This is a genomic window from Chitinophaga sp. 9-1-y (genome assembly GCF_059511905.2).
This window is the reverse complement of the sequence record NZ_CM197955.1, coordinates 6858186-6915856: the sequence shown is the minus strand read 5'-3', so window position 1 is coordinate 6915856 and position 57671 is coordinate 6858186. Positions and strand designations below refer to the sequence as shown.

At 45.4% G+C, this 57671-nt stretch carries 50 protein-coding genes (1 of these 50 only partly in view); 29 read left to right on the top strand and 21 right to left on the bottom strand.

All coding sequences use genetic code 11. The annotated features are described in order from the left end of the window. Nucleotides 1–46: 46 nt before the first annotated feature. The gene (locus tag AC5ZC7_RS27305; protein ID WP_496162208.1) at nucleotides 47–208 is read right to left on the bottom strand and encodes a hypothetical protein; all 162 of its coding nucleotides are present in this window, start codon (nucleotides 206–208) and stop codon (nucleotides 47–49) included. Between the two features lie 26 nt (nucleotides 209–234). Here AC5ZC7_RS27305 and AC5ZC7_RS27300 point away from each other — a divergent pair, with 26 nt between their 5' ends. The 6 genes from AC5ZC7_RS27300 (at nucleotide 235) to AC5ZC7_RS27275 (ending at nucleotide 10062) form a co-directional block, all read left to right on the top strand. Further along, the gene (locus AC5ZC7_RS27300; RefSeq protein WP_496162207.1) at nucleotides 235–846 is read left to right on the top strand and encodes a TetR family transcriptional regulator; all 612 of its coding nucleotides are present in this window, start codon (nucleotides 235–237) and stop codon (nucleotides 844–846) included. A gap of 5 nt (nucleotides 847–851) precedes the next feature. Next, the gene (locus AC5ZC7_RS27295) at nucleotides 852–2213 is read left to right on the top strand and encodes a TolC family protein (protein ID WP_496162206.1); all 1362 of its coding nucleotides are present in this window, start codon (nucleotides 852–854) and stop codon (nucleotides 2211–2213) included. Between the two features lie 37 nt (nucleotides 2214–2250). Next, nucleotides 2251–3375, top strand: a complete 1125-nt coding sequence (locus AC5ZC7_RS27290; RefSeq protein ID WP_496162205.1) for an efflux RND transporter periplasmic adaptor subunit — start codon at nucleotides 2251–2253, stop codon at nucleotides 3373–3375. 29 nt (nucleotides 3376–3404) lie between these two features. Next, a complete protein-coding gene (locus AC5ZC7_RS27285) occupies nucleotides 3405–6959 on the top strand; it encodes an efflux RND transporter permease subunit (RefSeq protein ID WP_496162204.1) in 3555 nt (1184 codons plus the stop codon). A gap of 397 nt (nucleotides 6960–7356) precedes the next feature. Beyond that, the gene (gene kynU / locus AC5ZC7_RS27280; protein ID WP_496162203.1) at nucleotides 7357–8625 is read left to right on the top strand and encodes a kynureninase; all 1269 of its coding nucleotides are present in this window, start codon (nucleotides 7357–7359) and stop codon (nucleotides 8623–8625) included. Nucleotides 8626–8634: 9 nt separating this feature from the next. Then, on the top strand, nucleotides 8635–10062 hold the full coding sequence (locus AC5ZC7_RS27275) for a 2'-5' RNA ligase family protein (protein ID WP_496162202.1): 1428 nt from the start codon (nucleotides 8635–8637) through the stop codon (nucleotides 10060–10062). Nucleotides 10063–10168: 106 nt separating this feature from the next. On the opposite strand, the gene AC5ZC7_RS27270 is transcribed toward AC5ZC7_RS27275, so the two are convergent. The 3 genes from AC5ZC7_RS27270 to AC5ZC7_RS27260 form a co-directional block, all read right to left on the bottom strand. Further along, nucleotides 10169–10915 (bottom strand): GIN domain-containing protein, encoded by a 747-nt coding sequence (locus tag AC5ZC7_RS27270; protein WP_496162201.1) that lies wholly within the window; start codon nucleotides 10913–10915, stop codon nucleotides 10169–10171. 218 nt (nucleotides 10916–11133) lie between these two features. Continuing rightward, nucleotides 11134–11451 carry a carboxypeptidase-like regulatory domain-containing protein gene (locus AC5ZC7_RS27265; RefSeq protein ID WP_496162200.1) on the bottom strand — a complete coding sequence of 106 codons (318 nt, stop codon included), beginning with the start codon at nucleotides 11449–11451 and terminating at the stop codon, nucleotides 11134–11136. Between the two features lie 254 nt (nucleotides 11452–11705). After that, nucleotides 11706–12452, bottom strand: a complete 747-nt coding sequence (locus tag AC5ZC7_RS27260; protein ID WP_496162199.1) for a Bax inhibitor-1/YccA family membrane protein — start codon at nucleotides 12450–12452, stop codon at nucleotides 11706–11708. A gap of 280 nt (nucleotides 12453–12732) precedes the next feature. Between AC5ZC7_RS27260 and AC5ZC7_RS27255 the strand changes: the two genes are divergently transcribed. Both AC5ZC7_RS27255 and AC5ZC7_RS27250 read left to right on the top strand, forming a co-directional pair. Next, a complete protein-coding gene (locus tag AC5ZC7_RS27255; protein WP_496162198.1) occupies nucleotides 12733–14583 on the top strand; it encodes a 2-oxoacid:acceptor oxidoreductase subunit alpha in 1851 nt (616 codons plus the stop codon). A 128-nt stretch (nucleotides 14584–14711) separates the two neighbouring features. Further along, nucleotides 14712–15299 (top strand): DUF6134 family protein, encoded by a 588-nt coding sequence (locus AC5ZC7_RS27250; RefSeq protein ID WP_496162197.1) that lies wholly within the window; start codon nucleotides 14712–14714, stop codon nucleotides 15297–15299. Between the two features lie 11 nt (nucleotides 15300–15310). Here the strand turns inward: AC5ZC7_RS27250 and AC5ZC7_RS27245 are convergent, their stop codons facing one another. The 6 genes from AC5ZC7_RS27245 to gldA form a co-directional block, all read right to left on the bottom strand. Continuing rightward, entirely contained in the window at nucleotides 15311–16039 is a 729-nt protein-coding gene (locus tag AC5ZC7_RS27245) for a DUF2071 domain-containing protein (RefSeq protein WP_496162196.1), read from the bottom strand. Between the two features lie 2 nt (nucleotides 16040–16041). After that, on the bottom strand, nucleotides 16042–16689 hold the full coding sequence (gene nth, locus AC5ZC7_RS27240) for an endonuclease III (protein ID WP_496162195.1): 648 nt from the start codon (nucleotides 16687–16689) through the stop codon (nucleotides 16042–16044). 40 nt (nucleotides 16690–16729) lie between these two features. Next, nucleotides 16730–16948, bottom strand: coding sequence for a hypothetical protein (locus tag AC5ZC7_RS27235; protein WP_496162194.1), 219 nt, complete (start codon nucleotides 16946–16948; stop codon nucleotides 16730–16732). Nucleotides 16949–17057: 109 nt separating this feature from the next. Next, nucleotides 17058–17345, bottom strand: a complete 288-nt coding sequence (locus tag AC5ZC7_RS27230; protein ID WP_496162193.1) for a septum formation initiator family protein — start codon at nucleotides 17343–17345, stop codon at nucleotides 17058–17060. A 142-nt stretch (nucleotides 17346–17487) separates the two neighbouring features. Next, complete coding sequence (eno, locus tag AC5ZC7_RS27225) at nucleotides 17488–18777, bottom strand: phosphopyruvate hydratase (RefSeq protein ID WP_496162192.1); 1290 nt, start codon at nucleotides 18775–18777, stop codon at nucleotides 17488–17490. A gap of 122 nt (nucleotides 18778–18899) precedes the next feature. Continuing rightward, nucleotides 18900–19814 carry a gliding motility-associated ABC transporter ATP-binding subunit GldA gene (gene gldA, locus AC5ZC7_RS27220; RefSeq protein ID WP_496162191.1) on the bottom strand — a complete coding sequence of 305 codons (915 nt, stop codon included), beginning with the start codon at nucleotides 19812–19814 and terminating at the stop codon, nucleotides 18900–18902. Between the two features lie 358 nt (nucleotides 19815–20172). Here gldA and AC5ZC7_RS27215 point away from each other — a divergent pair, with 358 nt between their 5' ends. The 7 genes from AC5ZC7_RS27215 (at nucleotide 20173) to bcp (ending at nucleotide 27644) form a co-directional block, all read left to right on the top strand. Further along, nucleotides 20173–20853, top strand: a complete 681-nt coding sequence (locus AC5ZC7_RS27215) for a hypothetical protein (RefSeq protein ID WP_496162190.1) — start codon at nucleotides 20173–20175, stop codon at nucleotides 20851–20853. A gap of 4 nt (nucleotides 20854–20857) precedes the next feature. Continuing rightward, nucleotides 20858–21847 carry a hypothetical protein gene (locus AC5ZC7_RS27210; RefSeq protein WP_496162189.1) on the top strand — a complete coding sequence of 330 codons (990 nt, stop codon included), beginning with the start codon at nucleotides 20858–20860 and terminating at the stop codon, nucleotides 21845–21847. 37 nt (nucleotides 21848–21884) lie between these two features. Next, nucleotides 21885–23651: an OmpA family protein gene (locus AC5ZC7_RS27205; RefSeq protein WP_496162188.1), complete on the top strand. Its 1767-nt coding sequence runs from the start codon at nucleotides 21885–21887 to the stop codon at nucleotides 23649–23651. Nucleotides 23652–23721: 70 nt separating this feature from the next. Beyond that, nucleotides 23722–24498 (top strand): ABC transporter permease subunit, encoded by a 777-nt coding sequence (locus tag AC5ZC7_RS27200; RefSeq protein WP_496162187.1) that lies wholly within the window; start codon nucleotides 23722–23724, stop codon nucleotides 24496–24498. Then, the gene (locus AC5ZC7_RS27195; RefSeq protein ID WP_496162186.1) at nucleotides 24498–25307 is read left to right on the top strand and encodes an ATP-binding cassette domain-containing protein; all 810 of its coding nucleotides are present in this window, start codon (nucleotides 24498–24500) and stop codon (nucleotides 25305–25307) included. Before AC5ZC7_RS27200 ends, AC5ZC7_RS27195 begins: the two co-directional genes overlap by 1 nt. Before the next feature lie 149 nt (nucleotides 25308–25456). Next, nucleotides 25457–27145, top strand: coding sequence for a peptidoglycan DD-metalloendopeptidase family protein (locus AC5ZC7_RS27190; RefSeq protein WP_496162185.1), 1689 nt, complete (start codon nucleotides 25457–25459; stop codon nucleotides 27143–27145). Nucleotides 27146–27173: 28 nt separating this feature from the next. After that, complete coding sequence (gene bcp / locus AC5ZC7_RS27185; RefSeq protein WP_496162184.1) at nucleotides 27174–27644, top strand: thioredoxin-dependent thiol peroxidase; 471 nt, start codon at nucleotides 27174–27176, stop codon at nucleotides 27642–27644. A 114-nt stretch (nucleotides 27645–27758) separates the two neighbouring features. Here bcp and AC5ZC7_RS27180 read toward each other — a convergent pair whose 3' ends face one another. Beyond that, nucleotides 27759–29309 carry an SUMF1/EgtB/PvdO family nonheme iron enzyme gene (locus AC5ZC7_RS27180; RefSeq protein ID WP_496162183.1) on the bottom strand — a complete coding sequence of 517 codons (1551 nt, stop codon included), beginning with the start codon at nucleotides 29307–29309 and terminating at the stop codon, nucleotides 27759–27761. A gap of 153 nt (nucleotides 29310–29462) precedes the next feature. Between AC5ZC7_RS27180 and porU the strand changes: the two genes are divergently transcribed. The 8 genes from porU (at nucleotide 29463) to AC5ZC7_RS27140 (ending at nucleotide 40976) form a co-directional block, all read left to right on the top strand. Beyond that, nucleotides 29463–32870: a type IX secretion system sortase PorU gene (gene porU / locus AC5ZC7_RS27175; protein ID WP_496162182.1), complete on the top strand. Its 3408-nt coding sequence runs from the start codon at nucleotides 29463–29465 to the stop codon at nucleotides 32868–32870. Between the two features lie 103 nt (nucleotides 32871–32973). Beyond that, the gene (gene porV / locus AC5ZC7_RS27170) at nucleotides 32974–34149 is read left to right on the top strand and encodes a type IX secretion system outer membrane channel protein PorV (RefSeq protein ID WP_496162181.1); all 1176 of its coding nucleotides are present in this window, start codon (nucleotides 32974–32976) and stop codon (nucleotides 34147–34149) included. Between the two features lie 195 nt (nucleotides 34150–34344). Further along, nucleotides 34345–34833 (top strand): 2-C-methyl-D-erythritol 2,4-cyclodiphosphate synthase, encoded by a 489-nt coding sequence (ispF, locus tag AC5ZC7_RS27165; RefSeq protein ID WP_496162180.1) that lies wholly within the window; start codon nucleotides 34345–34347, stop codon nucleotides 34831–34833. Between the two features lie 37 nt (nucleotides 34834–34870). After that, nucleotides 34871–35314 carry a dUTP diphosphatase gene (gene dut, locus AC5ZC7_RS27160; protein WP_496162179.1) on the top strand — a complete coding sequence of 148 codons (444 nt, stop codon included), beginning with the start codon at nucleotides 34871–34873 and terminating at the stop codon, nucleotides 35312–35314. A gap of 3 nt (nucleotides 35315–35317) precedes the next feature. Further along, nucleotides 35318–37054, top strand: coding sequence for a tetratricopeptide repeat protein (locus AC5ZC7_RS27155; protein WP_496162178.1), 1737 nt, complete (start codon nucleotides 35318–35320; stop codon nucleotides 37052–37054). Between the two features lie 26 nt (nucleotides 37055–37080). Further along, entirely contained in the window at nucleotides 37081–37917 is an 837-nt protein-coding gene (lolB1, locus tag AC5ZC7_RS27150) for a lipoprotein insertase outer membrane protein LolB1 (RefSeq protein ID WP_496162177.1), read from the top strand. Nucleotides 37918–38007: 90 nt separating this feature from the next. Then, nucleotides 38008–39450, top strand: coding sequence for a peptidoglycan DD-metalloendopeptidase family protein (locus tag AC5ZC7_RS27145; RefSeq protein WP_496162176.1), 1443 nt, complete (start codon nucleotides 38008–38010; stop codon nucleotides 39448–39450). 149 nt (nucleotides 39451–39599) lie between these two features. After that, nucleotides 39600–40976: a peptidoglycan DD-metalloendopeptidase family protein gene (locus AC5ZC7_RS27140; RefSeq protein ID WP_496162175.1), complete on the top strand. Its 1377-nt coding sequence runs from the start codon at nucleotides 39600–39602 to the stop codon at nucleotides 40974–40976. On the opposite strand, the gene bshA is transcribed toward AC5ZC7_RS27140, so the two are convergent. After that, entirely contained in the window at nucleotides 40973–42112 is a 1140-nt protein-coding gene (bshA, locus tag AC5ZC7_RS27135; protein ID WP_496162174.1) for an N-acetyl-alpha-D-glucosaminyl L-malate synthase BshA, read from the bottom strand. The two genes, AC5ZC7_RS27140 and bshA, sit on opposite strands and share 4 nt — an antisense overlap. 189 nt (nucleotides 42113–42301) lie before the next feature. Here bshA and AC5ZC7_RS27130 point away from each other — a divergent pair, with 189 nt between their 5' ends. Together AC5ZC7_RS27130 and AC5ZC7_RS27125 are read left to right on the top strand one after the other, a co-directional pair. After that, entirely contained in the window at nucleotides 42302–43675 is a 1374-nt protein-coding gene (locus tag AC5ZC7_RS27130) for a M20/M25/M40 family metallo-hydrolase (RefSeq protein ID WP_496162173.1), read from the top strand. Between the two features lie 23 nt (nucleotides 43676–43698). After that, nucleotides 43699–44088, top strand: a complete 390-nt coding sequence (locus tag AC5ZC7_RS27125) for a hypothetical protein (protein ID WP_496162172.1) — start codon at nucleotides 43699–43701, stop codon at nucleotides 44086–44088. 45 nt (nucleotides 44089–44133) lie between these two features. On the opposite strand, the gene AC5ZC7_RS27120 is transcribed toward AC5ZC7_RS27125, so the two are convergent. From AC5ZC7_RS27120 to AC5ZC7_RS27100, 5 genes are all read right to left on the bottom strand, one after another. Beyond that, on the bottom strand, nucleotides 44134–44847 hold the full coding sequence (locus tag AC5ZC7_RS27120; RefSeq protein ID WP_496162171.1) for an SAM-dependent methyltransferase: 714 nt from the start codon (nucleotides 44845–44847) through the stop codon (nucleotides 44134–44136). Further along, complete coding sequence (locus AC5ZC7_RS27115) at nucleotides 44847–45593, bottom strand: EI24 domain-containing protein (RefSeq protein ID WP_496162170.1); 747 nt, start codon at nucleotides 45591–45593, stop codon at nucleotides 44847–44849. The genes AC5ZC7_RS27120 and AC5ZC7_RS27115 overlap by 1 nt, the downstream gene beginning before the upstream one ends. 258 nt (nucleotides 45594–45851) lie before the next feature. Further along, on the bottom strand, nucleotides 45852–46865 hold the full coding sequence (locus AC5ZC7_RS27110; RefSeq protein WP_496162169.1) for a PorP/SprF family type IX secretion system membrane protein: 1014 nt from the start codon (nucleotides 46863–46865) through the stop codon (nucleotides 45852–45854). A 172-nt stretch (nucleotides 46866–47037) separates the two neighbouring features. Beyond that, on the bottom strand, nucleotides 47038–47691 hold the full coding sequence (gene upp, locus AC5ZC7_RS27105; protein ID WP_291924968.1) for a uracil phosphoribosyltransferase: 654 nt from the start codon (nucleotides 47689–47691) through the stop codon (nucleotides 47038–47040). Nucleotides 47692–47734: 43 nt separating this feature from the next. After that, nucleotides 47735–49651: a YfbK domain-containing protein gene (locus tag AC5ZC7_RS27100; protein WP_496162168.1), complete on the bottom strand. Its 1917-nt coding sequence runs from the start codon at nucleotides 49649–49651 to the stop codon at nucleotides 47735–47737. An 81-nt stretch (nucleotides 49652–49732) separates the two neighbouring features. Here AC5ZC7_RS27100 and AC5ZC7_RS27095 point away from each other — a divergent pair, with 81 nt between their 5' ends. After that, nucleotides 49733–50842, top strand: coding sequence for an anhydro-N-acetylmuramic acid kinase (locus tag AC5ZC7_RS27095; RefSeq protein WP_496162167.1), 1110 nt, complete (start codon nucleotides 49733–49735; stop codon nucleotides 50840–50842). A gap of 78 nt (nucleotides 50843–50920) precedes the next feature. Here AC5ZC7_RS27095 and ade read toward each other — a convergent pair whose 3' ends face one another. After that, nucleotides 50921–52564 carry an adenine deaminase gene (gene ade, locus AC5ZC7_RS27090; RefSeq protein WP_496162166.1) on the bottom strand — a complete coding sequence of 548 codons (1644 nt, stop codon included), beginning with the start codon at nucleotides 52562–52564 and terminating at the stop codon, nucleotides 50921–50923. A 120-nt stretch (nucleotides 52565–52684) separates the two neighbouring features. On the opposite strand from ade, the gene AC5ZC7_RS27085 reads away from it, so the two are divergent. Beyond that, a complete protein-coding gene (locus AC5ZC7_RS27085; RefSeq protein ID WP_496162165.1) occupies nucleotides 52685–53401 on the top strand; it encodes a hypothetical protein in 717 nt (238 codons plus the stop codon). Nucleotides 53402–53464: 63 nt separating this feature from the next. Here the strand turns inward: AC5ZC7_RS27085 and AC5ZC7_RS27080 are convergent, their stop codons facing one another. Continuing rightward, nucleotides 53465–54469 (bottom strand): WCX domain-containing protein, encoded by a 1005-nt coding sequence (locus AC5ZC7_RS27080; RefSeq protein WP_496162164.1) that lies wholly within the window; start codon nucleotides 54467–54469, stop codon nucleotides 53465–53467. A 139-nt stretch (nucleotides 54470–54608) separates the two neighbouring features. On the opposite strand from AC5ZC7_RS27080, the gene AC5ZC7_RS27075 reads away from it, so the two are divergent. Together AC5ZC7_RS27075 and AC5ZC7_RS27070 are read left to right on the top strand one after the other, a co-directional pair. Then, entirely contained in the window at nucleotides 54609–55229 is a 621-nt protein-coding gene (locus AC5ZC7_RS27075; protein WP_496162163.1) for a hypothetical protein, read from the top strand. A 236-nt stretch (nucleotides 55230–55465) separates the two neighbouring features. Next, complete coding sequence (locus AC5ZC7_RS27070) at nucleotides 55466–56101, top strand: redoxin domain-containing protein (RefSeq protein WP_496162162.1); 636 nt, start codon at nucleotides 55466–55468, stop codon at nucleotides 56099–56101. 293 nt (nucleotides 56102–56394) lie between these two features. On the opposite strand, the gene AC5ZC7_RS27065 is transcribed toward AC5ZC7_RS27070, so the two are convergent. Beyond that, complete coding sequence (locus AC5ZC7_RS27065) at nucleotides 56395–57072, bottom strand: RluA family pseudouridine synthase (RefSeq protein ID WP_511911281.1); 678 nt, start codon at nucleotides 57070–57072, stop codon at nucleotides 56395–56397. 81 nt (nucleotides 57073–57153) lie between these two features. After that, on the bottom strand, nucleotides 57154–57671 hold the 3' portion of the coding sequence (locus AC5ZC7_RS27060) for a pseudouridine synthase (RefSeq protein WP_496162160.1). It continues 1177 nt past the right edge of the window; only the last 518 of its 1695 coding nucleotides appear in the window; its start codon lies beyond the right edge, outside the window; it ends in the stop codon at nucleotides 57154–57156.

Genomic DNA, 57671 nt, shown 5'->3' with positions numbered 1-57671 from the left:
TCCCTCATCTCCTAAAATCAAAAAATAAAAAATCAGTATAATCAGTCTAATCCTGCACAAAGACAAAATCCAGCCACATTATCCACGCTCCGATGGCTTTTTGCTGTCGGCCTTCCGCTTTTTGCGTATCAATCAATGTTGCCACATGTAAAAAATAAATACTGGAAACTTTGGAAGTTTGGAAAGTTTCCATAGTTTTGTAGTGCATAACAAGAGGGTTATTGCTGTAAAATTATGGAAGTACAGGAACGTATTATGGACACGGCTTTCAGCCTGTTTCGTCAGTTTGGTACCCGCTCAATTACCATGGACGACATCGCTGTAAAAATGGGCATATCCAAGAAAACACTATATGCTCACTTCACCGATAAGGATGATATGGTTACCCAAACCATCAGCCGGTTCATAGAAGTGGTCAATGAAGAATGCCTGGCAGACCGCCAAAAGTCCAAAGACGCTATTGACGAACTATTCCTGGTAATGGAGATGATCGATCGCCGCCTGCGGAACATGAACCCGGTAATTATGCTGGATCTTCACAAATTTCACTCAAAAGCCTACCAGGTTTTCGAAGAATATCAGAACAACACCCTCGCTACCATGATCCGTGAGAACATGGAAAGAGGTATCAGTGAAGGAGTTTACCGGCCGGATCTTGATATCCGGATACTAACACAATACCGTATCCATTCCTGCATGATCTGCTTTAAACCCGAAATATTCCCCGGTAGCCATGATATGAATAAGGTGCAGCGGGTGTTACTGGAAAATTTTTTGTACGGAGTAGCTTCCCTGAAAGGATACCAGCTTATTGAAGAATATAAACAACTATCGCAAAATAAATAAACACTATGCTATCAATCAAAAGGCTCACCAGTATGGCTTTTGTGGTATGGCTACTGTCTGTGGCCAGCAACGTCAGCGCCCAGCAACAGCCGCTCCTCACCGAGCCCATCAGCCTGTCTGCTAAAGAAGCGGTAGACTACGCACTGGCTAATCAGAGCTCCGTGAAAACTGCCAAACTGGACGAGCTGATACAACTGGCTAAAAATAAAGAAATCAGCGGTATGGCACTGCCAAACATCGCTGGCGCAGGTTCTTACCAGTATAATCCTATTACCCAGAAGCAAATGTTCAATATGAGGAACTTTGGGTTACCTAAAGATTCCTTTACCGTAGTGTCATTCCAGTTGCCACACAATTTGCTGGGAGAAGTAAAACTTACGCAAACACTCTTCGATCCAAGCGTACTCGTAGCCTTACAGGCACGTAAAACATTGGAAGTACTGGTGTCACAAAATGTGACCAAAAGCCAGATCGATGTAAAGTCCAATGTATACAAGGCATACTACAATGTACTGTCCGCCAATAAAGCACTCGCTATTCTTTCAGAAAACCTCAGCTCCCTGGAAAAAATTCTCGGTGAAACCAAAGAGATTTATAAGAATGGATTAGTGGAAAAACTGGATGTAGACCGCCTCATCGTACAGTATACCAACCTGCAAACAGAGCAAACCAAACTCCGCAACCTGGTGGAATTAGGTACCGCTTCACTGAAATATCAAATGGGGATGCCGCTTAAACAGGCGATCACGTTAACGGATACACTGTCTACCGAAAAAATAGTGGCAGATGTACTGGACATGGATAAATTCGACTACTCCCAACGTATAGAATACCAGTTACTGCAATCACAGAAAAAGGCCAATGAATATGATCTGAAAAGATACAAAATGAAAGGCCTGCCATCGTTACAAGTATTTGCTTCTACCGGCGCCATCCGCGGAAGTGATAAGTTTGACTACTTTCAAAACCAGATGTGGTACGGCTACCTCAACACAGGATTAAACCTGTCTGTACCCATCTTCACCGGTTTGCAACGCAAACGCCAGGTAGATCAGGCATGGCTCAACGTAAAGAAAAGTGAAGTGGCTATTGAAAATGCGAAGCTCGGTATAGATCTCGAAAGAGAACAATCTGCCTCTACTTTCCGTAACAACGTGCTTACATTGGAAGCACAGGAAAAAAATATGGGACTTGCACAGGATGTATATCATACTACACAAGTCAAATATAGAGAGGGCGTAGGTTCCAGCCTGGAAATGACCACTGCGGAAAATGACCTGCTCACAGCGCAAAATAATTATTTCACTGCTTTGTTCAATGCTATCGTTGCTAAAATAGACCTGCTGAAATCATACGGCAAACTATAAGCTTAACTATTACAATCACCATTTCACTACTATAAACATGACCAAAAGATATTCTTTCCTGATTCCCATTATCACACTTGTACTGGCTGCCTGTGGCGGTGGTGGAGGAAATAAAGCGGAGCAACTGCAGCAGTTGAAACAACAGAAAGTAAAGTTCAATGAAGACATCGACAAGAAAATTGCTGCACTGGAAAAGGAAGTAGGTACAAAAGATACGGTACTGAAAATGAAAGATGTAGCCGTAACAGCAGTAACCGATACATTATTTGAACACTATATCGATGTACAGGGTAGCGTAGATGCCCGTGAAAACGTAAACGTTTCTGCCCGTGTGCCCGGCGTAATCACCGGTATCTTCGTAAGAGAAGGCCAGTCGGTAAGCCAGGGACAAACACTCGCACAGGTAGATGACCAGGTGTTAAAGGCAAACATGGCAGAACTGCGTACACAAATGGATCTTGCCAACACACTGTACGAAAAACAAAAGAATTTATGGGCGCAGAAAATAGGTTCTGAAGTACAATACCTGAATGCTAAAAATCAAAAGGAAAGCCTGGAAAGGAAAATGGCTACCCTGCAGGATCAACAGTCGCAAACCCGCATCATAGCACCGATCAGCGGAACGGTAGATGCGGTGATTGCTAAAGTGGGCGACAACGCAGCACCCGGCGCACCAGCCTTCCGCGTAGTAAATGCCAACAACCTGAAAATAACAGCTAATGTGGCAGAAGCATACGCCGGTTTGTTGAAAACAGGCGATCCGGTAGTTATTGCGTTTCCGGATATCAACCGCGAAATCCGCAGCACTATTGGCTTCGCTTCCAAAACAATTGATCCGCTGAGCCGTACTATCAAAATTGAAGTGCCGCTGAAAGCCGATAACAGCCTGCGTCCCAACATGATTGCACATATCAGGATTGTGGATTACACCGCAAAAAATGCCGTGGTAATTCCCGTAAGCGTTATTCAATATACTTCCGGTAAACCTTTTGTAATGGTAGCGCAAAGTACCAATGGTAAAATGGTGGCACAGCGCAAAACAATAGAACTGGGCCGCACTTACAATGATAAGGCGGAAATCAAAACAGGGTTGGATAAAGGTGATAAAATTATCACTACAGGTTTTCAGGGACTGAACGATAACGACCTGATTAAATTATAAAGGGGCTGCCACCAGCTAAAACCAAGTGTATGCAAGATAATCTCCATAAAGAATTTAAGCCTACCAGTTGGGCCATTGATAATAAGGTGAGCGTTTACGTAGCCACTATTATCATTGCGCTCGCAGGTATTCTTTCCTATAATACACTGCCAAAGGAACAGTTCCCGGAAGTAGTGTTTCCGCAATTCTATATCAATACGGTTAACGCAGGTACGTCTCCGGAAGATATGGAAACCACGATCACCAAACCGATCGAAAAACAACTGAACGGTATTTCAGGGGTGAAAAAGATCAAGAGTACATCCATGCAGGATTTCTCTGCGATCACGATCGAATTCAATGCGAATGAAGATATTGAAGCGGCCCGCCAACGGGTACGGGAGAAAGTGGATGATGCCAAAAAGGATCTGCCACAAAACCTGACCCAGGAGCCACAAATCGTGAAGATGGATGTATCGCAGATTCCCATCATGAACGTAAACCTCTCCGGCGATTTCGACCTGCAAACTCTTAAAAAGTATGCAGATGATATGAAAGACCGCATTGAAGCGTTGAATGAAATTACCCGGGTTGACCTGGTAGGTGAACTGGAACGTGAGATCCAGATCAACGTGGACAAATACAAAATGGATGCGGCCAAAATCAGCTTCGAGGATATCATTGGTGCCATACAGGGAGAAAACATTACGATCTCCGGGGGGCTGGTAGCCATGGACGGTCAGAAACGGACCCTCAGTGTAAAAGGAGAATATAAAGACCCCGCAAGAATTGGTAATATTATTGTACGCGGACAGTCAGGTGCAACCGTATACCTGAGAGATATCGCCAATGTGGTAGATGGTTTCCTGGAACAGGAAAGCTACGCCCGCCTGGAAGGGAAAAATGTAATCACCCTCAACGTTGTTAAGCAGAGTGGTAAAAACCTGATTGATGCATCAGACAAAATACAGGCGATTACAAAAGATATGAAGGAAAACTATTTTCCTAAAAATCTGAATGTAACCATCACCGCTGATCAGTCTAAGTCTACCCGCGTAACACTGCACGACCTGATCAATACTATCATTATCGGCTTCCTGCTGGTAACCATTATCCTCATGTTCTTCATGGGAGCAGTGAACGCGATCTTCGTGGCGCTGTCGGTACCTATTTCCATGTTCATCGCCTTCCTGCTGATGCCGGTGTATGGCTTTACGCTGAACATGATGGTACTTTTCTCTTTCTTGCTGGCATTAGGTATTGTGGTGGATGATGCCATTGTGGTCATTGAAAACGTACACCGTATTTTCAATGAGCGAAAGGACCTGGGGATTGTGAAGGCCGCGAAGATCGCGGCCGGAGAGGTGTTCCTGCCAGTATTTTCAGGTACGCTTACGGTATTGGCGCCTTTCGTTCCATTACTTTTCTGGCCTGGAGTAATCGGTAAATTCATGTTCTACTTACCGGTAACCCTCATCACTACACTCGGTGCTTCACTGGTGGTAGCCTATATCATCAACCCGGTTTTTGCGGTTGATTTCATGGATCGCCATGAAGGAGAAAATCATCCGAAGCCAAGATTCGATAAGAAATTTGCGATTCTCTCCGGTGTATTTGCGCTGGTGGCATTGATTGGATACGCTAATGGCAGTGTGGGAGTAGGTAACTTTGTGATCTTCCTGTACCTGATGATTGTACTGGAGCGTTTCTGGTTAGGCGGTGTTGCCCGTCATTTCCAGCATGTTTTCTGGCCTAAAGTACAGGAGCGCTACAAACTTATTCTGAAATGGTGTTTGTTGGGCTGGCGTCCGGTATGGATTGTAATTGCCACTTTCGGCCTGCTGATCTTCAGCATCATGCTCACGGCTATACGAAATCCTAAAGTAGTGTTCTTCCCACAGGCAGATCCGAACTTTATTTACACTTATATAGAATTACCTAATGGTACAGATCAGGTATACACGGACTCTATTACCAAGATTGTAGAGAACCGTATCAATAAAGTATTGGGCCCTCACAATCCAATTGTGGAATCAGTGATTTCCAACGTAGCGAAAGGTGCGGGCGATCCTTCCCAGATGGATATGAGCACACAGCCACAGAAGGGTAAAGTAACCGTTGCTTTCGTGGAATTTGGCGCCAGGAATAACCAGTCTACCGTACAATACCTCGATAAAATTCGGGATGCCGTGAAGGGTATTCCCGGTACCAATATCACGGTAGAGCAGGAGCAGGGCGGTCCGCCAACCGGTAAGCCGATCAATATTGAAATCAGTGGTGATAACTTCGATGAGCTGACAGGTACTTCGTTCAGACTTAAACGTTACCTCGACTCCCTGCAGATTGGTGGTGTGGAAGAACTGAAAAGCGATTTTGAGGATAATAAGCCGGAAATCGTAGTGAACATTGACCGGGAAAGGGCAAATGCGGAAGGTATTTCTACCAGGCAGATTGGAAGTACGCTCCGTGCAGCATTGTTCGGTGCAGAAGCGTCCAAGATCCGTGATGCCAAAGATGAGTATAAGATTATGGTGAGATTGAAAGAGGATCAGCGGAATAATATCAACAACCTGATGAACCTCAACCTGGTATACCGGGATATGAATATGGGGGGCGCTATCCGCCAGGTACCATTGTCCGCTGTAGCAGATATTCATTATTCCAATACCTATGCAGGGATCAAACGTATCGACCAGAAACGCGTTATTACGCTGTATTCCAACATATTAACCGGCTTCAATGCCAATGAAGTGGTGCAGCATATTGAAACTTCGCTGCATGACTTTACCCATCCGTCGTCAGTATTAATTAAAATGACCGGGGAGCAGGAAGATCAGCAGGAAACGATGAACTTCCTGATGATGGCAATGCTCGGCGCATTTGGTCTCATTTTGATGATCATGGTGACGCAGTTTAACTCGATTGGCCGTCCGATGATCATTTTTATGGAAATTTTGTTCAGTATCATAGGGGTATTCCTGGGCTTCTCCATCTTTAAGATGAGTATTTCCATAGTAATGACCGGTGTGGGTATTATGGCGCTGGCAGGTATCGTGGTAAGGAATGGTATCGTACTGGTAGAATTCACGGATTTACTGATTCAGCAGAAAACGCCGGTGTACGAGGCAGTGGTGGAAGCAGGTAAAACCCGTATGACGCCGGTAATCTTAACCGCTATTGCGGCTATATTGGGACTTATTCCGCTGGCAGTGGGCTTCAATATTGACTTTGCGTCGTTGTTCAGTGAGTTTAAGCCGCATATTTTCTTCGGAGGTGATAACGTAGCGTTCTGGGGACCGCTGGCCTGGACAATGGTGTTTGGATTGGTGTTTGCCACCTTCCTGACCCTGATCATGGTGCCGGTAATGTATGCCATGAACAAGCGTTCCATCGATGTTTTGGACAGGTATAACCTGCCGAGGGGACTTAAATACGCACCATTCGTGGTATTGGTGATCAAGATATTCATGAAACGGTCAGATGTGAGGATGTTACACGATCCTAAGTACACGTCTACCAAGCCATATAACTTCTTTCCGGAACCAGAAGTAGCTGAAGAAGAGCCGGTGATAGGGAAGAAAGTGGGCGGAATTTCCGTTAATTAAAGATTTTTCAATACAGTGTAACAGTTGTAGGTTAACAGTCTCCGTCCCGATTCTTCGGGACGGATTTTTTTTTGTATATTGTAGCCGAAATGGCTTTTTTGCTTTCATTAACAAATTTTAACATTTGGAATGAGCGGCATTTGATTAGCCTTTATTACTTTTGACCCTTCAGACAGTGTTACACGTTACTAGCCATATACAGCCTTAGCCTTATATGCCATGATAAATAAGAAGTGAGATATTAAAAGACAGTCTGTTTTGAACCGTTAGGCCATTTAGCCTGTAAGAATTTAGAAAGATATAGATAGATAAGAAATAAGAAGTACAGCTTTGCTTGACAACTAGCAGAAATCGCCATTAAAAGAGCAACACTAAGGCGCATCAAGATTGGAAGACCATGGAGTACGTAGCATCGTTAGCGTTTGCTAAAGAGAAGGACCAGCAGGATCCATTACATAAATTCAGAGACCAGTTTCATTTTCCACAACGTAACGGAAAGGATGCTATTTATTTATGTGGCAACTCACTCGGTTTACAGTCAAAGAATGTTAAAGCAGCTATAGAACAGGAGTTGACGGATTGGCAACAATGTGCAGTAGAAGGTTATTGGTCGGCGCAGCATCCGTGGTTATATTATCAGCAATATTGCAGTAAGCCGTTGACAGGTATGATGGGCGCAAGCCGCCAGGAGTTGACGGTGATGAATACGCTGACGGTAAATCTGCATTTGATGATGCTTAGTTTTTACCGACCAAACAAACAGCGGTTTAAAGTGTTAATGGAGGCGGGAGCTTTTCCCAGCGACCAATACGCAGTTGAGACACAGGTTAAGTTTCATGGTTACGATCCTGAAAGTGCAATTATAGAAGTTTCTCCGCGACCCGGAGAACATTTGATAAGATTAGAAGATATTTTAGAGATTATTAACAGAGAAAGTGATAGCTTAGCACTGGTTTTATTTGGAGGTATAAATTACTATACCGGACAGTTTTTTGATATACCCGCTATAACAGCAGCTGCTCATAAGGCAGGCGCTTACGCAGGTTTCGACCTGGCACATGTAGCTGGAAATATACCGGTAGCATTGCACGATTGGGAAGTAGATTTTGCCGTTTGGTGCTCTTATAAGTACCTGAATGGCGGTCCCGGCGCAGTAGGAGGCGCTTTTGTGCATGAGAAACATGCCAGTAACCGCGATTTTATTCGTTTAGGTGGCTGGTGGGGCAATGAAGAGAGTGCTCGTTTTAAAATGGAAAAAGGGTTTGTGCCTAAAAAAGAAGCTGAAGGATGGCAACAAAGCACCGCTCAGGTGTTTAATATGGTTAGCCTGAAAGCCTCCCTGGAATTATTTGAAGCAGCCGGTATCGGCGCTTTACGTACCAAGAGTATAGGAATGACCAATTATCTTGAATTCCTGTTACGACAGTTAAAAGGCATAAATTTCCAGATTATAACACCGGAAAATTGTAATGAACGTGGCGCTCAGTTATCTTTGTTGTTCCAGGATAAAGGTAAAGAAATACATCAACGGATGACCGATGCCGGTATAATCGTTGATTGGAGAGAGCCCGGAGTTGTCAGGGTATCACCGGCACCCTTATATAACTCCTATCAGGACGTATTTCATTTTTATGAAATCATAGCTAATATTGCTTCAAACGCTTAATTAAGTAAGATGACTTTTGAGAGAAACGAACGCCCCCGCAGGCCTTATTCTTCTGATACCAACAAAGAGAATGATCCCAATAAGGAGAAAGGCGATGACAAACCCAATTTAAATAACGAGCGGGAAGGCGGCAAGCCCGACTACAACAGTGGAAGCTCTGAGGGGCGCACTGGTTACAATCGAGAAGGCGGATATCGTCCGCGTACTGATTACAATCGTGATGGCGGCGGTGGCGGCTACAACCGTGAAGGCGGTGGTGGTGGTTACAATCGTGATGGTGGCGGCGGCTACAACCGTGAAGGTGGTGGCGGTGGTTACAATCGTGAAGGCGGCGGTGGCTACGGCGGCGGCGGCGGATATGACCGTGGCGGTGGCGGCGGTTACAATCGCGGTGGCGGTGGTTACGGCGGCGGTGGCGGCTACAACCGTGAAGGTGGTGGCGGTGGCTACAACCGTGAAGGCGGTGGTGGTGGCTACAACCGTGAAGGCGGTGGTGGTGGCTACAATCGCGAAGGCGGTGGTGGTGGCTACAACCGTGAAGGCGGTGGTGGTGGCTACAATCGCGAAGGCGGTGGTGGTTACAATCGCGGCGGTGGCGGCGGTGGTTACGACCGCGGCGGTGGCGGCGGTGGTTACAATCGCGGCGGTGGCGGCGGTGGTTACGATCGTGGCGGCGGCGGTGGTGGTTACAATCGCGGCGGTGGCGGCGGTGGTTACGATCGCGGCGGTGGCGGCGGTGGTTACAATCGCGGCGGCGGCGGTGGTGGTTACGATCGCGGCGGTGGCGGCGGTGGTTACAACCGTGGCGGCGGCGGCGGTGGATACCGTGGTGGCGGAAACCCAAGACAGGGCGGAAGACCTCAACGCTTTGAACCAAAACCTGATAACAAAATTTACTTTATCGCCCTCCTGCCAACTGCAGAAGTAGGTAAAGAAATCATAAAAATCAAACAGGAATTTGCAGAACAATATGGTCCTATGTACGCACTGAAAGTGTTGCCACATATCACCCTGCAGGTACCTTTCACGGCTGATCCGGCATTGGAAAAAGCTTTCTGTGATGAACTGACAGAGTTTGCCAAAACACAGGCACCTTTCGAAGTATCCCTGAAAGGCTTCGGTACTTTCCCGAACAAACAAAACCGTGTACTCTTCATCAACGTGGAAAAAAGTGAAACCATGTCTGCTATGCACCGTCAACTGATCAACTTCCTGCGTAAGGAATTTGGTTTCAGTACAATGCTGGCACGTACAGGATTTACTCCTCACGTAACCGTGGCCTTTAAAGACCTGGAAGATGACCAGTTTAATAAAGCATGGCCTGAATATGAAAACAAGGAATATGAGGCTACCTTCAAGGTAAATAACCTCTACTTCCTCCGTCACAACGGTAAATCATGGGAAGTGCTGCAGAAATGCAAATTAGGTGGCGCCTGATAAATGCCCCATCTGTAAAATATCAAAAGGCCTCCGCAAATGCGGGGGCCTTTTTCGTTTATAAACACAGACAGTATAACGGTGTAGGTTATACGAACTTAATAACTTATTGCTGGATGACTTTGCCAGATCCCATTATCTTGCTGGCCACACTGGCTCCTCCCTTATAACGAACATTACCACTGCCATATATCTGCACATCCAGGTGCTGCTGCACAAAAGTGCTATGTTCGCCGGACCCAGTGATCGTAATATTGGCTTTTTGTACCTCCATGCCTATACCATCTACATTTCCACTGCCGTTAATTTCACTGTTATGAATGTCGGCATTGCCTTTCAGCACCATATTACCGGAACCATTAATAGTAGTACTGAGTGCGTTGGTCGCTAATGTCAGCCAGCCGGCACCACTCCCGTTCACTTCATATTTGAAAAGCGATGTTCGTATGGTATCCTGATTATCTACCGTGCCGGAGCCATCAAATTGCAGCCGTTGAAAAATAGGACTTTGTATATAAATCTTTATTGGTAAATGGCGCCGAAGTATCTTGCGGTCACGGATGCGTATATACAAAGTATTACTGCGTACACCTGTTTCCACTATGCCAATGATATTATCTTCCGCAGTAATGCCTAATGTAGTCGTTACACCTTGTTTCAGATGTACCTCAAAATCTCCGGATACTTCCACATCTGTAAGCGGACTAATAGTACGGGTTTCAGTCACCACATGGCCCGAACCATCGATATTGTCTTTGGTACAACTGGAAAGTATAAAACTGAAGATGGCTATCATCAATAGTAACCACCCAACACTTAAACTGGTATATGTAATGATAAACTGCTTTTTCATGTCGTCATTTTTTAGGGGGCTTTAAGAAATGACGTCCGGAAAAACACATACCCCTACGCAGGTATCTGATTTCCGGGAAAAAGAGAAGGAGGAAGGAGGTAAAAGTAGCCACACACGCGGCAATGACCACAAAAAAAATAAGCCGGCCGTACAGACGTACGGAACCGGCTTTCTGATTAACCCCTATGAAAACAAACTATTGCTCTTATTTAATTTTTTTAATGTGCTAATTTAATTTCTCCCAAATCGGTAGACTTTCCTTCATCTACTCTAACATCTGTAACAGTTGCAGGTTTAAATGGCGCTTTCGCTCCTATAATAACGGTATATGCACCCGCTTTCGCATGTTCAAAACTAAATGCGCCGTCAGTAACGGCAGATGTCAATGTATCTGTTCCCTGAATGGCCCAGGCTTCCGTGGCTCCTTCTGCCGGTGTTACTTTACCAGCTATGGTACCACCATCAACGCCCTTAAATGCGAATGCTCCAAACGCTACAGCTGCAAGTGCTAACATGATTACTTTAATCTTCTTCATAGCTTACAATTTTAAATGGTTCAACAATAAAGGTTATATGGCAAGTAAAAATGTTAGCATTGTTTTGTTAACTGTTTTTATGATGTGAAAGAACTTGTTGTTGAATACCGATTTTGCAATTACGGTGCCATAATATTTTGATCGGCTGCCATTTAACATATCTTTTGGAAGATGTTAACAAAAACAAGATCAGTTAAAATAAAAAAAAAGCCCCGTCCGTTCGGACAGGGCTGAGAATTACATGTGTTATGTTGTTATTTTCTACTATTCAAATTCATTAACAAACGCAGTATTTCGAGATAGAGCCAGATCAATGCCAACAGCAGAGAGAAGGAAGCATACCACTCAAAATATTTAGGTGCGCCCATAGCAGCGCCGGTTTCAATATCATCAAAGTTCAGAATAAGTCTTAATGCTGCAATCGCTACAATGAAAAGGGAAATACCGATACTCAATGGGCTACCTGGTGCCAATGCGGGCATAGCAACATGGAACAAACCTAATACAAAGGTGGCCAGATAGAAAATCACGATGCCAAGCATCGCAGTGAAGATAATGGCCCGGAGTTTTGCCGTAGCACGTATTACGCCTGTACGATATAATACCAGCATCGCTACAAAGGTGCCCAATGTCAGGCCTATTGCCTGAAAGGCAATCCCCTGGTACTTAGCATTGAATAACGCAGTAACGCATCCCAGGAATAAACCTTCTGCCAATGCGTAAGCAGGGGCAATATATGGTGACCATTCTTTTTTAAAGATCATGATAAAAGCCAGGATAGTGCCCACAATAGCACCGCCTATGGCCAGTAAGCCTGCCTGCCCCATCTCACCTTTGGTGATTAAGCCCCAGCTATATAAAGCAGCAACCAGCAATAATGCAAAAAGGAAAGACATTTTGTTAACAGTGCCACGTATCGTCATGGATTCACCCTGAACAGGTGCCGCCTTACTATACACATCTTGGTTCAGTACAGGGTTGTTCGATTGAAATAGTGCCATAAAGTATAGTTTAAATTTATGGGTTAAAAATACGATTTGATTTGATACCCGGGTATTAGAATCCGGTAAATCCCGCTAAAATTAGCATTTTTATAACCAATAACCCCCGGTTATCACTCATAACTAAAAGTAATGGGAATCGCTGATTTCTGCTGCAATGGTCTACTAAAGTTGTGTACTTTTGTGATCGGATCGGGAATAATATTGCCAGTTAGCGCGTTACTACCGCCCGATTACCTAAATTTACATCTTTAAAAAGAATACCTTAAAAGATAAATAGATGCCTAATACTTCGATTCAACAGCTGGAGGATGTAGTGATAAAATTTGCAGGCGACAGTGGAGACGGGATGCAGTTAACAGGTACCCAGTTTTCAAACAATACCGCGTTATTCGGTAATGACCTGAGCACATTCCCGGACTTCCCGGCCGAAATACGTGCCCCAATAGGTACATTGCCCGGCGTGAGTGGATTCCAGCTACACTTCTCTTCTAACAGAATATTTACCCCTGGTGATGCCTGTGATGTATTGGTGGCCATGAACGCTGCTGCATTGAAAGCTAACCTGAAGGGACTCAAGAAAGGCGGGATCATCCTCGCCAATACCGATGGTTTCGACTCCAAGAATCTTCGCCTCGCCAATTACCCGGAAGGCGTTAATCCCCTGGAAGACGGATCCCTGGCTGCTTATCAGCTGCATACCATGGATGTCACCAAAATGACGCGCGAAGCGCTCAAAGACACGACCCTCGGTATGAAAGAGAAAGACCGTGCAAAAAACATGTTTGTACTGGGCTTCCTCTACTGGTTATATGACCGTAATATGGAGAATACAGAAGTATTCCTCAAAGAGAAATTTGGTAAGAAACCGGAAATCCTGGAGAGTAACCTCAAAGTATTGCATGCCGGTTACAACTTCGCCGATACCGTAGAAGCCTTTACTACCCGCTACCGGGTGGAAAAAGCCCGTATGGAGCCAGGCACCTATCGCAGCATCACCGGCAACACAGCCTTGTCGTACGGCCTGGTAGCAGCTTCCCAGAAAGCTAATCTGCCGCTGTTCCTGGGTACTTACCCTATCACACCGGCTTCGGATATCCTCCATGAACTGAGCCGTTTCAAGAATTTTGGCATCCGTACCTTCCAGGCAGAAGACGAAATTGCAGGGATTACCTCTGCTATCGGCGCTTCTTACGGCGGACATATGGGGGTTACCACTACTTCCGGTCCGGGTATGGCATTGAAAGGCGAGGCCATGGGCCTGGCAGTAATGCTGGAAATTCCGCTGATCATTATAGATATTCAACGCGGCGGACCTTCCACCGGATTGCCTACCAAAACCGAACAATCTGATCTGTTACAGGCTTACTATGGCCGTAACGGCGAATGCCCGATGCCGGTTATTTCTGCCTCCACGCCGGCCGACTGCTTCGACGCTGTATTTGAAGCATTCCGCATCGCAGCGCAGCATATGACGCCGGTTATCTTCCTCAGCGATGGATATATTGCCAATGGTGCTGAACCATGGCGTTTCCCGAAAGCAGCTGACCTGCCAACAATTGAAGTGAAATTCAAGAAAGGGCTGGAAGAAGGAGAGGAGCAGTTCCTGCCTTATCACCGCGACGAAAACCTGGTACGTCCCTGGGCGGTGCCTGGTACGCCGGGACTGGAACACCGCATTGGTGGCCTCGAAAAACAGAATATTACCGGTAACGTTAGCTACGATCCTGAAAACCACCAGCTCATGGTGAAAATTCGCCAGGAGAAAGTAGATAAGATTGCAGATCATATTCCGTTACAGAAAATTGAACTGGGGCCGGAAAAAGGAAAAATACTGGTGCTCGGCTGGGGATCTACTTATGGTGCTATTAAAAGCGCCGTGTTAGACCTGCTCGCAGAAGGACACGAAGTGGCGCATGCACACATCCGTCATATCCGTCCATTCCCTAAAAACCTCGGTGAAATACTCCATAGCTACGATAAAGTATTGATCCCGGAAATCAACAATGGTCAGCTGATCAAAATTATCCGTGATCAGTTCCTCATTGATGCACAAGGCTATAATAAGATTATGGGTGTTCCTATTACGAAAGGAGAACTGGTGACAAAGATCAAAGAAATGCTCGCATAGGTATTCCCACAACATATTGTTTTACTGCACAATAAAAAATCCTGTCCGCCGTGACAGGATTTTTTGTATTTTTCTGTATCGGCAGACTATTCGCAGCTACATTTTTTTGTTAGTTTAAGTTGATTATTATGTATAACCTTTTTCGTGTATTGCTAACCGTTATTACTGTAGCTGTAGTGTATGTACAGGCAAGTGCCCAGGTAAATACTTTTGAAGTGAGAATTGGGAACCATGCGGTAGGCACCATTGAAGCTAACCGTAAAACCAGCGGAGCTGCCAAAAGTATTATTATCAAAACACGTATACAGGTGATGCTATCGAAAATAAACAGCGATATCATTAACGAATACAGTAATAACGTACTCACTAATGCAAAGTCTTCCCGCATTAAAAACGGAGAAGATAAAAAAAGTACCACCACCATCCGTAACGGTAAAGAATATACGATTACGGTAGACGGGGAAAAGTCAGTATTAAATAATGCAGAGATCGAAGAATGTGTGGCAGATCTTTACTTTGCTGAACCCAGGCAGCTCACACGCGTATTCTCTGAAACGCTGGGCCGGTTCCTGCCCTTAAAATCGCTGGGTGGAGGCATGTATGAACTCTCTTTACCGGAAGGGAAAAAGAACATATTTAAATATGAAAATGGTACACTGGTACTGGTAGAAGTTAACCACTCTTTCGGGAAAGCCATCTTTGTAAAAGTCAGCTAAACTTTCTTCGCTTATAAGGTGCCGGTCCGGACTTTTCTACCGGGCATCACGGAGATCTCAGAGCCTGCTGCCAGCAGCGCATTGCGCGGTGGTTGCTGTAGCATGTTTTCGAAAGCTGCACCATAGAGGGCCCGTGTACTGCAATGATAACTGAAATCGCTCACCGGATGGGTATGCCACTGTGGATGAGTAACCTGGTATTCGCCGGTTGTATGATCATCTACCCGCGTATAACCCCAGTAATGCTCCGTAATAAATTCTTCTTCGCTGCCGGTAATAATAGGTTGTGTTGCCCGTGATGCGGTGGCCGTTAAATGATTCCACTCGTTATTTACTTTCCATTTATAGGCTACTTTCAACGTATCAGCGTCCGGGTAGTCCCAGCGATGCTCCATAGGATGTGTGGCATACTTTTCTTTGTAGAGGGTATTTGCCACAAAGGTGATCAATGGCTTGGGAACCAGCTCTTTTACAAATACGACCCCTCTTTTCCAGGTCCCATCCTGTTTGAAACGTACATAGAACCGGAGATTAACTTCTTCAAATGTACGGTGGCCGGGCAAACTAATACCTTTTACCCTTGTATTTTGGAAAAGAAAGCCTACGAGGCTAACATAGTGGGTATTGTTCCAGGTATCCAGCTCTGTATGGGCAGGTAAATAGGCTTTGAGCACCGCCGGATCGGCCTCGAAATTGATCATCAGGAGGTTTCTCCAGGCAGCAGTCAGAAAAGGGCGCATCGTTAGTTGGCTTTTATCAGCTTTGCATAATACTTACAGGCTGGTCTGAGGCCGCATTCCCCACATTTGGGGCTTCTGGCTATGCAGGTATAACGGCCGTGTAAAATGAGCCAATGGTGGGCAATATGTACTTTCTCTTTTGGAATATGTTTCAGTAGTTGCAGTTCCGTTTGCAGCGGTGTTTTGGCGTTGGTGGTCAGTCCAATACGGGCAGATACCCGGAATACGTGTGTATCTACTGCCATATTCGGTTGATGATGTACTACCGAAGTAATTACATTGGCCGTTTTACGGCCTACGCCGGGCAGTTTCACAAGTTCTGGTACGGTGGCAGGTATTTCCCCGTGGAAGTCTTCCACTACCATTTCCGCCATTCCTATGAGGTGTTTGGTTTTATTGTTAGGGTAGCTGATACTCCGTATCAGGGGGAAGAGGTCATCAAAAGTAGCCTTGCTGAGGGCATATACATCCGGGTAAGCGTCAAAGATGGCGGGGGTAGTCATATTAACCCGCTTATCAGTGCATTGGGCAGACAGGATAACAGCTACCAGCAATTGGTATGGATTGTCGTAGATCAGTTCCGTTTCGGCATTGGGCGCATGGTCCTCAAAGTACTTGAGAACAAATGCATAACGCTCTTTTTGAGTCATGCCCTAAAGATAGGAAAAATGAAAAAAGTAAAGACCGTTCTTACTTTTCTTCCGAGGTTTGTTTGTTGGCGGCATAGTCAAAAATAACCTGCAGCGTAGCCGGCCGTGGTGAATAACGAACGGTGTTAAGTGCTGCCTGGGCACTTTCAAAGCAAGCCTGCTCTTCCTGGGTTAAAGAAAGTTCCTCCTGGTGATGTTTAATGTCGCTTTTAGTAACAAGACACAGGGTAGACAGTACAGAAAGTGTAAAATTACTCATGCATTATTATTTTAATACTAAGAATAGGTTCTTTTTTATAACGGTGTAAGCGCTCTATCTATTGTTAATTTAAGATAAATTTTTAAGATACGCAAGAGCAGGGTATGGGTTAGGGCTTAGGGGCGGGGGTGATAATGAACAGGTCTTCATTATCTTTCTTCATATAATACTTTTCGCGGGCAAACTTTTCCAGTTTTTCAGGGCTGGAAAGCAGCTCCTGCTGTTCTTCTTTGGTTTGTTTGATTTCCTGTATAAAGAAAGCTTTCTGGTTTTCCAGTTTATTGACCTCAGACTGGAACTGGTACTGGGACATCAGGTTGGTTTTGTCCAGGAAGGAGATCCATATCACAAAGGCAGCAAAAGCTATGAAGAATTTATTCTTCAAAAACTTTGGCATTTTTTGGATGGATTTGGACCAGAACATATGGCAATTTACTAAAGAATTACGAATTACAAATTACGAAGTTGTGGGGAGATGGTAGCGAATAATATCCGCGTTTACAATCTCCCTACAGGTCGTAATTCGTAATTCGTAATTTTTATTTCTTAACGCTGATAGAGTTAGTAGGATAGATCGCTACTTCACCCAGTGCTTCTTCGATACGCAGTAACTGGTTGTATTTCGCCATACGGTCAGTACGGGAAGCAGAACCTGTTTTGATCTGGCCGCAGTTCAGGGCAACGGCGAGGTCAGCGATGGTAGTATCTTCAGTTTCGCCGGAACGGTGGCTCATGATGGAAGTATAACCAGCTTTGTGGGCCATGTTTACTGCATCGATGGTTTCAGTTACGGTACCGATCTGGTTTACTTTAACCAGGATGCTGTTAGCGATACCTTTATCGATACCTTCTTTCAGGCGCAGTACGTTGGTTACGAATAAATCGTCACCTACCAGCTGTACACGTTTACCGATAGACTCAGTCAGTTTTTTCCAACCATCCCAGTCGTCTTCAGCCATACCGTCTTCGATAGAAACGATCGGATATTTGTTAGCCCATTCTGTCCAGAAAGCCACCATTTCATCGCTGCTGATTACTTTTTGGGAGCTCTTGTAGAATTTGTAGCTCTTGGTAGCTTCATCGTACATTTCGCTGCTGGCAGCATCCAGTGCTATAGCTACCTGGGTACCTGGTTCGTAACCAGCTGCTTTGATAGCTTCCAGTACGGTTTCGATGGCTTCTTCGTTGCTCTGGATTTCAGGAGCAAAACCACCTTCATCACCTACGTTGGTGCTGTAACCTTTCTTCTTCAGTACAGATTTCAGGTGATGGAAGATTTCCACGCCCCAGCGCAGACCTTCAGAGAAAGAAGGTGCACCAACCGGTACAATCATGAATTCCTGGAAGTCAATTTTATTATCTGCGTGTGCACCACCATTGATGATGTTCATTAAAGGAATAGGCAGGGTGAAAGCGTTTACACCGCCGAGGTAGCGATACAGTGGCTGGTTGCTTTCTTCAGCAGCAGCTTTGGCAACGGCCATGCTCACTGCCAGGGTAGCGTTAGCTCCCAGTTTGGCTTTATTTGGAGTACCATCTAATTGAATCAGCATTTTATCGATGCCGGCCTGGTCTGTAACTTCCCAGCCAATCAGTTCTTCCGCAATGATGTCATTTACGTTAGCAACAGCTTGCAGAACGCCTTTACCCATGTAAACACTTTTATCATTATCACGCAGTTCTACGGCTTCGTGCTTACCTGTAGAGGCGCCGGATGGAACTGCTGCACGACCAAAATGGCCGTCTTCGGTGGTTACATCCACTTCAATTGTAGGGTTACCACGGCTGTCGAGAATTTGTCTGGCATGGATTTCTGAAATAGTACTCATAATTCAAAAAATTGTTATTGTTAGCGATATTTAGCGGTTAGCTACCAGCAGTTAGCTGTTAGCTAGACGGATATGTTATATGGTATGCTTCGCTGCACTAGCTTACAGCTGGCAGCTGATGCCTAAGCGCTTTTCGTCATTTCCCGGAAAATAGTTTCCAGGCTTTGTGAATTGCTCTGCAAAGAAAGTATGTTCCGGTTATTAATCAAAGCAAATTGTAGCAGGTTTTTTCTTACCTCATCTACCTGGCTCGTAAATAATTGCCAGCTATGCTCTTCTACGGCCACTACACGGGTGATTCCGCCGATAGACAGCAGCTCGGTTTCCGTAACAGGTTCCGCAAAGGTAACCTGTAAATAACCATTCCCGGTATTGTTTTGCTGCAATACCGACAATTTGTCGTCTGCCACGATTTTTCCCTTGTTAATGATGATGGCGCGGTCGCAAAGCGCGGCTACTTCCTGCATAATATGTGTGGAAAGTATTACCGTTTTATTAGCGCCCAGTTCTTTGATCAGTTGCCGTATATCGGCCAGCTGATTGGGATCCAGGCCGGTAGTAGGTTCATCCAGGATCAGTACTTCAGGGTCGTGCAGCAGGGCCTGGGCCAGGCCTACACGCTGTTTATAGCCATTGGATAGTGCTCCGATCTTTTTATGACGCTCCGGCTGAAGGCCAGTGAGTTGTATTACCGTGTCAATCCTTTGTGTACCAGCCTTTCCCAACTGGTGGATGCCCGCTATAAATTCCAGGAACTCCCTGATATACATATCATAGTACAAAGGATTCGATTCCGGTAGGTAGCCCACTCTTTTGCGTACTTCCAGGGATTGGGTAACGATATCAAAATCACATACGCTGGCCTTCCCACTGGTAGGGGGCAGAAAACCGGTAATCATTTTCATGGTAGTGGATTTTCCGGCGCCATTTGGCCCCAGAAACCCCGTGATTTCGCCCTTTTTTAGCTCGAAGGAGATTGCATCCACTGCCCGTTGTTCCCCGTATACTTTAGTAAGTTCTGATACCTTGATAGACATGTATGCTTGCACGTTTTGCGGGTTCTAATGTACTATAAAAAGAGGATAAACTGTAATGGAGGATATGGCAGAGGCTGGAATACTCTTTTTGTACCAAAATTTCCGGGCTATTCCGGCTTCCCCGGAAGGTTTAATACGGTTTCAACCCTTGCTGCCACGCTTTTCCCCCGTTTTGACACTACTTCAGCGAAATATATATATATTTATAGCGAAATCAACTAACACCTATATGTGAACAAATACACCTGTACTGACATTGGCATATAACTTGCATTTAATGTAACACCTATACGTTATATAACCTATACAGACAAAGCACTACATATAAAACCACTTTCATGCTTCAACCCAAATTTTAATGTCAAACTTTCTAAAAAAAGCAATGGGTCTTTTTGTGGAATTTGAACCCGAAGAAAACAGCGAAGTCAGAAGGCCTGAACAGCCCTCTCTGTCGCAAAAATTCCCGCTTAGTAATCCGTCAGCACCCTCTCCGGATCGGCCACCAGGGCCAGTTGCCCTATCTGCTGCAGATATGGACAAGTTTGAGCAGCACTTCAGTACGCTGTTTGAAAAAAGCAACTTCCCCGGGCCTGATTATTACGAATTCTGGAAAATGATGGACACGCTGGAAGCGCATGTAAAGGACGAAAACGCCCGTATGGCTGCCGTGTATGCTACCCTTAGCATCCAGGGCCTCACCAAAACCAGGCTCATTGAAAGCGCTGCCCAGTACAAACAAATCATTGAGCAGGATAGAGCCGAATTTGAAAAAGCAGTTGCCGATAAAGCCAGTACCGAAGTAGATGGCAGACATCAGCAATTACAGGATCTGGAAAAGAAGATGGCAGATAATGCCGCCCTGATCCAACAGCTTACCAAAGAAATTACAGAAGCACAGGCTACAACAGAACAACTGAAGAAGCAAATGGCTGAACAGGAGGAGAAAATTGTCGCTAACCGCCAGGGATACCAGGTGGCTTGCGAGGCTATGGTCAGAAAAATAAACACAGACATTCAAAAAATAGAAACATCGCTTTAACGCTATGGAGACGCAATACTTTCCTGCTACCGATCAGGGGCAGAAACTTAAATCTTATTGGAACCGGCCAGGAGGTAAATTCGGCATCCTGATCGGATTGGGGCTACTGGTAGCCATTGGGTACTATGTAATTCCCATCCTCACTGCTGTGGTTTGGAACACCCTCAACTTTGGTATCGCACTGGTATGTTTGGGCGTATTTCTTTACTGTGTAACACACCGTAAACTCCGCCTTAGCCTGTTCTACCTGTACGAGTGGCTCATGAAAAAACTCGTAGGCCTGGTCATTGAACTGGATCCCTTCCTCATCGCAGAAGATTATATCGGCGATATGGAAGAACAGCGCGAAAAACTGTACGCACAATCTGTTGAAGTAGACGCGCAAAAAGAAAAAATTGATCTCAAGATCAGCGACAAAGAAAAGGAAATGACGCAGCTCCTGAGCCGCGCCAAAGCCGCCCAAAACAACAACATGCTGCCGGAATTAGGTAACGCTACCAGGCAAATTGCCCGTGTGAAGGAATACATCGCACAGCTGACCCCTATACGCGATAACCTCGCCCGCATTGGTGACTACCTCACCAAAGTGCATAAAAATAGCGGTTACATGATTGAAGATGCCCGCAATGAACTGGAACTGAAAAAAGACCTCTACAAGTCTGTAACCTCCGGTAACAAAGCCCTGTCATCTGCACTCAAAATTTTCAACGGCGATCCGGAGAAAAAACTGATGGTAGAACAATCTATGGAATTCCTGAAAGAAGATATTGCTACCAAACTGGCCAGCATGAAGAAAGCTATCAACTATTCTACAGACTTTATGCGCTCTATAGACCTGGATAATGCCACCTATGAGCTGCAGGGCCTGAAAATGCTGGAGTCTTACGACCCCGATAAAACATACAAACTGGACATACAGAAATGGGAACCTTCCCGCGTACCTCAACAACCTGGTACGGTTCGTACTGATAACTACAACGATCTGTTAAGCTAACTAAAACAACAACCTCTAATCAACAAATATTACAACTATGGCCGTGAAAGTAAAACCCGGTGGAAAGGTTTTTGGCATCGTACTGCTGTTAGGTGCCATCTATGCAGGAAAAGTGTTATGGTGGGATAAACGCCCCAAAGAAGCAAAAGCTGCCACCGAAATTGGAAAAGTAACCTTACCGGATGCCGCAGAAGCATCACTGAGTGGGAATGCTGTGAAGTTGCCCTTACCTGAAAGTTCCGAAGCACTGAACGGTGGTACCAAAATATCCTGGCGCGTAATGGCGTGGAACTCCCAGTTTGCACTGATGTACGCCAACGGTGGTGTCAATACTACCAAAGGTTCCCTGATCGATAAAGCCAAATTACAGTTACAACTGGTACGCCAGGACGACTGTAACAAATCCCTCGCAGACATCGTAAAGTTTGCACAGGATTATAAAAAGAATCCTAATACCACTGGTATCTTCGCTTCCTTCATGGGAGATGGTATGCCTGCTTTCTTTGCTGCATTGAGCAAAGAACTGGAACCACTGGGACCAGACTATCAACCCATCGCTTTCTATACCATGGGTAAAAGCTATGGTGAAGATAAACTGATGGGACCTATTGAATGGAAAAGAGACCCTAAAAGCGCTATTGGTAAAACTGTTGCTGGTGTACTCCGCGACGGTGACCTGAATATCATGCTGAAATGGGCGGGTGATAACAATATCCCCGTGAATCCGGATGAAACATCGTACGATCGCAATGCCATCAATATCATTGCTGCGAACGACTTCCTGGATGCCGGCGCCAAATACATTGCAGGTTATAAAGAAAACCGCAAACTGGTAATTGATGGTAAGAAAACCAGCAAAGACACCACAGTAGGTGTAGACGCTGTAGCTACCTGGACTCCGGGCGACGTGAACGTAGCACAGAAAAAAGGTGGCCTGGTAAATATCGCTTCTACCCGTGAATACACGTCACAGATGCCGAATATCACCATCACCATCAAAAAGTTTGCTTACGATCACCGCACAGATATCGAAAACCTGATCATCGCACTGGCACAAGCCGGCGACCAGGTACGTTCTTTCAATGATGCGAAAGCCTTTGCCGGTGACGTTTCTGCAAAAGTGTACAACGAGCAGAACGGCGCTTACTGGCTGAAATATTACAACGGCGTGGAAGAAAAAGACATTCAGGGTCTGACTATCCCGCTGGGTGGATCTATGGCGTTCAACCTCACCGATGCCGCTAATACTTTTGGTATGGGTAAAGATGGAATTGACCGTTACAAAATCGTGTATGCTACTTTCGGTGAAATCCTGGCCAAAATGTATCCTGAAGTGATGCCTACTTATCCTGGATATGCCCAGGTAGTAGACAAGTCGTTCCTGGCTTCTGTGGTGGCTAATCACCCTGAACTGCTGGAAGGTGCTGCGATCAAGGAAAAGTATGCTGATAACATTACTTCAGAAGTATCTTCCAAATCTTACCAGATCCAGTTTGAAACCGGTAGTGCGGTAATCAAAGCTGCTTCACACATAGTATTGGATGAAATCCTGAAAAGTGCCGTAGTAGCAGAAGGTTTGAAAGTAGGGGTATACGGTCATACTGATAACGTAGGTAATGAAACCGCCAACGAAAAATTATCTAACGAACGTGCAGATGCAGTGAGAAATTACCTCGTAGGTAAAGGCCTGCCGGAAGCCCGTATCGAATCAAAAGGTTATGGTGCATCCAAACCACTTGCCGATAATAATACGAATGATGGTCGCGCTAAAAACCGCCGCGTACAAATCGTATTAGGTCAGTAATGTGATCATTGTGTTGTCCGGGAATTCCCGGACAACACAATGCCCTTTTCATCCATACAATAGCTTGAACGTGATTAAATCTTTTTTTGAACCACTGCGTACACTCAACCGCCGTGCGATGATATCGCTGATAGTTGTAGAAGTAATAATAGCATTGGTAGCATGGCAGCTTAGCGGGGGTGGTTTAATTCCAACACCGTTGAAGGTATTGCAAACACTGGGTAAAATAGTTCAAAATCCATCCTTTATCGATGATTTATTCGCCAGCCTGGTACTCACTATCAAAGGGATGTTTATCTCGATTGTGATTGCACTGGTGATCAGTTACCTGTCAATTGTTCCTTTCTTTAATCCAATTGCACGCTTCGTTATTAAGTGTCGTTATCTTACCCTGACGGGTTTAACGTTTCTCTTTACCCTGTGGACACAGAACGGACACGAACTAAAGCTCAGCCTGCTGATTTTTGGTATTGTTCCCTTCTTTGTTACTTCGTTGCTCTCTGTAATCGATGGCATCAATAAACAGGAATTTGAGTTATGTACCACCCTGCGTATGAATAGCTGGAAAACCTTATGGGAAGTGATTATCGTAGGACGACTGGACCAGGTATTTGAAGTAATGCGTCAAAACTTCGCAATTGCCTGGCTCATGATTACCTCTGTAGAAGGATTGAGCATGAGTGAAGGCGGTCTTGGCGTAATGCTGATCCGCGCTAACAAATATGTACAACTGGACGTAGTATTCAGTACTTTGGTGATCATCTTTTTGCTGGGTATCTTTTTTGACTATATTCTTGGTAAATTCCGGGAGTGGTTATTTCCTTACACTAAACTTTCTACCCGCTAATGAACGCCAACGTATATACGAAACACGCGCCGTTGCTGACTGCGGAAAATATTACGCTGCAGTATGGCGATAAAACCATTCTCCGCAATATTAACTTCTGTATTCATGATATTCATCGCCCGGATATGCAACAGGGACAGGTGGTTTCATTGATCGGCCGAAGTGGTATTGGTAAAACCCAGTTGTTTAAAATTCTGTCCGGGCTGATTCAGCCAACACAGGGTGTGGTGAAAATAGACAGCGACCAACATCCGGTGAAAGCAGGAGAAGTAGGAATTGTACCACAAAACTATATCCTCTTTAACCACCGTACTATTTATCATAACCTGAAAATAGGACTGGATAATGCGACTGTTAAGCTGACAGAAGAGGAGAAAAAGCGCATTATTGAAGACTATGCAGGTACCTTTCAGTTAACAGAACACCTGAAGAAATACCCGGCACAGCTCAGTGGTGGCCAACGCCAGCGTGTGAGCATTATTCAGCAGGTACTTACCGGCAACAAGTTTATTTTATTGGATGAGCCCTTTTCCGGACTGGATGTGCTCATGATCGATAAGGTGATTCAGCTGCTGATCAAAGTATCTACCCTGCATGAAGAAAATACGCTGATTATTGTTAGTCATGATATTGAAAATGCCGCTGCCATTTCTGATACCGTTTGGGTATTAGGGAAAGAAGAGGGCAAAGAAGGGGCTACCATTATCCAGGAATATGACCTGTGTAAAATGGGATTTGCCTGGCAGCCGGAAATCCGCAAAGAACCGGGATTCCAGGAGCTTGTCAGCACTATTAAGAAGCAACTGTAAGCAATAATATTATAACAATTTGTTTTAGGGAGATGGAAACGCCACGGCGGTATCCATCTCCCTAAATTTTTCCCCTGCCTGCACCTTAAAAAAATGGAAGGCCACCAGGAGATACCATAAACTACGCTTTTCCCTACATTTGCAATATTATGAAGAGAGTCATCGGTTTATTTTGCTTACTACCGCAATTATTACAGGCGCAATCCATTCCGGTAAAGGACTATCCGCAAGGCTATTTCAGAAATCCGTTGAATGTTCCGATAGAGCTGGCCGGAAACTTTGGTGAGTTGCGCCCCAATCACTTCCATTCAGGAATGGATATTAAAACCCAGCAAAAGGAGAATCTGCCTGTACATGCAGCCGCAGATGGATATGTGAGTCGTATTGGGGTATCCCATACGGGTTTTGGGAATGTGTTATACATTACTCACCCCAATGGCTACACGACAGTATACGCCCACCTGAACGCTTTTTTCCCTGCCCTGCAGCAATATGTGAAGAAGCAACAATACCAGGCAGAAAGCTGGGCAAGTGATTTGGTTATCCCAGCTGGCATGTTCCCGGTAAAGAAAGGAGATTTTGTTGCCTGGAGCGGTAATACCGGTGGTTCTGCCGGCCCACACCTGCACTTCGAAATCCGCAATACCCAATCAGAAAAACCATTGAATCCATTGCTCTTTGGATTTGATATCGCAGATACCCATGCGCCAGACGTATACCGCATTGCCGTATATGACCGCGATAAAAGTATCTACGAACAGCAACCTATTATGCTGCCGGTGAAAAAGGTAAACGGTGAATATGTAACCACTCAGCCGGTCATTAAAATCAATGCTGCAAAAGCGAGCCTGGGAATAAGTGCCGTTGACCGCATGAATACCGGTAACATCTACGGCATCTACGAAGTAACGCTGCTGCAAAACGGGGAACCTGACATCGATTTCCAACTGGATAATATCGGTTACGACGAAACCCGTTATCTCAACGCACATATCGATTACAAAGTGAAGAAGGGCGGTGGTCCTTACTATCAGCTGCTTTTCTCGCTGCCTGGCAACAAGCTGGATATTTACCACGACCTGAAAGGCGATGGTACCATTCACCTGGAAGATGGAGCCGTACACGAAGTGAAGCTGTTGGTAAAAGATGCCTATGGCAACACCTCCACCGTAAAGTTGCACCTGCAACAGGGCGGCCCGGAAGCGGCAGATAAAACCTGCGCTAACGAAATGTACCCGGATTCACGCAATATCTTCGAAAATAACCAGGTAGAGTTTTACCTGGATGAAGAGGCACTATATGATAAAATTTGTTTCAACTACGCTGAAACCCCGTCAGTAAGCAATAAAGCCTATTCTAATGTATATCATTTGCATACGCCACTGGTGCCGGTACACGACTACTTTAATGTGTTGTTGAAGCCTTCCCGTAATGTGCCGGAGAATCTGCAATCTAAAGTGGTAATGGTACGTGAAGGGATGGGTAGTAACGCTTCATCCACCACGCTGGAAAACGGCTGGTACAGAGGTTCGTTCCGCGACTTCGGTAATTTCCACCTGGAGGTAGATACGGTAGCACCTAAGGTAACGCCGTTAGGTGTGAAACCTGGGGCCAATCTTGCCCGGGCCGGCAAAATCGCTTTTGCTATGAGTGATGCCAGCGGTATTAAAAGCTATCGCGCAGAATTGGATGGCAAATGGCTGCTGTTTTCCCGTAGAGGAAACGTACTGACTTATACATTTGATGAACACTGTCAGCCAGGTACACATATCCTGGTGATGAAAGTAACGGATATTGCCGGCAATGAAGGCACTTACCGCCTCTCTTTCAAACGCTAGTATTCTAATAACAGCTAAAAAACGCTATATGACAAACTTAAAGGAAGGTAGCAAAGCCCCGGTTTTTAAAGGACATGATCAGCACGGTAAAACCGTGTCCCTGACTGACTTTAAAGGGAAACGCGTGGTGCTGTATTTTTACCCGAAAGACAATACCCCTGGTTGTACCGCTCAGGCCTGCAACCTGCGTGATAATTATGACGCGCTGTTGAAAAAAGGGTACGTGGTAGTAGGTGTGAGCACAGACAGCGAACAAAGTCACCAGAAGTTTATCGAAAAATTTGAACTGCCTTTTACCTTACTGGCAGACGAAGACCACAAGATCGTGAATCAGTACGGTGTTTGGGGAGAAAAGCAAATGATGGGAAAAGTGTATGATGGTATCCACCGCACTACTTTTCTCATTGATGAAAAAGGGGTGATTGCACATATCATCAGGAAGCCGGATACCAAAAATCATACAGAAGAAATACTGGAGCTCTGGGAGCCGAAAGCATAAAGCTGAAAGCAAAAAGCCATAAAAGCGAATGACCTAAGCGGATATTAATCTTTGCTTAGGTCATTCGCTTTTATGGCTTTTTGCTTTCAGCTTTATGCTTTCGGCTTTATTGAATTATCTCTTCTGGCGTTGTTTCTTAAACAGGTTACCTGTTTTGAACTTATTACCTTCAGGGCTACCTACACGGTCCATTGCACAACGGAAACCAACAGTGTTAGTGGCCATATCGTCCTGCATGTAACGGCGGTTACCAGGTGAAAGCCAATAAGCGCGGTCATTCCAGCTACCACCCTTGATCACGTGAGATTTATCATTGATCAGGGAGGTAACGCCATAACCATATTCCACCTGTGAAAGGGAGTCACCATCCAGGTAGTTGATTACATCACCTTTCTGGTAGTTCAAACGGTTAGCACTCTCTTCGTCAGTTACATCACGCATTTTCAGGTGACCGAGACTGTCTTTTTCCAGTTCTTTATTTTCGTTCTGATAAACAGTTTGGAATTTGTTACCACGGAAGTAGTTGAAGTCTTCTCCATCGATGGGGTTCAGCGGTCTGTAAACGTCCAGTACCCATTCTGATACGTTACCGGACATATTGTAGATCCCAAACGTATTAGGATAGAAAGAGCGGATAGGACCAGGAATAGAAGCACGGTCGTTCAAACCACCGGCCACACCCATGTTATCACCGGAACCACGCTTGAAGTTGGCCAGGAACTGACCTTGCATAGTACCACGGCGGATATCACGTAAACCGCTGGTGTTGGTACCCCAGGAATAAACCTGTTTGTTCATGATCAGCTCTTCCCCGTGTTTGCCTTCTTTTTTTGAAGGGCCAGGGTTTTGACCAATATAACCCAGTGCAGCGTATTCCCATTCCGCTTCTGTTGGGAGACGGTAGTTAGGTAACATTACACCATCTTCAAAAACAGCATTACGGGGAGTTCCGTCTGCGTTTTTAAATTGTTGTTTAGCTCCTTTAGACAATTTACCGGGAGTTCCTTCGTACAAACCAGCCATATAAGACTTGGTATCAAAGGTGTTGTCGTCTGATTGGTTGCCTACATCTGCTTTAGACAGCAGGCCTTTGTCCATCAGTAATTTTTCGTTTACACGGTTAGAGCGCCATTTACAATAGTCGCTGGCCTGTTTCCAGGTTACACCTACTACCGGATAGTCGTTATAAGCCGGGTGACGGAAATAGTATTCAACCAATGGCTCGTTGTAGGCCAGTTCACTACGCCATACCAGGGTATCGGGCAGTGCATTACGGTAAACATCCGGGAATGATTCGCCATAAACGCGATTCAACCAGTATAAATATTCACGATAATGTACGTTGGCTACTTCAGATTCATCGATGTAGAATGAGGAAACAGTGATACGACGTGGAATGTTATTCCAGTCGCCCATTACATCCTGCTCCGTTGCTCCCATTGCAAACGTACCGCCCTGTACGAAAACAAGTCCTGGTCCGGTTTGCTGGTCAACGTTTTTAGCTACGCTGAAACCGCCCATTTTCTGGTCGTTGTAGTTCCAGCCAGTAGCGGAAGAAGCTTGCTTCTTCTTACCGAAAAGTCCCCCGCCGTCTTTATGACAGGCACTCATGGATAGCATTACGCTGGTACCTACGAGCAATGATAAAGAGGTTAATCTACGCATGCGATACAGCTTTAGTCTAGTATATTTACAGTAAACGCAAATGTACTCTTTTTTATTTTATGGCGAAAAAAATTAATTTGTAATTTGCTGCCATTCGTCCCTGCTGATAAAGGATTATCTATATCAACCGATCGAAAAACTGCGATTAAGATAATGAAACTCAATTATATTTTTATCGGGATATTCCTTATTACCCTGCTGGGGAAACAGGAAATACTTGCCCAAAGCAGTATTCGTCAATATAAAAAAAATTCTGTCCTGGCAGCCGGCAGCTGGTACAAGCTTGCCATCACCGATCCGGGAATCTATAAAATAGATATAGCCTTCCTGAAAAGCATGGGCATTAATTCCGGCCAATTAGCTACCGGAAGTATCCGGCTGTTCGGCAACGGCGGGCAAATGTTAGGAGAACCCAATGCCACACCCCGCTACGATGACCTGGCAGAAGTAGCCCTCTATGCGGAAGACGGAGGCGATGGTATGCTGGATGGAAATGACTACCTGCTGTTTTATGCCCCGGGGCCCCATAGCTGGCAATATAACCAGGGGACCGGCGCATTTATTCACAAAAAGAACCTCTATGCGGACGCCGCCTGGTATTATATAACAGTTGGGGGAGATGGATTACGCATAAAGACCGATGATCATCAGCCGGTTACCGGTACTCCCGAATATGCCTTTGACTATCGGGCCTTTTTTGAACGCGACAGCTTTAACTTCCTGGGCAGTGGCAAGCAGTGGTGGGGGGCCGAGTGGAGCAAGGTATTGGGACTGACCCGTAATTACCGGTTCACGCTGCCGGCAGCACCCGTCAGCCCGGTAACCATTCGTATGCGTGCAGCTGCCCGCAGTAGCGGGGGCTGTAATTTTAATGCCACCGTTAACCAGGTCACTGCCATCAGTAATCTATATTTCCTCCCGGTAACAGACAATATTTTTGAAGGGGTAGCCACCACCGCTACGGGTGCAGGTACCGCTACCGCTACCCAGGCGCAACTGGACGTAGGCGTTATATTTGATCCTAATAACATCAATGACCGTGGATGGCTCGACTACCTGGAAGTGCAGGCCCGTTGCCCCCTGGTAATGCCGGCAACCGGCCAGCTTGATTTTCGCAGTACATTGTATACCAATAGTAAACAAAACAGCCTTTTTGCGCTGCATAACGCCGATGCGCAAACGAAAATATGGGATGTTACCGATCCGGTAAAGCCGGTGTTGGTTAAATATCAACAACAGGGTGATTCACTGGTGTTTGCCGGAAGCAATGATACGCTTCATGAATACATGGCTTTTGCTGACAAGGCAACATTACAACCCTCCCTGGCCGGCCCGGTAGTGAACCAGGATTTGCATGGCAATGGCCCCGCAGATATGATTATTATTACTACCCAGCCACTGAGGGGGGCGGCAGAAAGGTTAGCCGCCCTGCACCGCGCACAAAATCAGTTACAGGTGCAGGTAACCACTGTAGACCAGGTATATAATGAGTTTGCGGCTGGCAGCCCGGATCCAACAGCCATCCGCGATTATGTAAAAATGTTTTACGACCGGGGACCAGCACCCCGCTACCTGTTATTGTTTGGTGCCGCTTCTTACGATTACCGGCAGCGCATTAAAAACAATACCAACGATGTTCCCTCCTGGCAGAGCGAAGCTTCCCTGGATGCTATCCGTTCCTATGTATCAGACGATTATTTCGGAATATTAAAAGATAAGGGAGATATTACCCAAACCAGTGTCCCGGATTTGCTGGATATCGGTATCGGCCGGATCCCGGCGCGCAATGTTGGTGAAGCAACATTGGCCGTGGATAAAATTATCAGCTACCGGCAACCAGCTGCTTTCGGTCCCTGGCGCAACCAGGTAGCCTTGCTGGCTGATGATGAAGACAATAACCTTCATTTTGATGACGCCGAAAAAATGGCGACAGTAATAGATGGAAGCGCCCCCTTACTGAATACAGAAAAAATTTACCTGGATGCTTATCCACAGGAACAAGGTCCGGGTGGCGCCATCTATCCGCAGGTAAATACCGCCATTGCCAGCCGGATCAACAAAGGTGCTTTGGTACTGAACTATTCCGGCCATGGCAGCAACTCCCGCCTGGCGGCTGAAAATATCATGGACGCCAATAGTATCAATGCCTGGCATAACGATCATAAACTACCGCTTTTTATTACCGCTACCTGTGACTTTGCGCCTTATGATGATCCGGGAATAACTTCCCTGGGGCATAAAATATTACTGCAACAATCCGGTGGTGCTATTGCTTTAATGACAACTACCCGCGCTGTTTTTGCGGCGTCTAACCAGTTGATGAATGCCAACTACCTGAAAGTTGCGTTTACCCTGGATGCCAATGGCCGGATGCCGGCGCTGGGAACCGCAGCCATGCTGGCCAAGAATGCCACCTACGGTAGCTCAGCAGATGCCGTCAATAACCGGAAGTTTCAGCTATTGGGAGATCCGGCATTAACACTGGCATTTCCCACCTGCAAAGTAGTTACGGACAGCATCAACGGGCAGCCACTAACCGGTACAGATACATTAAAAGGACTGGGTACCTATACCATTAAAGGACATATTACCGATGCGGGGGGGAATCCCATACTGGATTATAATGGTACACTCTATACTACTATATATGATCAGCCTTCCCTGCAAAAAACGCGTGGAAATGATGCTGGTAGCCAGGTAGCTGCTTATAAGGTACAGCAAAATGTTTTATTCCAGGGAACACAAACGGTTACAGCAGGCAAGTTTTCCCTTACATTTGTGGCGCCCCGCGATATTCGTGAAGGCACCGGAAAAGGGAAGATCAGCTATTATACCAGCAACGATCAACGGGATGGCAATGGGTATTTTAATAACTTTGTCACGGGTGGAATTATTGCCAGGCCCGGTACCGATATTACTGGTCCCACTATCAATGCCTGGCTTAATAACCGGCAATTCAGAAATGGGGATATTACCAGCCCTGATCCGATGTTAATGATAGATCTGGCAGACAGCAGCGGCATTAATATAGCCGGGAATAATAGTGCACATAGCCTGGTGGCGATTTTGGATAGTGGGGAATATATTGTATTAAATGATTATTTTGAGTCATCTTTGAATAACTATAAAAGAGGAAGTGTACTGTTTCCCTTGAGTGGTTTATCAGCAGGAGAGCATAGGATAACAATTAAAGCATGGGATACCTACAATAACGTGGCAACCACCACCCTTTATTTTAAAGTAACGGAAGAAGGGATGCTGGCTGTAGAGGAAGTAAGGAATTATCCAAACCCTTTCCGTGATGTAACACGTTTCACTTTCCTGCATAATCAACAGGGACAGGAACTACAACTAACATTACGGATATTTACGGTAGGGGGGACACTGGTTAAAACAATGCATAGTACAATAATTTCAACAGCTGGTCGTTATGATGGCATGCTCTGGGATGGACGTAGTGATGCCGGCGTTAAATTACCCCCGGGCATATATGTGTACAGCATAACCATCAGAACCACGAAGAGAGCGACGAGCAAGGGTGGTAAGCTGGTGTTGTTATAACCTATGCAGGAAAATATTTTTACCATTATCCCAATTAAACCCCTTTCTGTGTTATATTAATAAATAAGATTATTTTTACATCCTTATCAAATACAAAATCTGCATGATCCGAAAGGTAACAATGGGCCTTGTGTTCATTTACGGTACTTTCATAAGTTTTAAATCTTCAGCGCAAGTTCCTTCGGGGCAGTTAGATGGTCGTTCAGTACCTATTAATACCGCCGTGCCGTTTTTGCGAATTACACCAGATGCACGTAGTGGAGCCATGGGCGATGTGGGATTAGGGCTTTCAGGAGATGCTTATTCTATATATAACAATCTTTCCAAGCTGCCATTCGCGGAAAAGAGTGCGGGAATTGCGGTTACCTATACACCCTGGCTCAAAGAGCTGGTAAACGACGTCTTCCTGGCTAGCCTGAACGGTTATACAAAATTGGATGAGCACCAGGCCGTAGCTGGTTCATTACGTTATTTTTCGCTGGGTACCATCGCATTTACCGATAGAGACGGTGCACCCATCCAGGATTTCCATGCACGGGAATTTGCGCTGGACGCAGGCTATGCCCGCAAATTATCAGACCATTTCGGTATTGGGCTAACGGGACATTTCATTTACTCTAACCTGGCCAACGGACAATCCGTAGATGGAATGCAGGTAAAGGCTGCCAAAGCGTTTGCGGTGGATTTATCCGGCTTTTATACCAAAGATTTCGAAAGAGCAGATGGGCTGGTAAATAAATTAAACATCGGCGCTGCAATTTCCAATATGGGTACAAAAATTTCCTACCTGAGCTCCGCACAGGAAAAAGATTTTATTCCTACTAACCTCGGTATCGGTTCTGCCTATACCGTAGCATTGGATGAAAACAATGAGCTGACATTTGCGCTGGATATCAATAAATTACTGGTACCAACACCAGATTCAGCCGGCAGGTACAAAAGTAAAAGCTCCCTGGAAGGGATGTTCAGCTCTTTTGGAGACGCCCCCGGAGGGTTTAAGGAAGAAATGCAGGAACTGATGTATTCATTAGGGATGGAATACTGGTACAACAAGCAGTTTGCTGTAAGAGCGGGATATTTTAATGAAAACAAAAATAAAGGTAACCGTAAGTATTTCACCGCCGGTATCGGTGTGAAGTACGACATATTTGGCCTTAACTTTTCCTATCTGGTGCCATCAGGATCAGGTACACAACGTAATCCGCTGTCAAATACCCTGCGGTTTACCCTGACCTTTGACCTGGGGCCAAGAGATGAAGAGAGCCGCACAGGCTGGTAAATTTCCTGAAGAGCATAAAGCAGAAGGCATAAAGCAAAAAGCTATTGTAGCGGAGAATAACGGGAATAATATTATTCTCCGCTACTGTCTCCACTACAATAGCTTTTTGCTTTATGCCTTCTGCTTTATGCTCTTTGCTCCTTTGCGTGAAAGGCTTACCTTGCGGATTGGCAAAATGATTAAATTATTACAACTATGAGTAGGATACGTATTGGACTGGGGGTAGATTTTCATCAGCTGGTAGAAGGACGTGAATTCTGGCTGGGAGGGGTGTTAGTACCTCATCATAAGGGAGCACTGGGACACAGCGACGCGGATGTGTTATTGCATGCCATCTGCGATGCTATGCTGGGAGCACTGTCACTGGGTGACATTGGCGTTCATTTCCCGGATACAGATAATGCTTACAAAAACATCGATAGTAAAATATTATTAGCCCGTTGCCTGCAACTGATTGGTGAAAAAGGTTACCAGGTAGTGAATGTAGACAGTACCCTTTGCCTGGAGGCGCCTAAAATTAAGCCTTACGTGCCCGCTATGCAGGCAGTGATTGCAGATACACTGCATATCAGTGTGGAAGATGTTTCTGTGAAGGCTACTACTACAGAAAAAATGGGATTTGTAGGCCGTGAGGAAGGCGTTACAGCCCATGCAGTTGTATTACTGGAGCATATCACCCAGTAATTCGCAATTCGTAATTTTTTTAAAATATCTTTGTTCAATGGCGGATATTATAGTGAAAATCATCAATAAGTCAGGTAACGAATTACCAGCTTATGCAACGGCAGATGCGGCAGGAATGGACCTCCGCGCACATTTGGAAACAGCGGTTACTTTACAGTCGCTGGAAAGGATGCTAATACCTACCGGACTGTTCATGGAATTGCCGGCAGGATATGAAGCGCAGGTCCGCCCACGTAGCGGTCTGGCTATCAAGCAAGGATTAACATTGCTCAATACACCCGGTACCATAGATGCAGATTATCGTGGGGAAATTAAAATTATCATGATTAACCTGTCCAACGAACCGCAAACCATACAACCCGGTGATCGCATTGCCCAAATGGTCATCGCTCCTTTTGTACAGGCAGTGATAGAACCGGTAACTGTACTCTCTGAAACAGAAAGAGGAGTAGGAGGTTTTGGACATACCGGTAAATCCTGATAAATGCGGATATACTTCACCGTTATAGGGCTGGTAGGTATTTTATTAATGGGAGCTTGCAGTGGTGCTAAACAATCGGCCTCACGTGGCAATACTTCCGTTAAAAATGCTGCTGTGCTGTCACAGCGCGCAGATAGTCTCTTTTTTGCCGCGCAGCGTTCTAAAATGCTGGGCGACTATCGTACGGCTATCACCCAATATGCTGACTATTTACGGCTGAATAAAAATAATGCGACAGTTAACTATGAACTGGCACGCCTGTTCATAGAAGTACAAAACGCCGGTAATGCCCTCATCTTTGCACGCAGGGCAGTAGCCATTGACCCGGAAAATCATTGGTTCCAGGTAACCCTGGCGGATGCATATGCTGTCAATGAAAAATTCGATAGCGCCGCCTTCGTTTTTGATGGACTTACCAAGAGATACCCCGACAACGAAGACTACCTCTACAACAAAGGAGTATTGCTGGCTAAAGCCAATAAACCCGCGTCAGCCCTGGCAGCCTTTAATCAACTCGAAGATAAAGTAGGGGTGGTAGAGGAACTCATCTACCAAAAACAAAAACTCCTGCTCAAAATGAGTATGGTAGATGAGGCGGCAGCAGAGATTAAAAAACTCATTAACCAGGATCCACAGGAAACCAGGTATTATTATTTGCTGGCGGAAATATATGATGCCAATGACCGCATTGAAAACGCTGCGGAAATATATCACACCATCCTGACTAAAGATCCTGATAATCCAAGGGCGCTGATTGCATTGGCTTCTTATGCCAGAAAGAATAACGATACAGCTACCTATTGGACTAATCTTACCAAGGCCTTTGTCAATCCAGGTTATAGTATCGATGAAAAAGTAGCTTATGTGTATCCATATCTTCAGATGATGAATACGGATACTTCCAAACTGAGTGAAGGCCTGCAGCTGACCTCCCTTATTATTAAAGCACATCCCAAAGACGCGAAAGCATACGCCCTTCGTGGCGATATGTTTTCACAGGCCGATATGCTTGATAGTGCGGAAACCAGCTATAAAAAAGCCCTGAGCCTGGATGATACCCGTTTTTCTGTTTGGTATCAACTGATGTGGATTTACTCCCGTAAGGAAGATCCTACGGCGCTGCTGACCCTCAGCAATAATGTAACCAACAAGTTCCCGAAAGAATTTATGGGCTATTACTTTAAAGGGGTAGCCAGTTTTCTTTTGCAACAATACCCCAATGCTATTAATTCGCTGAACGCCGCACTGGAAATAGGGAATGGCGAGAAAAGGTTCCTGGGAGATATTTATTCACTGCTGGGAGATTCTTACCATGCTACCGGGCAACACCGGCAATCAGACAGCAGCTACGAACTGGCCCTGGTACTACGGCCTAAAGATGCGCTGATCATGAACAATTACAGCTACTACCTGTCACTGCGCGGAGAAAACCTCGACAGGGCAGCAGAGTTGTCCAGGCAATCCCTGGAAATAGAACCAGAAAGTCCAACCTACATGGATACTTACGCCTGGATTCTCTTCCGTCAGGAAAAGTTTGGAGAGGCCAAACAGTGGATTGAAAAAGCACTACAATACCCAGATGCGCAGAAGAACCCTAATGTATTGGAGCATTACGGGGATATCCTGTTTAATCTGAAAGAAGTAACAAAAGCAGTGGAATACTGGCAGATGGCGAAAGACAAGGGTGCTTCGTCTGTTGACCTGGCCAGGAAGATCGCTGAAAAAAGATATATTCAATAAGCTTTTAGCTATAAGTTTATCGCTCAATGAAGAGAAAAACCATCGTCACACTTTTAATTGTAACCATTGGCCTGGGTATGGTGGCCTGTCGTCATCCCAAAAAACTGGCCCGTACTACATTCCTGGCTGCTGATACTAATAAAGTAACAGTGGTGAAAGATAGTTCGGCTAACGAGGAGATGGCCAGGTTTACCAGTGAAATGCTGAAGGGCATACATGACAATCACATTGATTTTAATACATTTTCCGGCAAAATGAAGCTGGCATTTGAAACCGATAAAAAGAGCCATAATAACCTGAATGCTACCTTCCGTATTAAGAAGGATAGTATTATCTGGATATCTATTTCGGCGCCAATAGTAGATGAAGTAATAAGAGCCGTGATTACGCCGGATAGCCTTAGAATGTATAACCGTTTGGATAAACAGTTATTCCTCCGGAAGATGGCAGATGCAGAGGAACTGCTGGGAATACCATTCGATTTCCAGACCCTGCAGGATATGTTGATTGGTAATCCAATATATCTGACGGACTCGGTATACCAGGTGGTAAAAACACCTTCCATTGTTTCCTTTAGTTGCAATCATCCAAAGTTTGTAAGCCTGTTTAATGTGTTTGCAGACGATTACGGGTTACAACAGAGCAAAGTTATGGATAAAGACAGCAGCAACCCGGTAAAACGCTCCTGTGAGCTTACCTACGGAGATTATACGAAAGTAGCAGGCCGTAAATTCCCTGTTACCCGCCGTATTTACGTGGAGGAAAAAAATGTCACCAAAGTAGCGCTCGATTTCACCCGCTATGATTTTGACATCCCGCTCAGCTTTCCGTTTAACATGCCATCTAGCTATAAACGTATGTAAGTTGAACACTCCATAAAAGTCATCTTCATTAAACTAATAAACGTTGTATATTTATTTAATTTGCAGTTACTAAAATAAGTCATGTTGTATTTGAAGAAGATTATCCCGTTCATGTTGATGCTATGGTTAATGCCAGCCATGTTGGTTGCCCAGAATAATGGGCAGCAGCAACAGTCGCGGGAGGAACTGGAGCGAAGAAAAAGAGAACTGCAGAAAGAAATAGATGATGCCAATGAACAATTGAAGGAAACCAAGAAGTCTACCAAAGAAAGTCTTGGTCAGCTGCGGGCGCTTCGGGATAAAATCTCCGCCCGTTCCCGCCTCATCAATAATATCAACGAAGAAATCAATTTCATTAACGGCGATATCAATTCCGCTTACCGGGATGTAAAAACCCTGCAGAAAGACCTGGATACCCTGAAAGCGCAATATGCACTCCTGGTGGTATATGCTTACAAAAACCGTTCTTCCTATGATATGTTGAACTTTGTGTTTTCTGCACAGAGTTTCAACGATGCTGTTAAACGGTTCCAATACCTGAAACAATACCGCGAGTATCGCCGCAGACAGGCAGATAATATTGTGAGTACACAGGAACAATTGAATAAGAAAATACAAAGCCTGGAATCTCAGCGGGTAAAACGTTCCGATGCGCTTAAAACAGAACAGGAGCAAAGAAGCACGCTGGAGGTAGATAAGAAAGAGAAAGATGAGGTATTGAATAAACTGAAAGGTCGTGAGAAGGAACTGGTGGCAGATATCAACCAGCGTAATAAAGATGCACAGAAAGTACAATTAGCCATCAGGGCAGTAATCCGTAAGGAAATTGAAGATGCCCGTCGCAAAGCGATAGAGGAAGAAACTGCCCGCCGCAAAGCTGCGGAAGAAAAACGCCGTAAGGAAGAGGAAGCCCGTAAAGCCGCCGCACTGGCCGCTGCGGAAAAAGCGAAAGCCGCTGCTGCTGCTGCCGCCAACAATAACAATAATACGGCTAACAATACACCAGCACCGGTACCAGAAAAACCAGCGCCGGTTAAAACACCGGAGCCGGAACCGGAAAAACCGGTTGCCCGTACTGAAAACGTACTGGAAGCAACACCAGAAGCCCTTGCCCTGTCAGAAAGCTTTGAAGCTAACCGTGGTAAGCTGCCATGGCCGGTAGATGCAGGTAATATCATCGAGCATTTTGGTATTCACCAACACGCTGTGATGGAACATATCCAGGTACCTTCCGATGGTGTCGTGATCGCCACCAACAAAGGCGGCGCCGTGAAAACTATCTTCGACGGAGAAGTGAAATCCGTTGTAGTAATGCCTGGTTCAGGGTATGTAATTATTATCCGTCATGGACAATACTTCACCACTTATGTACGTTTGCAAACTACCCGGGTGAAGAAAGGAGATTTTGTTAAAACCGGGCAGGTAATAGGTACTGCCAGCACCAATGATATTGAAAACACCGGCGAGGTGGAACTGCAAATATGGAAAGGCGTTACCAAGCAAAATCCTGAGCAGTGGATCCGGAGACGATAATATGATATTGAATGAAGCATAAAGCATAAAGCGAAAAGCCGAAAGCTATTGTAGCGCATAATGACTGGTAAAACATAATCATTCGCTGGAATAGCTTTTTGCTTTCTGCCTTTAGCTTTCCGCTAGCTTACTAACCAAATGCATTTTTTTTGAGAAAGTTGATCCCTCTTTTGATGGCGTTATGGCTATTGCCTGCCTTGTTGTATGCACAACGAAGCAGCAGGCAGTCGCGCGCGGCACTGGAAAACCGCAAACAGGAGCTGTTAAAAGAAATAGAAGAAGCCAATAAATCATTACAGCAAACGAAGAAGTCGACCCGCCAAAACCTTCATCTACAGCAGGAGTTGCAGGCGAAAATCGCTACCCGCAATGCACAGATTGAAAGCATCAATAAAGAAATCAACGCTATAGAAGGAGATATCAGCAGTACTAACGATAATGTACAAACGCTGGAAAAGGAGGTAGACTCTCTCCGCGCCCGTTATGCGCAGCTGGTAGTATACGCCTATAAAACAAGGGATTCCTACGATGTACTCAGCTTTTTCTTCTCTGCCACCAGTTTTAACGATGCCTTACGCCGTTATCAATACCTGCAGCAATACCGCGAAAACAGGCGCAGACAGGCCGAGAATCTACTTTCTACAAAAGCATTACTGGGACAGAAGTTAGTAGTATTACAGGAGCAACGTGCGCAGAAAGCCGGCGCACTACACACGGAACAACAACAACGGGTAACGCTCATTGCTGATAAAAAAGAAACTGATCAAACCATCGCCCAGCTGAAAGACCAGGAACAGGAGCTGCAACAACGTATTAACAAGAATAAAGCAGAAGCCCGGCAGGTAGATCAGGCTATCCAGGAGGCCATTCGCCGGGAAATAGCGGCTGCACAGAAACGGGCCGCCGCACAGGCACTCGCTCGTAAAAAAGCAGCAGAAGCCAAACGCCGGGAGTTGGCAGCTGCCCGTAGAAAAGCTGCATTGGCCGCCGCTAAAAAGGCACACAAAAAGCCACCAGCCAAACCGGTGGAAGAAGAGAAAGATGACGAGGACGATGCGCCCGTAGCCAAAACATCCAGCGAAGACGTGTTGGTGGCTACACCAGAGGCATTGTCGTTATCGCGCGACTTTGAAGCCAACCGTGGCCGCTTACCGTGGCCGGTAGAAGCTGGCCGCATTACCGGGCATTTCGGCACCGGACATGTAGGCAAAATTGAAGTAGATCATAATGGCGTTATCATTGCTACCGCAAAAGGCGCTGCCGTGAAAGCCATCTTTGAAGGAGAAGTAATTATGGTATTTATGGTACCAGGCGCAGGGTATATGGTTACCCTACGCCATGGAAAATATTTTACCAATTATGTGAGATTACTGGATGTGCGGGTGAGCAAAGGTACAGTGGTGAAACGTGGTCAAACACTGGGAGTTGCCGCAGCCGGACCAGGTAGCAATACCGGCGAAATAGAATTACAGATATATCGCAACATGCTAAAACAGAATCCTGAAAAATGGATTCGCTCCCGTTAAAGGAGCTGTGCCTGTTTCAGTAATACTTCTTCATACAAAGCCTCATATTGAGGAATGATATTGTCGATATGGAAGCGTTGTGCCTGTTCCAAAGCACCCCGGCGTACCTTTGCCAGTAAGGTTTCATCCTTCAGCAAGCGAAGGGCCTGTGCAGCCATCCCTTCTACATCTCCTACATTACTCATATAACCGGTTTGTCCGGGAATGTTGATTTCCGGTAAACCGCCTGCATTGGAAGAAATCACCGGCACCTGCGCCGCCATGGCTTCCAGCGCAGCCAAACCAAAACTTTCATATTCTGAAGGCAGGATAAACAAGTCGCTGATAGACATCACATCTTCCAGTTGTTCCTGTTTACCTACAAATCTTACATCATCACAGATCCCTAATTCCCGGCATAAACATTCAATAGAAGGTCTGTCCGGACCATCACCTACCAGCAATAGCTTGGCAGGTATTTCCTTGCGTACCAGCGCAAATACTTTGACTACATCCGGTACCCGCTTTACTTTACGGAAGTTGGATACGTGTAACAGTATTTTTTCGCCATTAGGCGCAATAGCTTGCCTGAAATGAGGCAGTTCCCGGCGACTGAACCGCTGAGTATCCACGAAGTTGTAGATCACCGCAATATCCTTTTCTATGGGAAAAGACTTATACGTTTCATCCCGCAGGTTCTCAGATACCGCTGTAATAGCGTCAGATTCATTGATAGAGAAGGTAACTACCGGCTCATAGGTTTTGTCTTTACCCACCAGGGTAATATCTGTACCGTGCAGGGTGGTGATAAAAGGAACCGTTCTGCCGTGTTTTTTCACGATCTGCTTGGCCATATAGGCAGTAGAGGCGTGTGGAATGGCGTAGTGTACGTGTAACAGGTCCAGCTTCTGGTTAATGATTACATCCACCATAGTACTGCTAAGTGCCGACTCATAGGGAGGGAAGTCAAAAAGCGGATATGTGGGAACCTGAACTTCGTGATAATATATATTAGCGTGGAACGCGTTAAGCCTTACCGGCTGTTGATATGTAATAAAGTGAACCATGTGGCCTTTGTCTGCCAGTGCTTTACCAAGCTCTGTGGCCAGTACCCCGCTACCACCGTAGGTAGGGTAACATACTATTCCTATGCGCATGAGTTAGATTTTTGCATTCTGCAAAGGTACTAAAAAGCAGAAAGCAGAAGGCATAAAGCAAAAAGCTACTGTGAGGGATGATCAGGGCGGATATAGCATTTGTTTTTGTGATCCGCTACGGTAGCTTTTTGCTTTATGCATTTAGCTTTCCGCTTTTTTAGTAGTTTTAACCATAAATTAACCTGCTACATGAGAAATTTTATTGTGCCAATTTTATTTGCCTGCTCATTGCCATCGCTCGCAGTGGCGCAGGAAAAAGATTCTATAACGCTTAGGAAATTAGCTGATGAAGTATTGACCCACAGTACGGCTTATGAAAACCTGCATCACCTCACCAAAGACATTGGTGGGCGCCTGGCCGGATCACCGCAGATGCCCAAGGCAGAACAGTGGGGCGTAGCCGCACTGAAAGCTGCGGGTGCCGACACGGTGTATCTGCAGGAATGTATGGTGCCGCATTGGGTAAGAGGCGCAAGGGAAGAAGCCCGTATCATCTCCAAACGCCGGGATTTCATCCCACCGCTGAATGTGCTGGCGTTAGGCAATTCTGTGGGAAGTGGCCCGGATGGTGTAACGGCGGAAGTGCTGGAAGTAGCATCTTTCGATGAGCTGGAAGCAAAGAAAGACCAGGTAAAAGGGAAGATCGTTTTCTACAATGTGCATTTCAAACCTGAATACATTAAAACATTTCACTCCTATGGCGATGCGGTGAAGTACCGCGGCCAGGGCGCCAGCAGAGCTGCCAAATATGGCGCATTGGCGGTGATTGTGCGTTCTATGTCGCATGGCGCCAATAACTTCCCGCATACCGGGGCGATGAGTTATGATACTGCCTATCCTAAAATTCCTGCAGTAGCTATTGGTTTGGAAGATGCGGACCGCCTTAGCCAGCGCATTAAAGACGATACAGATGCCAAAGTATTCCTGCGTACCAACTGCGAAATGTTGAAGGAAGTAGTTGGGCATAATGTGATCGGTGAGCTGAAGGGAAATAAGTATCCGGATCAATTTATCACCGTTGGCGGCCACCTCGATTCCTGGGATGTGGCGGAAGGCGCACATGACGACGGCGCCGGTTGTGTACAATCCATTGAAGTATTGAGAGCCTTTAAAGCTTTGGGTATCAAACCGGAACACACTTTACGGGTAGTATTATTTGCCAATGAGGAAAATGGTACCCGTGGAGGAAAGAAATATGCGGCTGTAGCCAAGGCAAAAAAAGAACACCACATCTTTGCCCTGGAAAGTGATGCCGGTGGCTTTACACCACGTGGTTTTATGACTACTTTGCCGGCAGATAAAAAAGCCAAAATGAATAGCTGGAAACCCTTGTTTGCCCCTTATGGCATTTATGATTTTGAAGAGCAGGGTGGAGGAGTAGATGTAGGCCAACTGAATGAAGCCCTGGGTACGCCTATGGCTGAACTATCTCCGGATTCCCAGCGTTATTTCGATTATCACCACGCCGCAAATGACGTGTTTGAAGCTGTAAATAAACGGGAACTGGAATTGGGTGCTTTTGGTATGGCAGGTTTGATTTATCTTGTAGACCAAAACTTCTGATTATCTATCTCTAAATTATCCTTATGGGCCGTTTTGTCTTTATCGTTGTAAGTGTTATTGTACTAATACTGGGAGGTATATTCTTCTACAAATACTATTTCGTTTTTGGCCAGGGGGTAAAGGCAGGAGAGCTTAATTATTTTGTGCAGAAAGGATATGTCTTTAAAACCTATGAAGGTAAGGTGATACAGTCCGGCTACAAGGGTAAAGTGGCGGGGACTATCCAGTCCAATGAATTCCAGTTTTCGGTAAGCAGCGAGCGCATTGCACAACAGTTGATGACTGCCAGTGGCAAAATAGTAGAGCTGCATTATAAAGAGTACCTGGGCGCCATTCCCTGGAGAGGCTATAGCCCGTTTATTGTAGATAGTATTATTTCTATAAAAGATGCTGGCAGACAGGAACTGCCGTAAATTAAAAGAGGGATTTTCCACTGTGGAAAATCCCTCTTTTACTATCTATCCATTGGTAGCCAGCAGGAGAAAGATGGCGGGTCTTTTGTGAAGATCCGGCAACTGTTGTTTCCACTCCTTCACCGTTTTGGTTTTAATATATTCCGTGGGTGCTGTAATATCAGCTGCCACGCAAATCCGCGTATAGTCCTTACAGTTATCCAGCAGATCTTTCATGAGCTGGTTGTTGCGGTAAGGCGTTTCTATAAACAGTTGTGTTTGGTTCTTTCTGGCAGATTCCTGTTCCAGTTCCCGGATCATCTTTGTTCTTTCCGGCGGTTTGATGGGTAGGTAACCTGTAAACTGAAAGCTTTGCCCGTTGAGGCCGGAGCCCATCAGGGCCAGCAACATAGAGTTGGGACCAATCATAGGAATAACCCGGGCATTTACCGTATGGGCTACCTGCACAATCAGGTTCCCCGGATCCGCAATAGCCGGGCAACCAGCTTCACTCAGGATGCCGATATCCTTCCCTTCCAGTAATAATTTCTTTGCCAACACCAGGTCAGGTGGCTGATTTTCATTCATGATCAGCAACTGCAGGGCGTCAATATTGATATTTCTATCCAGCGCTTTCAGGTAGCGACGGGCAGTACGTTCATTTTCTACATAAAAAACGGATAACTGCTGCACTATTGCAGTTACGTATGCGGGAATACTGAATAAGGCATCAGCGCTCAACACAGTAGGAACCAAATACACTTTGCCAGGGGTACTCATTATTTCAATCTTTTGGTTTGTAAATCAATAGTAGCAGCAATAACTGCATATGAAGGCGCCAACATCCAGCCCACTACAGGAATCAGCATGAACAGGTAAAACACCATGCCATTACCTATCGCCATACCACGATGTTGCCGGATAAACGCAATACTTTGAGACATGTTTAATTTATGCCGCTCACAACTATAATCCATCATGGAAAACCCGTAGAAATAAGATTCAATAAAGAATCCTACCATCGGCGTCAGCCAACCAATCACCGGGATGAAAGATACCAGCAACAGGATGAGAATAGCTGCTGTCTGGTAAACGATATTGCGGCACGACATTTTGATGCCCCGTAAAATATCCTGGCCCAGTTGCGCCCAGCTAAAAGGAAAGTCTTTATGATCAAGAATGGCTTCTGTCTTCTCTGATAAATAAGAAAAAACAGGAGAAGCCACTATCAGAAATAAATATTTAAAATACGAGAAATACCAAAATACAAACACAATCCTGACAGAGAATGCCACCAGTATAAACAGAAAACTGATCCAGCTGCTTTCCAGGTCCTGTACCCATTCAGTAATGTGCAGGAGTTTGGTCAGGTATTCCACAAAGTCACCTGAATAACCCCAAACAAAGTAAAAGCCGGTAAAAAAGAGTAAGCAATAGATGATACCGGGAATCAGTATCCATTTCCATAACTTATGTTGTAAAATGAATTGATGGGCTTTTCCGTAAGACTGAATTGCCGAAAGCATTTCTCTGAATGAAAAAAACAATGCCTGAATAATTTTAGTGTAACTGAATCTGTGTTTGTTCCTGTTTTATGAAAGAGCAACGAAACTAAGGTAAAAATAGCTATGATTGCTATAGTTATAATGATAATCCTGTGTTAAAAGCGTGGAAAGCATAAGGCTAAAAGCAAAAAGCTATTTTCGTGAAGCGCTCCCCGAAAATAGCTTTTTGCTTTTAGCCTTATATACTCCCTTCTCTCAAAGTTGCTAATAACCAATTTATTAGAAACGCGGACAGAGGGTTTTATATTTATTATTTTGGTTTTTGGTGTGAATATAGATCAATGAAATTTCCATACCACCACGGTAATGAGATGCCGGGTTGAGGGTAGATACGTTCGTATCATAAGTGAGACCTACCTGGAATCCTTTGATTTCCATACCAATATAAGGTATGATCGCATCTTTCAGGCGATACCAGCTACCTACATAAAAAGTGGTAGGGTTGTCGTCCATATCCTCTAATGCAAATCCATAAGCCCCGCCAAAAGTTAACTCAGAGGCGGTACTTTGCTTCATATACAAAATGCTGGTGTGAAACCTGTCTTTCCCATTTACAGGGACAGAACCACCGCCGTGCACCGTCCAGCGGTAGCTAAGCCGGTTTTGGGTGAGGTTCATAAAAGATTCTGTAGGTTGGGTAATATGATAATAGGAGGCGCCCAGGTAAATATTGGAAGATTCTCCGATCAGGCCATTGTATAAAATACCAACGTTAGGATCGAAATAGGATATTTTAGGATTTACCAGCGTTTCGTTACTGGGAATCATGGGATTATATCCGTTATTGTCTATCTGATTTTCGAATTGCAGCTTACTGTTATCCAGTCTTTTTTGCACCAGGGTACCTTGTAATCCAATGGCCAGGGTATGGTTACCCTCTGGGTCGAGTCCTTTGTGGTAGGCCGTGCTGAAGGAAACGTAACTGGAGGTAAGTGCACCGCCGCCGCTTCGGTCATACATTGCCATAAAACCCACGCCCCATATATCTGTATAAGAAATAACATTTTTTAGAATGCCGAAATCAATGGCTGCCGTACCCGTTACAAACGGAGAGGCGATGCTGCGCCATTGTGAGCGATAGTTACCAGATAAGCGATAGTCTCCAGAAAATAGACCGGTATAGGCTGGGTTAAGGGTAAGTGGCGACGCAAAAAACTGCGAAAAGTGCGGGTCCTGCGCCCGCAAAGGATTTAAATAAAGCAATATGGCCAGGAATAGTAAAGCTCTTTTCATATTAGTAAAGCTTAAAGCATAGGGTGTTATGCAATGCCGGTGAAGGTACGTTAATTAAATCATATCTCAAATTAAATCCATGTATAAAAAACATGATAATTAAAAAACGAATAGCAGTTCCGTACTTTTTTAAAGATACAAAAACTGCTATTCGTAAAACGATATAATCTTACTATTGTTGTAATTTATTTCCGAAAGCGAGGTCACCGGCATCACCCAAACCCGGTACAATGTAGCCTTTGGCGGTCAGTTCATCATCGATATCTCCTGCCCAGATAGTCAGGTTCGACTTGGTATTGCGCAGTACATATTCAATGCCCACGGTGCAGGCAATAGCTACTACCAGGTGAATATGACTGGGTTTTCCGATTTCTTCCAGGTGTTCGATGGTTTTCACCAGCGAAGCGCCTGTAGCCAGCATCGGATCTGAGAGTATCAACACCTCTCCGTCAATTGAAGGCGTGCTTACGTACTCCAGGCTGATGTCGAAAGAACCGTCGTGGTTATGCTTACGATAAGCGGAAACAAAGGCATGGTCTGCTTTATCAAAATAGTGTAACAAACCCTGGTGTAGTGCCAGCCCGGCTCTTAAAATGGTGGCCAGTACCGGTTGAGATTTCAATACCCGGCAAGTGGCGATACCCATAGGGGTAGTCACTTCTTTGTCTACATAGTCCAGCGTTTTACTGATCTCGTATGCAGCTACTTCACCCAATCGCTCCATATTACGCCGAAAGCGCATACGATCCTGCTGTACATCCACATTCCTGATCTCGCTTAACCATTCTCCTACCAACGAATTGGTTTCACTTAAATTGATAATCATGAGCTATCCCTTTGAGGCCGCAAATTACCGAAAATTAGTGTAACTACTCGTTGTCGGGCGTTTTGTCTAACAGGCTGGCTTTCTTCACCAGTTGTATAAACTCTGCGCGGTAGCCTTCGCCGTCTTCTCCCCGTGCTGTTCCGGCCCAGGCGAGTATTTGATCGTAGGTAGCAGTTCCTTTGAAGGCGGAGTTACGCAACAGTTGCCCGAAGGCTGCTACGGTAGCGGCCATACGGAAGTCTTCCGGTGCGGCGCCGATCTCCTGGTTGTTGTAAGGCAACACTTGCTCCATTAGTTGGCTTTTATCTGCTGCAGGCTGTTTGTAGCGCAGTTTCACGGTTAATACTTCCTGCTGATTTCCCAGTATTTTACCCTGCTGGTATTTCAACGGATCCACCCAATTAACCTTTTCTCCGCTTTTGCCTGTAGGAATGATCTCGTAAAGCGCGGTAACAGTGTGGCCCACGCCCATGTCGCCGGCATCTTTTTTATCGTTGTTGAAGTCTTCATTCTGCAGCATCCTGTTTTCATACCCTACTAACCTATACGACTGTACGAAATTTGGATTGAACTCCACCTGTAGTTTCACATCTTTGGCTACCGTAAAGAGGGTACCGCCAAATTCGGTAACAAAGGTTCTGCGGGCTTCTTCAAAATTATCGATATAGGCATAGTTGCCATTGCCTTTGTCTGCCAGCAGTTCCAGCTTATTATCTTTATAGTTACCCATTCCAAAGCCAAGCACAGAAAGAGAAATCCCTTTCTGTCTTTCCTGCTCTATCAACCTGGTCAGTGCGCCATCGCTGGAAGCACCTACGTTGAAGTCGCCGTCTGTAGCGAGAATAACGCGGGTATTGCTATTTTTCGAATGTTGTGCTTCTGCAATCCGGTAGGCCAGTTGTATGCCTTCACCACCAGCTGTGGAGCCACCCGCCTGCAGTTCTTCCAATGCTGCCAGTATTTTTTTCTTATTGTTACCAGGGGTAGAAGGGAGCACCACGCCCGCGGCGCCGGCGTATACCACGATGGCTACTTTGTCCTGGGGGCGGAGTTGTTCCGTTAATGCGTTAAAGGCTTTTTTCACCAGCGGAAGCTTGTTGGGCTCGTCCATAGAGCCGGATACATCGAGTAAAAAGACCAGGTTGGTAGGGGGCAGGTCTTTGGTATCTACCTGTTTGCTTTTCAACGCAATACGCACCAGTTGATGCCCGGTATTCCAGGGGCAGATAGCCATATCTGTATAAATGGCTACCGGATCTTTTCCGGTAGGGGCTTTGTAATGATAATCGAAGTAATTAATCATTTCCTCTACTCTCACCGCATCTGCCGGCGGCATTTCGCCGTTGTTGAGGAAGCGGCGCATATTGCTGTAGGAAGCCCGGTCCACGTCAATGCTGAAGGTGCTTAAAGGCTGATCTGTAGCGGCATGGAAGATGTTTTCGTTGATGGGGCTATAATCTTCGGTATTATTAATAGCCGGTTGCGTATAGTTGAGTTTCGATGCATAACCACTCACCACCACTTCATCGAGTGCCGGCGATGCATTGGCTGTAGGCGGCTCTGCGCAAATTACTCTTGACGGGGGAGGAGCGATAACTTTTACCGCTGGCTTATCAGGCATGATGTAACGGTTCCTTTGATCGGGTTTTACCAGCGGCTGAAACTTGTTTAATGCTACCTGTAAGGAGGTTTGTTGGGCCGTAATCCTGATACTTACCGGTTTGTAATTACTGGCCGACACTTCCATGGTGAGGGCGCCAGCCGGTACTTTCAGGCTGAAAGTACCCCTGGGGTTGGTGGCCGTCAGAAAGTCCGTGCCTTTTACGCGTATCACGGCGTTAGCAATGGGGGCCCTATTAGCGGCGTCGGTAACGGTACCACTAAGGGTACGTTGTTGCTGTGCAGAGGCGGTAAATGCCAGCAGGCAACCAAACAATAGTAATGCGAGATATTTTTTCATGGCGAACTCTTTTCTGCCAATAGGATGCCCTGAAATACCTGCATTCCATAAATCGTAAAAAAAAATATTTTAAAACTACCTTTGCTGAAATTTTTGTCGATGGTATATAACGTGATTGGCACCATGTCTGGTAGCTCATTAGACGGATTGGATATAGTTTTTGCCGAACTAACGGAAATACGCGGACAGTGGACTTATGCAATCAAAGCCTCAGAAAGTCTGCCTTATGAGCCGGAATGGGTAGAAAAACTGGCACAGGCTACCTCGCTGCCAGCAAGAGATTACCTGTTGTTACACACCGCATACGGACATTACACCGGCCACCGCATCCTTTCTTTTATAGAACGGCATCAGCTGGATCATAAAATACATTTTATCGCTTCTCATGGTCATACCACTTTCCATATGCCAGCCGATAAGATGACGGCCCAGCTGGGAGATGGGGCGGCTATTACCGCAGTTACCGGCCTGCCGGTGATCTCAGACCTCCGCGCAGTAGACGTGGCGCTGGGTGGACAAGGAGCTCCTATTGTTCCCATTGGCGAAAAATACCTGCTCCCTGGTTATCAATACTACCTGAACATTGGTGGTATCGCCAATATCTCCGCTCAGTTGCCGGAGCAATTTGTGGCTTTTGATGTTTGTCCTGCCAACCGGGTGCTGAACGCCCTGGCCGCAGCGCTTAACAAGCCTTATGATGATGGAGGCGCCCTGGCTGCCGGCGGTGTTACCGACAACGGTTTGCTGGAACAACTCAATCAACTTTCCTACTATACAGCTCCCTGGCCCAAATCACTCGCCAATGATTTTGGTATCAACACAGTATTGCCGCTGATAGCGCCTATGCGCATCTCCGTGCAGGGTAAATTGCGTACTTACGTAGATCATATTGCTATCCAGGTAGCCAATGCCGTAAAGGCGCTGAAAGCCCAAATGCCTGAAGGACCCGCCCGGATGCTGATTACCGGTGGTGGTGCTTTCAATACTTTCCTCGTACAAACTATTCAGCAGCAATTGGAGCCGCTGGGGGGTACCGTAGTAGTTCCTGATGAGCAAACGGTAAGCTGTAAAGAAGCCTTGATAATGGCGCTGATAGGGACTTTACGCTGGAGACAGGAGGATAATATTCTGAGTGGTGTAACCGGTGCAGAAAGGGATTCTATTAATGGTGCACTCTGGACAAGCAGGTAAGTCATTTTTATAAAAATGCAGCGGAGATATTAGCATTTAGCAAGATGCTGATATCTCCGCTGTTTTTTTTTGAGCCGATTAATAGGCCGTAACCATCAGCTGAAAAGCGTCTCCATCAAACAACCCCAGGTCACTTAGTTTTAAATGAGGGATCACCAGTAAGGCCATAAATGATAAGGTCATAAATGGGGAGGCCAGCGGAGAACCCAGTGCTTTGGCTGCCTGGTCCAGTGTGCTGTATTGTGTTGCAATCGTGTAGCCGTCCAGGTTACTCATTAATCCGGCTACCGGCAAGGGCAACACCTGTACATTTTCTCCATTCACCACGCTGATACCGCCCTGTTGGGCAATAACGGCATTGATAGCAGCCGCCAGGCTTTCATCATCTGCGCCTACTGCAATGATATTATGGCTGTCGTGCGCTACAGAAGAGGCAATAGCGCCATGTTGCAGGCCAAAACCTTTAATGAATGCCAGTGCAGGAGGGGCTTGTTTGTATCGGTTTACGACGGCTATTTTTAAGTGGTCGTTTTTGGTGTCGCTTTGCAGGAAACCATTGACTACTGGCAGGTTAGCGGTAATCGCATTGGTGATCAGTTGTCCATCGAGGGCTTCTATCACTTTAGCGGATACGGTGGTATTGTTAGCATCGCTGACGGGTATACGAAGATCCGCTGCCTGCACCGGTTGCCCTACAAAATTATTTACCGGAACAGAAGGGATAGCATGAATCAGTGTTTGGCCATTCTCTGCTACTTTAATGCCCCGGATATAGGTGGCCAGTATATTGAAGTTTTGGAGGTCATCTACCACAATAAAATCTGCCGGATCATTTTCCCGTAGTAATCCGTTCTCCAGCTGATAGTGCAGTACAGGGTTGATACAGGCGGCCAGCAATACTTTGAAGATATCTATACCATGACTCAATGCACGTTTTACCAGCAAATTGATGTGTCCTTCTACCAGGTTGTCAGGGTGTTTATCATCGCTGCAGAACATGATTTTCGGGGCATGTTCATGTAACAGGGGATAAAGTGCGTCAAAGTTTTTAGCGGCGCTGCCTTCCCGGATAAGGATGTGCATGCCATGCTGCAATTTATCCAACGCTTCTTCGATGGTAAAACATTCATGATCGGTGCTGATCCCGACTGCAATATATTCCCGGGCTGCTTCGCCGCGAAGGCCGGGAGCATGGCCATCTATGGGTTTATTTACTTTTTTTGCAGCCGCTATTTTAGCCAGTACTTCAGGATCTTTATGCAGCACCCCCGGAAAGTTCATCATTTCCGTGAGATATTTGATGTCATCCCGTTGCAACAGGGCTTCCACATCTTCCACACTCACTACCGCACCGGCGGTTTCAAAAACAGTGGCCGGAACACAGGAAGGAGCTCCGAAGTTGAACCGGAAAGGCACCTGTTTACCATTTTCCAGCATATATTCCACTCCTTTTACCCCCATCACATTGGCTATTTCGTGAGGGTCGCTGACAGTAGCAATGGTGCCATGTACTACAGCCAGCCGTGCAAATTCTGACGGAATAAGCATAGAGCTTTCAATATGTACATGCGCGTCTGTAAAGCCGGGAAGGAGGTAATGTGTATATGGCTGGTTACTGCGTTCAATCCTGCGTATATTTCCCTCTTCCACAAAAACGGTGGCTGGATAAATTTCCTGCCGTAATATATCCACGAGGTTGCCTGAAATCTGGAATGTATTCATGGTGTAAAGCTAAGGAATAGCCCCCATTTTAAGCCCCGGCGTATTTTTTGTAAAGAAGCGGGGGAGATGTTTTTTGGTTATCTTTATCTGCCTTAAAAATCGGGCATCAAAAATTCTTTTATGACAAGGATTAAATTTTTTACGCTGGTAGCAGCACTTTTGATCGGAGGAGTCGCTACCTATGCACAAACTGTTGACGAGATCGTTGCGAAAAATATTGTCGCCATGGGCGGACAGGCAAAATTGAAAGATATTAAATCGCAGTACATGGAGGGCACTATGGAAGTGCAGGGCATGACGGTACCTATTAAAAGATGGGTGAAACAGGATGAGGCGATGCGGTTGGTATTTGCAGTACAGGGAATGGATAATATCCAGGTAGTAACAAAGACCAGCGGATGGAGCCTGATGCCGGTAATGATGCAAACATCACCACAGGACATGGACCCGCAATTGCAAAAGTTGATGCAAACGCAGCTGGATGTGAGAGGGGAATTGTACGACTATAAAGCCAAAGGAAAGAAGATAGAACTGGCTGGTAAGGAAGATGTAAATGGCGCACCGGCATATAAGCTGAAAATCACTTCTGCAGATGGTTTGGAAGGCGCCGCCTTCCTCGATGCCAACACTTATCTGCTGGTAAAAGCTACTAACAAAGTAAATATACAGGGACAGGAGACGGAAGTAGTGACATTGTTGTCTGACTATAAGAAAACAGCGGAAGGACTGGCTTATCCTTCTACTACAGAGCAAAGCCCGGGTGGTGTGAAAATCAGTATTACAAAAATAGAAACCAACGGTCCTGTAGCGGATACCTTGTTTGCCAAACCGCAGTAACATTTTTCATTTCGTTCAGCTCAGCGGTACAACCGGCCACTGAGCTGAACGAAATGACAATAATTATTTATATAGCGCCATCATGGCTTTGGCTTCTTCTGCCATCTTCTTTGCCAGGTGTGCCGGTTCCAGTACCTTTACCTGCCCGCCATAACTCAGCAGGGTCATGGTTAACTCCGGGTTAATAACAACGTTCAGGGATATACGGCATTCTTTACTATTATCTTCCACTACCTGCTGGGAAGCATGAATAGGCTGTGATTTTATATATTTCCCCTGCCGTGGCTCAAAGCTCAGCAACACATTTTCGGGTTCTCCATCATGTACGGTAATACCTACTGCATGCTGGAAATAGCTGGCATCGTCAAAATTCTTCTCGTCAAAATGTTTCATGGTAGGCCAGATTTTCACCACCCGGTCCAGCGCAAAGGTGATGACAGCGCCGCCACGTGTTTTCTGGCTTTTCCCGATGAGGTAAAAGCGATGTTGGTATTCACGCAGGTGATAGGGTTCCACCCAATGTTCCTTGGGCTCATCCCGCTCAAAGCTCTGGTAGGCGATACGTATCACTTCCAGGTTTTTGATGGCATCTACAATTTCCGGGATATGTTCTGCCCCTTTGTATTGTGCCGTCCGGGTAAATTTGATGAGGCCTTTATGTTGCAGGGCTTCCCGGTTCATTTTCAGGCTGGCAGCTATTTTCAGGATCGCATCTTCAAACTGTTGTACCACTGGCAAACTGCGGAATTGTTCCAGTATACCAATGGCGATTTCCAACCCCTGCAGATCTGCTTCTTCAATGGGCGAATTACTGATGGAAAAGCTATCATCTGAATATCGGTAGGTGCCACTGCTACGGTCGTACACAATAGGCGCCATATAGTTCAGTTCCGGGTCCTGGCGCATGTCCTGGATGTCTTTCTGAATGGTACGAACAGATATGCCTGTTCCCATTTTATCCGATACATATTCAATCAGGTTTTCCAGGGTGGGTTTGGGCTTCTGCTTGTTGCGCAGGCGCTCGTCAATCCAACGGTAGCGCGACACCGCGTCTTTGTTCTTTGGCAAAAGATAAAATTTAGGTAATAAAAATACGCAATTCCCGCTTTTGCAAACCGGATTAAAAAAATTATAAAGAAAAGATCACTACGCAAATTCTTTGCGCGCAGCCCGGCTAGATTTGTATTGTTATTAAAACCTGATGGTTATGAATAAGGTAAATACAACAACAGCAATTACGCAGGTACAGGCAATTTCAATTGGGCAAATCATTATGGATGATTCCAATTACCTGACGCTCTGGGGCCAGGTGCTTCGGGACGATGTGTGGTCTCCCTGTGATTTTGTAACTACTTATGAAGTCATGAATACCATGCTTCGCTTCAGCCAGGATAAGCACGATGCCGTGCAAATGACCATTGTAAAAAAACTGGAAGATATGTGCCGGGTACCGGATATTATTGACCTGGAAGCGGAGCTGGGTGCTGCGGTGGTATTTGATCACCTCACCTTCCATATGAGACGGCCCTGCCTGCAACAAGACGATAACTGGGAAGCCTATGCGGATGAAGAATGTTATTACATAGAGAAAGTGATACAGCTCCCTACACCGCCTACTTTACCTCCCGCTGCCCGCTACCAGGCAGATGATGTAAACGCCCGGATGGAGTATTGTATACAACTATTACATGATGCCTATAACCTATACCTTGGATTTATTGAGATTGAATTAGGGGATGAAGCTGCCAGAATAAAAGCCGGATTGGAAGACGACAACAAATTCAGCATGGCTTACTATGCCTGGCAGCTACATACCTCAAATTGCTAAACCCTTGTTAACCATATTTTTATCTATTGATTAACCTTTGTTATCTATTGACTTAACCCCATCCATCCATTTGACGTAACCCCGTCTATCCATTTGAATTAACCCTGTTATACATTGTTTGTTAACCCCAATTCCCACCGCTCACAAAAAATATCGGTTAAATTGTGAAAAAAATCCCTTAAAGTCTATAAATCTTGTAGGAAAAGCCTATTTTTGGTCAATTAAATCGTAAAACTATGAGTTTAAGACTGGGAGACGCAGCTCCTAATTTCAAAGCCAATACTACTGTAGGGGAAATAGATTTTTACGATTTCCTCGGTGAGGGTTGGGGTATTCTTTTTTCGCACCCTGCAGATTTTACGCCGGTATGTACTACTGAATTGGGTAGAACAGCACAACTAGGAGAGGAATTCGCTAAACGCAATACAAAAGTACTGGCTGTCAGTGTAGATCCACTGGATAAACACCTGAGCTGGATAAATGATATTAACGAAACACAACAGTGTGACGTAACTTTTCCTATTATTGCAGATGAAAATAAAACAGTGGCTAATTTGTATGACATGATTCATCCAAATGCTTCTGAAACTTTTACGGTTAGATCCTTGTTTATCATAGGACCAGACAAAAAAGTAAAACTCATCATCACTTATCCGGCCTCTACCGGTAGAAACTTCGTAGAAGTGCTGCGCGTATTGGACTCCCTGCAGTTGACAGCTAAATATAGCGTAGCTACTCCAGCAGACTGGAAAGATGGAGAAGATGTAATCGTTACAGCAGCCGTGCCCACTGCAGATATTCCTGCACGTTTTCCGAAAGGCCATAAAATCATTAAGCCTTACCTGAGAACAACACCGCAGCCAAACAAATAATACCACTAAGACGCCGAAAGGCGGTTTTGATAAATTTTTTTTAATGGTTGGTTTTTGATTTTTACGAAACGGGGATTTCTCCCCGTTTTTTTTATGCGCAAATTTTTGTCTGGAGGCAGGATTAAACTGATTTCCGGATATTATTATAAAAGATAAAGAGGTAAGGTTTTAAAAGGAAAAGGGAAAATATACGCGAAAATTATCCGCTTATATTTTCCCTTTTTTCAAAATCTTACAATAATATCCGGAAATCAGTCTAATCAGTTTAATCCTGCCTCCAGACAAAATCCGCACTATTCCTCACTCACGGCCTGTTTTCCACGGTGTTTACGTAACTGTGTCAGCAAGGCACTCATATCTTTAGGCAAAGGCGCCTCAATGGTATATTCCTTCCCGTTTTGATCCTTAAATATCAGCATGAAAGCATGTAATGCCAGCCTGCTCAATAAAGGACGCTCTTCTTCCGTATGCTTCCCCAGTTTGAATTTCTTCTTGATACTGGATAATAATATCGGTTGAGGGCTGCCATAAAATTCATCTACGGCAATGGGGTGCCCCAGGAACTTCATATGAACACGGATCTGGTGTGTACGCCCCGTATGAATCTGCATTCTTACCAGGCTATAAAGACCAAATTCTTCCAGCACTTCATAATCAGTAGAAGAAGGCTTCCCCTTCCGGTTAGTCACCATTTTCCCCTTCTGCACCGGATGTTCCATGATGCCTTCACTCACATTGCCTTGCTTAGGCATAGGCTGACCACTGACCAGTCCCAGGTAAAACTTTTTCACCTCTCTGCTTTCAAAAAGCTGGGAGAAGTATTTATGTGCTGCTTCGTTGCGTGCAAACAAAATGATCCCGCTGGTTTCGCGGTCCAGTCTGTGCACTGTGTATATTTCGCCATACGCCTTTTTCATGATAGCAATCAGAGATGCTAACTCATTGTCGTGGCGATCAGGCAGCGTCAGCATGCCTGCAGGTTTGTTTACAACAACAAAATCAGGTGTTTCGAGTATAATATGTTCAGCTAATCGCATCCCGTTATTCGACAGTTATTTTTTAAAATGTTTCAGGAGGATCACCTCTTTTTCAGTGAGGAAGCGCCATTGGCCGCGGTTTAATGTTTTCTTGGTAAGACCAGCATACATTACCCGGTCCAACTTTTCTACGGAATACTCCAGGTGCTCAAAAATACGGCGCACGATACGGTTTTTACCGCTGTGAATTTCAATGCCCACTTGTTTTTTGTCCTTAGGATCTACATAGCCGAGTGCATCCACCAGTGCCACACCATCTTCCAGCGTTACACCTTCAATGATTTTATCGAAGTCGTTTTTGGTTAACGGCTTATCCAGTTCTACCTGGTAGATTTTTTTGATGTTGTGTTTAGGATGTGCCAGTGTTTGTGCCAATTCACCATCGTTGGTGAGGAGCAACAGACCAGAAGTGTTGCGGTCCAAACGGCCTACCGGGTATACTCTTTCATTTTCAGTGGCTTCTTCGATGAGGTCCATAACGGTTTTGCGGCCTTCCGGATCATCTGTAGTGGTAATGTAGCCTTTGGGCTTAT

Bases quoted from the DNA above. Each gene is read 5' to 3' on its own strand.
- AC5ZC7_RS27125 (WP_496162172.1), top strand. From the start codon at position 43,699: ATGGGCCGTTTTGTCTTTATCGTTGTAAGTGTTATTGTACTAATACTG.
- gldA (WP_496162191.1), bottom strand. From the start codon at position 19,814: ATGTCTATCAAGGTATCAGAACTTACTAAAGTATACGGGGAACAACGG.
- AC5ZC7_RS27215 (WP_496162190.1), top strand. From the start codon at position 20,173: ATGTCAAACTTTCTAAAAAAAGCAATGGGTCTTTTTGTGGAATTTGAA.
- porV (WP_496162181.1), top strand. From the start codon at position 32,974: ATGATCCGAAAGGTAACAATGGGCCTTGTGTTCATTTACGGTACTTTC.
- AC5ZC7_RS27085 (WP_496162165.1), top strand. From the start codon at position 52,685: ATGACAAGGATTAAATTTTTTACGCTGGTAGCAGCACTTTTGATCGGA.
- AC5ZC7_RS27300 (WP_496162207.1), top strand. From the start codon at position 235: ATGGAAGTACAGGAACGTATTATGGACACGGCTTTCAGCCTGTTTCGT.
- AC5ZC7_RS27265 (WP_496162200.1), bottom strand. From the start codon at position 11,451: ATGAAGAAGATTAAAGTAATCATGTTAGCACTTGCAGCTGTAGCGTTT.
- AC5ZC7_RS27065 (WP_511911281.1), bottom strand. From the start codon at position 57,072: ATGCTGACGCTGCCTGATCGCCACGACAATGAGTTAGCATCTCTGATT.
- porU (WP_496162182.1), top strand. From the start codon at position 29,463: ATGAAACTCAATTATATTTTTATCGGGATATTCCTTATTACCCTGCTG.
- AC5ZC7_RS27230 (WP_496162193.1), bottom strand. From the start codon at position 17,345: ATGCCAAAGTTTTTGAAGAATAAATTCTTCATAGCTTTTGCTGCCTTT.
- AC5ZC7_RS27190 (WP_496162185.1), top strand. From the start codon at position 25,457: ATGAAGAGAGTCATCGGTTTATTTTGCTTACTACCGCAATTATTACAG.
- kynU (WP_496162203.1), top strand. From the start codon at position 7,357: ATGGAGTACGTAGCATCGTTAGCGTTTGCTAAAGAGAAGGACCAGCAG.
- bcp (WP_496162184.1), top strand. From the start codon at position 27,174: ATGACAAACTTAAAGGAAGGTAGCAAAGCCCCGGTTTTTAAAGGACAT.
- AC5ZC7_RS27245 (WP_496162196.1), bottom strand. From the start codon at position 16,039: ATGCGCCCTTTTCTGACTGCTGCCTGGAGAAACCTCCTGATGATCAAT.
- AC5ZC7_RS27120 (WP_496162171.1), bottom strand. From the start codon at position 44,847: ATGAGTACCCCTGGCAAAGTGTATTTGGTTCCTACTGTGTTGAGCGCT.
- AC5ZC7_RS27270 (WP_496162201.1), bottom strand. From the start codon at position 10,915: ATGAAAAAGCAGTTTATCATTACATATACCAGTTTAAGTGTTGGGTGG.
- ispF (WP_496162180.1), top strand. From the start codon at position 34,345: ATGAGTAGGATACGTATTGGACTGGGGGTAGATTTTCATCAGCTGGTA.
- AC5ZC7_RS27110 (WP_496162169.1), bottom strand. From the start codon at position 46,865: ATGAAAAGAGCTTTACTATTCCTGGCCATATTGCTTTATTTAAATCCT.
- AC5ZC7_RS27205 (WP_496162188.1), top strand. From the start codon at position 21,885: ATGGCCGTGAAAGTAAAACCCGGTGGAAAGGTTTTTGGCATCGTACTG.
- AC5ZC7_RS27210 (WP_496162189.1), top strand. From the start codon at position 20,858: ATGGAGACGCAATACTTTCCTGCTACCGATCAGGGGCAGAAACTTAAA.
- AC5ZC7_RS27305 (WP_496162208.1), bottom strand. From the start codon at position 208: ATGCACTACAAAACTATGGAAACTTTCCAAACTTCCAAAGTTTCCAGT.
- AC5ZC7_RS27115 (WP_496162170.1), bottom strand. From the start codon at position 45,593: ATGCTTTCGGCAATTCAGTCTTACGGAAAAGCCCATCAATTCATTTTA.
- AC5ZC7_RS27155 (WP_496162178.1), top strand. From the start codon at position 35,318: ATGCGGATATACTTCACCGTTATAGGGCTGGTAGGTATTTTATTAATG.
- ade (WP_496162166.1), bottom strand. From the start codon at position 52,564: ATGAATACATTCCAGATTTCAGGCAACCTCGTGGATATATTACGGCAG.
- AC5ZC7_RS27070 (WP_496162162.1), top strand. From the start codon at position 55,466: ATGAGTTTAAGACTGGGAGACGCAGCTCCTAATTTCAAAGCCAATACT.
- AC5ZC7_RS27195 (WP_496162186.1), top strand. From the start codon at position 24,498: ATGAACGCCAACGTATATACGAAACACGCGCCGTTGCTGACTGCGGAA.
- eno (WP_496162192.1), bottom strand. From the start codon at position 18,777: ATGAGTACTATTTCAGAAATCCATGCCAGACAAATTCTCGACAGCCGT.
- AC5ZC7_RS27290 (WP_496162205.1), top strand. From the start codon at position 2,251: ATGACCAAAAGATATTCTTTCCTGATTCCCATTATCACACTTGTACTG.
- dut (WP_496162179.1), top strand. From the start codon at position 34,871: ATGGCGGATATTATAGTGAAAATCATCAATAAGTCAGGTAACGAATTA.
- AC5ZC7_RS27235 (WP_496162194.1), bottom strand. From the start codon at position 16,948: ATGAGTAATTTTACACTTTCTGTACTGTCTACCCTGTGTCTTGTTACT.
- AC5ZC7_RS27260 (WP_496162199.1), bottom strand. From the start codon at position 12,452: ATGGCACTATTTCAATCGAACAACCCTGTACTGAACCAAGATGTGTAT.
- lolB1 (WP_496162177.1), top strand. From the start codon at position 37,081: ATGAAGAGAAAAACCATCGTCACACTTTTAATTGTAACCATTGGCCTG.
- AC5ZC7_RS27285 (WP_496162204.1), top strand. From the start codon at position 3,405: ATGCAAGATAATCTCCATAAAGAATTTAAGCCTACCAGTTGGGCCATT.
- nth (WP_496162195.1), bottom strand. From the start codon at position 16,689: ATGACTCAAAAAGAGCGTTATGCATTTGTTCTCAAGTACTTTGAGGAC.
- AC5ZC7_RS27295 (WP_496162206.1), top strand. From the start codon at position 852: ATGCTATCAATCAAAAGGCTCACCAGTATGGCTTTTGTGGTATGGCTA.
- AC5ZC7_RS27075 (WP_496162163.1), top strand. From the start codon at position 54,609: ATGAATAAGGTAAATACAACAACAGCAATTACGCAGGTACAGGCAATT.
- AC5ZC7_RS27130 (WP_496162173.1), top strand. From the start codon at position 42,302: ATGAGAAATTTTATTGTGCCAATTTTATTTGCCTGCTCATTGCCATCG.
- AC5ZC7_RS27255 (WP_496162198.1), top strand. From the start codon at position 12,733: ATGCCTAATACTTCGATTCAACAGCTGGAGGATGTAGTGATAAAATTT.
- AC5ZC7_RS27100 (WP_496162168.1), bottom strand. From the start codon at position 49,651: ATGAAAAAATATCTCGCATTACTATTGTTTGGTTGCCTGCTGGCATTT.
- AC5ZC7_RS27275 (WP_496162202.1), top strand. From the start codon at position 8,635: ATGACTTTTGAGAGAAACGAACGCCCCCGCAGGCCTTATTCTTCTGAT.
- upp (WP_291924968.1), bottom strand. From the start codon at position 47,691: ATGATTATCAATTTAAGTGAAACCAATTCGTTGGTAGGAGAATGGTTA.
- AC5ZC7_RS27250 (WP_496162197.1), top strand. From the start codon at position 14,712: ATGTATAACCTTTTTCGTGTATTGCTAACCGTTATTACTGTAGCTGTA.
- bshA (WP_496162174.1), bottom strand. From the start codon at position 42,112: ATGCGCATAGGAATAGTATGTTACCCTACCTACGGTGGTAGCGGGGTA.
- AC5ZC7_RS27180 (WP_496162183.1), bottom strand. From the start codon at position 29,309: ATGCGTAGATTAACCTCTTTATCATTGCTCGTAGGTACCAGCGTAATG.